We start from the raw sequence: 55400 nt of genomic DNA on the forward strand, positions 1-55400 counted from the left end.
GCCTTGAATTGGGTGCTTAATCTCGCGTGGTTTGATCGCTTGGGACTTCCACGTCTCTCCTGACCTCAATCCCTCGAACCGCCCGGTGCGGACCCGCATGCCGGGTGGTGTGGCAGGGGTACGGTCTATGAAGGCCGTCCCCTATGCCGATTGGGGGGGGAGGCAGTGACACCGTGCTGAATTCATCGCAGGCAAGCCTGCTCCCACAGGAATGTGGATTGCCCGAGATCTAAAAGTCTTCACGAACACTGTGGGAGCGGGCTTGCCCGCGATGGCGGTGTACCTGATGGTGCGGGACTTGAATTAATAATCCCTGTTCAGGTGCAAAAACACTCAAAAAACCAGATTAATTTATATCCTGTGCACCATTTAACTTCATAAGTGCGACATTTTGCGCTGTTCTTGTGCGCAAGTCGTTTGTTACAGTCCGGCTCGATCTCCTACAACGACAATCAATCTGCCGAGACTTTTCCATGATCGAATCCGTCGAATCCTTTCTTGCGCGCCTGAAAAAACGCGACCCGGATCAACCCGAATTCCACCAGGCTGTGGAAGAAGTTCTGCGCAGTCTGTGGCCGTTTCTTGAGGCCAATCAGCATTACCTGACCTCGGGCATTCTGGAGCGCATCTGTGAGCCGGAGCGGGCGCTGGTGTTTCGCGTGTCGTGGGTCGACGATCAGGGCAAAGTCCAGGTCAATCGCGGGTTCCGCATCCAGATGAACAGCGCGATCGGCCCGTACAAGGGCGGTCTGCGTTTCCACCCGTCGGTGAACATGGGCGTCCTGAAATTCCTCGCCTTCGAACAGACCTTCAAAAACTCCCTGACTTCATTGCCCATGGGCGGTGGCAAGGGTGGTTCGGACTTCGACCCCAAAGGCAAAAGCGACGCGGAAGTCATGCGCTTCTGTCAGGCCTTCATGAGCGAGTTGTATCGCCACATTGGTGCGGACGTTGACGTGCCAGCCGGGGACATCGGCGTCGGTGCGCGGGAAATCGGTTTCCTGTTCGGCCAGCACAAGCGCTTGAGCAACCAGTTCACCAGCGTGCTGACCGGCAAAGGCCCAAGCTACGGCGGCAGCCTGATTCGCCCGCAAGCTACCGGTTTCGGTTGCGTGTACTTCGCCGAAGAAATGCTCAAGCGCCGTGGCCTGGCGGTCGAAGGCAAGCGCGTGGCGATTTCCGGTTCGGGTAACGTCGCGCAGTACGCCGCGCGCAAGGTCATGGATCTGGGCGGCAAAGTGATTTCGCTGTCCGACTCCGAAGGCACGCTGTATTGCGAAAGCGGTTTGACCGAAGAGCAATGGCTGGCCGTACTGGAGCTGAAAAACGTACAACGCGGGCGCATCCGTGAACTGGCTGGCCGTTTTGGCCTGGAGTTCCGCGCCGGTCAGCTGCCATGGAGCCTGAGCTGCGATATCGCGCTGCCGTGCGCGACGCAAAACGAACTGGATGTCGAAGCCGCCCGCACCTTACTGCGCAACGGCTGCATCTGTGTGGCCGAAGGCGCGAACATGCCGACCACCCTCGAGGCGGTGGACCTGTTCATCGAGGCCGACATTCTGTTCGCACCAGGCAAGGCGTCCAACGCCGGCGGCGTGGCGGTGAGCGGGCTGGAAATGTCGCAGAACGCCATGCGCCTGGCGTGGACCGGTGGCGAAGTGGACAGCAAGCTGCACGCGATCATGCAGTCGATTCACCACGCTTGCGTGCACTACGGCGAAGAGGACGGTCGGGTCAATTACGTCAAGGGCGCGAACATCGCCGGCTTCGTGAAGGTCGCCGATGCCATGCTGGCCCAAGGCGTCGTTTAAGTCGGTTCGATGCGAATCACTTCAATCATTTGATCCCCGGCGGGGCGCTGCCACAGTACTTCGTCGTTGAGTTGTGCGCCGAGCAGCGCCCGGCCCAGCGGTGAGCCCCAATTGATCAGGCCGTGGGCGGCATCGGCCTGATCTTCGCCCACCAGTTGTACCCGGCGCTCGGTGGCGTGTTCATCGGCGTAGGTCACCCAACTGCCGATTTGCACTTTCTGGGTCGAGGTCGCGGCGGGTACCACCTGAGCGCTGCCCAGGCGCTGTTTGAAATAACGCAGATCACGCTCGAGATCGGCCAGGCGCTGTTTGTCCGCCTGCTCACCTTTTGCCGATTGCTCGGCATGCAGGGTTTGCAGTTCGGCGACTTTGCCCTGCAACAGCTTCAGACCTTGCGGCGTGACGTAATTGGGCTGCGCGCTGACTTGCCGTTCGACTGGCTGATCGGCTTGCGCGGTGGCGTTATCTTCATTGACGAAGGCACGGCTCATGGAATTCTCCCGGTATAGGGTTTGGGTCATGGTCGCAGGCATCCGGTTTCACTGGATGTCTGAAAGCGACTTACGGCGAGCGATAGGCCCGGGTGGTGTCCTGGTCTTTCTGCTGCTGCCAGGCTTTGTCCCGTTCTTTCAGATGGCTGTTGCGCTCATCCCTTGGATACGCTGCCCATAGAGAAAGTCTAGAAGTGGATTCGTCGGGTGGTTGTGAAAGGTGTGTGATCAATCGTTTCGGCAAACGACGAGTCCCTGTGGGAGCGAGCTTGCTCGCGATGAGGGACTGACATTCAACAAGTGTGTTGGCTGAAAGGCCGCCATCGCGAGCAAGCTCGCTCCCACAGGGGGGTATCTGGTCAGTAGTGATACCACTTCAGCTCAAGCATCACTTCGTTCTCGGCCGTCGCCAAATGGCTGAACTCACGCTGGGCGCTCAAGCGCAGACCGAGATTGCGGGATATTTCCCACTGCTGGTTCAGGCTCAGGCTACGACGCACTTCGCCATTGGTGAAAAAATCACCCTTGGCTTCCAGGCTCAAGTTGCCCAGCGGATTTTTCCACAGCACACCACTGTTGAAGCCGGCGGCCGGCGCGATGAACGCGGCAAAATCATTGTTGTGCTCGATACGCACAGTGCCCAGGGCAAATCCGAGCAGGTCATCGCCCAATTGCCAGGTACCGCCGCCACCACCGTTGACGTGGCTGACCAGGGTCTGGTCATCATGTTTGCCCGGCACCTGCTCCAGGCCGCCGGTAACTTGCCATGACAGAGGTTGCAGCAACTCGTTACGCGGGGTCAGGGAGCGAATGGTCGCCAGGTCCAGGCGTTGCACTTGCCAGTCATTGCCTTCGTACTGGCGCAGTTTCAATTGCAGGATTTCGATCTGCGCGCCAAGGGGAAAGCTTTCGCTGTTGTCATTGAGGTCGTGATAAGCCATGCGCAAGCCGTACTCGCCAAAGGCTTTATCGCCACGGGTACCGAGGCCGAGTTGCCAGGTACGGGACTCGTGACCGTCTTCAGGCAGGCCGGGTTGCGGGATATCCAGCTCCGGCGCCGGATTCTGGTTGATTGCCCGCAACAGTTCGAAGCTGCGCTGGGCGCGCGCCGGGTCGCGCTCCCGGCCATTGGCGCGGTAGCGCTCCAGACGATAGGCCGCATCGATGATCAGCGCCTGGCGGTCGCGGGGTTGTGCTTTGAACGCCGGGTCCTGCAATTGGTTCTGATCGGCGCTGACTTTCAGTACCCATTGCTGCTCTTCAGGGTTAAACGGTTCGGCGCGACTGAGCAACTCGCGTTCCCGGGACGGACGATACTGGATGGATTCCACCAGCCCGGCATTTTTCACGGCTTTGACAGTGTCGGTGGGGATGGCCGTGAGCGGGAATTGTTCGGTCAGGCGCAAGCGCGGGCGGGCCACTTGCAGCAGTTCCAGCAAACGGTATGAGCAGTTTTCGTCGAAGAAGAAATAGTCGAACTTGATCTGCTTCAGTTCCCAGACGTGCTCGACCATGCGCGCGGTTTCCTGTTGGGTCAGGTTCAGGCGGTATTCCCACAGGTCGCGGTTTTCCAGGCTGCGGTATTCCGAGAGTTTTTCCTGGTAAGGCACTAGCGCAAACAGGCCGGGATAGCCGCCCATCAGGCCTTTCCAGGCATAGAGGATGCTGTTGTCCGAGCCCTCGATGTAGGCGCCGAAGTTGATCGCGTAACTGAGCAGCGAAGTCTTGTCGCTCTGCACTTCGGCCTGATCGATGCGCAGCAGGGTGTGGCCGAACATCGAGGACGGACTGTTCAGATACGCCGCCGGAAAGATCATCACCGTGCTGTCGGGCGAGACGTCCTTGAACCATTGCTTGAACCCGGCGCAGTCCGGCGTCGGCAGGCCGGTCAGGCCGAGTTGTTCTTTYAGCCAGCGGGTGCGCGCCGGGTAGACGCATTGAGCGTGTTGTTCACCGGCACTGGCCGGGCCGTACAAGGCTTGTACAGTCGCCGCCAGTTCATGGTCCGGACGTTCATTGCCGTCAGCGGCGAGGAAGAATTTCGGGTCGCTGACATAGCTGCGCCAGCCGCCGAGCTTGGCGGTTTCATAATGGCCCAGGGATATCCAGAAAGGGTCGTTGGCCAGTTGCTGCAAACGTTGAGGGTCGATCTGAGGCGCGGCGGATAGCGGGGCGCAGGCACACAGCGCCAGCCAGGCAAGGCGTTTGAGCATAGATGGCAACTTGAATACTTGAGAAAAAGACCCAAAAAGGGGCAGGTCCAAAAAACAAAAACCGCTTCCCGAAAGAAGCGGGGCGGGTCGAGCTTAAGCTTGAGTCGCGTACTTGGCCAGACGAGGGTCGGCTTTGAGCACGGCCAGGGTATTGGTATGCACGTCTTCGGCAGTCACGTCAGCCTTGCTGAAGATCTGCTGGAAGTGCTCGTGAGTGACGGCGGCGAAGTGCGCACGGTCTTCCGGCGCTACGCCCAGTACCACGGCATAGGTGGTCAGCGCTTCGCCCTGACCTTTGGCCATGTCTTCGGACAGCTCGTTCATCATGCCATTCATGGCAAACCAGGATTTACCGCCATAGGTCAGCGACGCGTTGGTTGCGCAACCGTTGGTACCGGAGGTCATGCCGAAGGTTGCGTTGCCGGAGGTGCCGTTGGTGGTGGATGCCAGGAAGTGAGCAGGAGTACCACGCTGACCTTCGAACAGCATGTTGCCCCAACCGCAATCCGGGCCGCCTGGCGCCTGAGCCATGGCGTTGATGGATACAGCAGTGAAGAGAGTACCGAGAAGAATCCGTTTCATAGCTTTGTTCTCTTTATGTGCCTACCAATGGATAAGTGGGCCGGTCATTAGTCCAGCCGAGCAGTCTGGAGTTTAGGCACGATCACGGGGTTCCGTGATTTTTTGCAAAGCATTCATGGGAAACCGCGGCGCAAGCCCGGCCCGCCTGGGGTTGGCGGATTGAAGATGCTCAGGCCTGCGGCACTCCTTGCCAGTCGGGCATGGGCGGCGCCAGAATGCTGCCATCTGCCCCGCCTGATTGTTAAGGAAGCCCGATGCCTGATCCTGTTGCTGCCAGCTTGCGTCTAGCGCCCGAAGCGCTGACCCGTCCGTTTTCCGCTGAACAGTTCAGCTTCTCCACCACCAATGATCTGGAGCCCTTTCGCGGTGTGCTTGGCCAGGAACGTGCGGTCGAAGCCTTGCAGTTCGGTGTGGCCATGCCACGCCCCGGTTACAACGTATTCGTCATGGGCGAGCCCGGCACTGGCCGGTTCTCGTTCGTCAAACGCTACCTCAAGGCCGAAGGCAAGCGCCTGCAGACCCCAGCGGACTGGGTCTACGTCAACAATTTCGATGAGCCGCGCGAGCCGCGCGCGCTGGAGCTGCCGTCGGGCAGCGCCGGTGCCTTCATCGGTGACATCAACGGCTTGATCGACAACCTGCTGGCGACGTTTCCGGCAGTCTTCGAGCATCCGTCCTACCAGCAGAAAAAAAGCAGCATCGACCGCGCCTTCAACCAGCGCTATGACAAGGCCCTGGACGTCATCGAGCGTCTGGCGCTGGAAAAGGACGTCGCGCTCTACCGCGACGCCAGCAACATTGCATTTACCCCGATGGGCGACGGCAAGGCATTGGACGAAGCTGAATTCGCCCAGTTGCCGGAAGCCGAGCGCGAGCGCTTCCACGAGGATATTTCGGTACTGGAGGAGCGCCTGAACGAAGAGCTCGCCAGCCTGCCGCAATGGAAGCGCGAGTCGAGTAACCAACTGCGTCATCTGAACGAAGAAACCATCACCCTGGCCTTGCAGCCGTTGCTGTCGCCGTTGTCGGAGAAATACGCCGAGAACGCCGCGGTGTGCGGTTATCTGCAAGCCATGCAGGTGTATTTGCTCAAGACGGTGGTCGAGCAACTGGTGGACGATAGCAAAATCGATGCTGTCGCCCGCAAGTTGCTGGAAGAGCAATACGCGCCGAGCCTGGTGGTTGGTCATTCGGCCAGCGGCGGCGCGCCGGTGGTGTTCGAGYCGCACCCGACCTATGAAAACCTCTTCGGTCGCATTGAATACAGCACCGATCAGGGCGCGCTGTACACCACCTACCGGCAACTGCGCCCGGGTGCCTTGCACCGGGCCAATGGCGGTTTCCTGATCCTTGAAGCGGACAAAATGCTCAGCGAGCCGTTCGTGTGGGATGCGCTCAAACGCGCCCTGCAATCGCGCAAGCTGAAAATGGAATCGCCGCTGGGTGAGCTGGGCCGCCTGGCCACCGTGACCCTGACCCCGCAACACATTCCGTTGCAGGTCAAAGTCGTCATCATCGGTGCCCGTCAGCTGTATTACACGCTGCAAGACCTCGATCCGGACTTCCAGGAAATGTTCCGCGTTCTGGTGGATTTCGACGAAGACATCCCGATGGTCGACGAGAGCCTGGAGCAGTTCGCCCAGTTGCTCAAAACCCGTACTTCCGAAGAAGGCATGGCGCCGCTCACCGCCGATGCGGTGGCGCGCCTGGCGACCTACAGCGCCCGACTGGCCGAGCACCAGGGGCGCTTGTCGGCGCGCATCGGTGATTTGTTCCAACTGGTCAGCGAGGCGGATTTCATTCGTCACCTGGCTGGCGATGAAATGACCGACGCCGGGCACATCGAACGGGCACTCAAGGCCAAGGCCACGCGGACCGGGCGGGTTTCGGCGCGGATTCTCGACGACATGCTGGCCGGGATCATCCTGATCGACACCGCGGGTGCGGCGGTCGGCAAGTGCAACGGCCTGACCGTGCTGGAAGTCGGCGATTCGGCCTTTGGTATACCGGCGCGGATTTCCGCCACGGTGTACCCGGGCGGCAGCGGCATTGTCGACATCGAGCGCGAGGTCAACCTCGGCCAGCCGATCCACTCCAAAGGCGTGATGATCCTTACCGGTTATCTGGGCAGTCGTTACGCCCAGGAGTTTCCGCTGGCGATTTCCGCGAGTATCGCCCTGGAGCAATCCTACGGTTATGTCGATGGCGACAGTGCTTCCCTGGGCGAGGCCTGCACCCTGATCTCGGCCTTGTCGAAAACCCCGCTCAAGCAGTGCTTTGCCATCACCGGTTCCATCAACCAGTTCGGCGAAGTGCAGGCGGTCGGCGGAGTCAACGAGAAGATCGAGGGCTTCTTCCGTCTGTGCGAGGCCCGCGGGTTGACCGGCGAGCAGGGGGCAATCATTCCTCACGCCAACGTTGCCACGCTGATGCTCGACGAGAAGGTGCTGGCGGCGGTACGTGCGGGGCAATTCCATGTCTACGCGGTCCGTCAGGCCGACGAAGCCTTGAGTTTGCTGGTTGGCGAGCCAGCCGGCGAGCCGGACGAGAATGGCGAGTTCCCTGAAGGCAGCGTGAACGCGCGGGTCGTGGAGCGTCTGCGGGTTATCGCGGAAATGATCAGTGACGATGATCTGAAAGAGGCCGAGAAGGAGTTGGCGCAAGAGGCTTTGGCAGAAACCAAACCGGCTTGATGCATCGTTGAGCCAAGCGCAAGCCGCCCCTGTGGGAGCGAGCTTGCTCGCGATAGCGGACGTTCATTCGACCAATATGTTGAATGTTCGACCGCCATCGTCGGAACGCCGCCMGGAGCAAGCTCGCTCCCACATTTTGTTTGGGGTGAATGGTAAAAAAGCGTCGTCGAAATGACGTCAATATTCATGCTGTGACCATTCGGCGCCTTTCAGTATCGGCCTGCCTGCAAGGCAGACTTTTCTTCTATTATCTGCTCAAGGATGTCGACAGTAATCACAGGATCGAAACAGCCTTCGCATGGGGGCTGAATACCGGATCTACCGAGGGTCGCCGCCATGTCGCGCAACCTCTGCCTCACCCGTCAATGCCTGGGCCTTGAGACCCGTATCGAGTGTGCCATCCGTCCGTTGGCGGGAGATACGGGCATGTGGACTCTGCTGTTCGCCGCCGGAATGGCCGGTGAACAACCTTCGGCCATCAAGGCCCAAGGCCCGTTTCACGGTCCGTTCGTCGCTGAATCAATCCTCGACACCATCGTTGAAAGCCTGACCTTGCACGGCTACGAGTTGGCCAACGATCCGCAAATCTGGTGCCTGCACCTGCAAGCCCAGTTGCGGGAAATCAACGGTGGTCGCTGCCGTAACGTTGGCGGCTTCGAGTTTCACCCCGAGCACTGATTCGCACTATTGATCAAGGCGCGTCATGTCGGCCTTGTCGAGTTTGACCTCGAAACCATACTGCACGGTGGCGAGGTCAGTGCGCTGATAGGTTTCCAGGCGCGTAGGCTGTCCGTAGAAGTAATGCACGGCAAACTGTGCCGGCCCTTGTGCGCTCGCGCCATGGCTGACCGATAGAATCTCCTTCAAGTAATTGCCGGTGTCGTCCTTGGCGAAAAAGCGCCAGTCCTGGGCGGGAAACGCCTTCAAATCAACCACCAGAGCATTGGCTTTAAGCTCGAGGCCTTTGGGCAGCTGGCGGGCATCGACGGTTTTTTGCTCGACGGTGGCCAGGAACAGCGGCATCGAGCCCACCGCATAGGCCGGCGTTTGCGCAAACAGATTCAGATCGTAGGTAATGGTGCCGCGCAGGGGATCGATCTGGTACGCCTCGGGCGGCAACTCGATCGGCTCGTCGCGTTTGCCACTCGCGTCTTCAGTAAAGAAACTCACCGGACTTTCACCGGGGTTGAACGATGTGCCGAGCAGTTCATCGTTGAAGCTGCGCAGATGAGTGAATTCGATTCGCGCAGCACTGGGGTCGTCGATCGACTGACTGATGCTGACGTTCTTTTTCAGTTGATCCTCGCTCAGCGTTGCCCCTTTGAGCCAGCCGGGCGCCTGGTCGTCATAGACCACCACGGGCAGGTTCAAGGGCTGGATGGTCTTGTCCGTGGTCTCGGCATCGAAGTGCCGGACCGGCAGGTCGAGGCTCTTGCGGGTGACCGTGACGGCGGAAAAATCCAGCATGCTGACTTCGAGGGTTTCGATCGTCCCGTTGAAGTACACCTTCGAATAATGTCGAGCCTGCTGTTTCTCAAAGTTGCGCTGTTCTTCGTCGAGCTGTTTTTCCAGGGCTTCGCTCCAGCTCTTTTGCTGCTGCATCTTGGCCAGCTGCTGCTGATAGAACGCAATTTGTACCGCGGTTTCGTTGATTGAGCCGGCGCGCGAGATGAATTGCCCGGTGCTGTCCGTGGCCTGGACGATCAGCGGGTTCAGCGGTGTTTCTCTGACTTCGGGGGCTAGCGGCGCGCTGTTGTTGTATTCGATTTCCGCGTAGTTGTTCGTCAATGTGAGCAGGGTGACGCTCAGGTTGTCATTGGTGCGGGTCTGGCCTACGTCCTTTTTCGTCAGGTCGAAGCTGTAGAGCCGGCGTGGCGCGATGACCTCGACTTTGCCCTGCAGGCTCACCGGTTGCGGTTGCTGCTTTCTGTCGATGTCGAGGCCTTCGATGAAGGGGTAGGCCACAGTCAGGTCATCGGGGCTGGTCAGGTTGGAACTCGATGGGCTGAGTTGAATGCCGGGGTCGGTTTCTGACCATTCCGGCTGGAATGGGATCACTCGTTTATTGCTTAGTGTGACCGACTGCCATTCCAGGCCATGGGGAAACAAAAACGCGGCAGGAACGCTGAAAGTGAAGGGAAACACCGGTTGCAGATCGGTCAGGTAGTCGGAACTGGAGTCCTTTTGCAGCACGAACAACCCGTTGATGTAGGTGTCGACCATGGCCTGCGGGGTCGGGTAGTGCTTGAGCATGGCGAGGGCGTCTTCGCCGTATTCGGTTTCCACCGGTTTACTGTCGAGCTTGAGTTGCGCGCGCTCGAGCAGCAGCAGTGAGCCGCCCAGCTCCGACACGGCATCCTTCAGTTTCGGATCCTGGATGGCGTCCAGCGACTTTTCGAATTGCGCGGTTTTTTCTTCGAGGCTGACCTGGCGTTTTTCATCGCTGGGTGAGCAGCCGCTTAGAAGCAGCGCCATGCAAATTCCGGCACTCGTCAAAGGCAATCGCACATCCATTTCCAGTCTTCCTGTCCGATATCAATGAGCGGTCAATGATTTGGACACTAGCAGAAAAACTTTGATACACAGGCGCAGGTGGCGGATTTTTCGACGGTTTCTGGCTACTTCTGGGTATAGACGGGCGGCTGGTATACTCGCCGCCATTTTCAGCCCACATGTGAGATTCAATGGAACGCTTTATCGAAAATACAATGTACGCCTCGCGCTGGCTGCTGGCGCCGATCTATTTCGGCCTGTCCCTCGGGTTGCTGGCGCTGGCGCTGAAATTCTTCCAGGAAGTCTCCCATGTCATCCCGAACGTGTTTTCGATGGCCGAATCGGACTTGATCCTGGTGCTGTTGTCGCTGATCGACATGGCGCTGGTGGGCGGTTTGCTGGTGATGGTGATGATTTCCGGATACGAGAACTTCGTCTCGCAACTGGACATCGACGACTCCAAGGAAAAGCTCAACTGGCTGGGCACCATGGACTCTTCGTCGCTGAAAATGAAGGTGGCCGCGTCGATCGTGGCGATCTCGTCCATTCACCTGCTGCGCATCTTCATGGATGCCAAGAACGTCGATCCTGAGCATCTGCAGTGGTACGTGATCATCCACATGACTTTCGTGGTATCGGCATTCGCAATGGGTTACCTGGATAAACTCACCAAGCACTGATCCACACCGGCTCCCTTTGTGGCGAGCAAGCTCCCTCGCCACAACCTCCTGCGATAATAGACAAGCGGTCTGGCCAGTGGCTTGTGCTTTGATGCACAGAGGCCTATCCCTGTAAGTATGTTGGCTCGCCACTGCGTGAGGTGCGTTCATGACCCTGAATGAGTTGAATGCGTATGCCATCGCCGGAAAGGTCGATGAGCTGAACCTGATCTCCATGGAGGGGGGCATATACCTGCTGGAAGCGCGGATGCATGGCGCGGCGTACCCCCTGAGCGATACGCACGGCCATATGATGAGCCTGCGTTCGGTGGAGCATGCCCGTGATGTGCTGCGCTCCTTTCCCAAGTTGCACTTCAACCTTGTGCACACGGTCGTGCATGACGAAATGTGCGGTCTGGTTGCCGACGTGGAAGAAAACCTGAAGGTGCCGATCGCCTGACGTCCCTCATCAATGGCATGACATCTGTGCTAGTCTGCTGGCCCTTTTGGTTCCGGGCGCTCCGGGACGCGCTGTGTACGCATGGCAAGTTCCCGAGCCGTCCGCACAGCGGAGCAGTGTCATGTCCGAAGTAAATCTGTCCACCGACGAAACCCGCGTCAGCTACGGTATTGGCCGTCAGCTGGGCGACCAACTGCGCGACAACCCGCCACCGGGCGTCAGCCTGGACGCGATCCTGGCTGGCCTGACCGACGCATTCGCCGGCAAGCCAAGCCGTGTGGGTCAGGAAGAAATGTCCGCCAGCTTCAAAGTCATCCGCGAAATCATGCAGGCCGAAGCTGCTGCCAAGGCTGAAGCGGCTGCTGGCGAAGGCCTGGCCTTCCTGGCTGAAAACGCCAAGCGTGAAGGCATCACCACTCTGGCTTCCGGCTTGCAGTTCGAAGTGTTGACTGCCGGCGAAGGCGCCAAGCCATCCCGTGAAGACACCGTGCGTACTCACTACCACGGCACTTTGATCAACGGCACCGTGTTCGACAGCTCCTACGATCGTGGAGAGCCTGCAGAATTCCCGGTTGGCGGCGTGATCGCCGGCTGGACCGAAGCCCTGCAACTGATGAACGCCGGCAGCAAATGGCGCCTGTACGTGCCGAGCGAACTGGCTTACGGCGCTCAAGGCGTTGGCAGCATCCCGCCGCACAGCGTACTGGTGTTCGACGTCGAACTGCTCGACGTTCTGTAAGACCAGGCCCGATATGACGTCGGGCTAATGTGGGAGCGACGGTGCGGCGATCCGACTTGCTCGCGATGGCGGTGTGTCAGTCAACGTTTCTGTGATGGAACATCCGCTATCGTCGGAGCGCCGCCCGGAGCAAGCTCGCTCCCACAGTTTTTACGGTGTTTCATATTTCGATCTTGTGGTGCAGTTCACTGTGCGGGCGCAATGCCCGGGCATAGCAGAACAGAAACAGATTGCGCACCAGTTCCTTGAGCACCACCGGCTCGCTGGAGCTCAGGCCATTTAGGTCAAGATCACCTTGGTCTTGCAGTTCGTTCAAGGCTTCTTCTTCAAGCACCGCACAGACTTCCCCGGTTTCCCGATGCAGGATCCTGAGGTAAGGGTGTGGTCGGTCCAGCCAGGCATCGATCAGATAAGTCATGGTTCTCATCTCCACTGAGGGTTTTATGAGAATAATTCTTATTCGCTAAATAGCAAGCGCCTATTGGCGGTTTACGCTTTTTTCCAGGTAAGGATTGCGTCAGGTCAAAACGACTGGCATTTGGCTATTGCGAGGATTTACTGGGCGAAGCGGGGGAGAGGGAGGCGCCATCCCACGCTGGGCGCGGGATGGACAACTGCAGGTTCAGACTTTTCTGACGAACTCGGACTTGAGTTTCATCGGGCCGATGCCGTCGATCTTGCAATCGATGTCGTGATCGCCATCGCACAGGCGGATGTTCTTGACCTTGGTGCCGACCTTGACCACCAAAGACGTACCCTTGACCTTGAGGTCCTTGATCACGGTGATGGTGTCGCCGTCCTGCAGGACGTTGCCAACCGAATCCTTTTTCACTGCGTCATCGGACGCCGCTTCGGTTTCACCGCTGGCGGACCATTCGTGGGCGCACTCGGGGCAGATCAGCTGCGCGCCGTCTTCATAGGTGTATTCGGAATTGCATTTTGGGCAGGGTGGCAACGTGCTCACTAAGGCTCCTTGGATTCAGGATCGCTAAAAAGCGCACATTGTATAGGGTTTTAAGCGGGAGAGGGTGGGGCGAGGATAAACCTGTAGGGGAACAAACCTGTGGGAGCGAGCTTGCTCGCGATAGCGTCCTTTCAGTCAACAACTATGTTGAATGTAAGTGCCTAATCGCGAGCAAGCTCGCTCCCACAGGGTTTTACAGTGTTGTCAGTGCGTGCGGGCGACCGCGAACTCACTCAGTTCAACCAGTGCATCGCGATACTCGCTCGGCGGTAGCGTTTCGAGGCACTTGATCGCGCGGGCCACATAATCGCGTGCCAGTTGCGCGGTGTACTCCAGCGAGCCCGAGGCTTCCACGGCTTCGCGGATGCTTTCCAGATCTTCGATTCCGCCTTTCTGGATCGCCTTGCGCACCAGGGCGGCCTGCTCCGGTGTGCCTTCACGCATGGTGTAGATCAGCGGCAGCGTCGGCTTGCCTTCGGCCAGATCGTCACCGACGTTCTTGCCCAGGGTTTCGGCGTCGCCTTTGTAGTCCAGCAGGTCGTCGACCAGCTGGAAGGCCACCCCCAGGTGATCCCCGAATGTACGCAGGGCTTCGGCCTGTTCCGGTGTGGCTTCGCACAGGGCTGCAGCACTGTGGGTCGAGGCTTCGAAGAGCATCGCGGTCTTGCCGCGGATGACTTCCATGTAGGTTTCTTCGGTGGTGCTGGCGTCACGAACCTTCGATAGCTGCAACACTTCGCCTTCAGCGATGATGCGCGTGGCCTGCGAAAGGATCTTCATCACCGGCATCGAGCCCAGCTCGACCATCATTTCGAAGGAGCGCGAATACAGGAAGTCACCGACCAGCACGCTTGGCGCGTTGCCCCACATGGCGTTGGCGGTCGAGCGGCCACGGCGCATGCCGGACATGTCGACCACGTCGTCATGCAGCAGGGTAGCGGTGTGCAGAAACTCGATGGTCGCGGCCAGCAGACGCAGTTCGTCGCCTTCGCGACCCAGGGCCTTGCCACACAGCAACACTAGTAAAGGACGCAGGCGTTTGCCGCCGGCCGAGGTAATGTAATCGCCGATTTTCGATACAAGCGGCACGCGCGAAGTCAGCTGCTTCTTGATGATGCCGTCGACGGCGCTAAAATCGTCCGCGACCGCGCGGTAGAAAGCTTGGGGTTGCATCAGCGACAGTCGCTCCAGAAGGGTTGCGCGGCATGCTAGGACCCACGCCTGCAGGTGTCAAGGCGCGATGGACGGCCCCTTGCAAGGGACTCGTGGCTTGCGTACAATCGCGCACCCTGAACTTCCTGGGCAGCACCTGCCTTACGCAATTGCAAGCGGGCCTCCAGCCCCATGCAGCCATGCCAGCCAATACCTCTTCTTATAAAGAGCTGGGTGAGCAGGATTATCGGAGAAATACCATGTCTTATGCAGTAATCGTTACTGGCGGCAAGCAGTACAAAGTCGCCCCAGGTGAATACCTGAAGATCGAAAAACTGGAAATCGCTACCGGCGAATCCGTTACCTTTGATCGCGTTCTGTTGGTTGCCAACGGTGACGACGTGAATATCGGCGCTCCAGTTGTTGCTGGCGCTACCGTTGTGGCTGAAGTGATCTCCCAAGGTCGTCACGATAAAGTCCGCATCATCAAGTTCCGTCGCCGTAAGCACCACATGAAGCGTATGGGCCACCGCCAGTGGTACACCGAGATCAAAATCACCGGTATTCAGGCTTAATTACAGCCTAATTCCTCACTAGGAGAATTGAACTCATGGCACACAAAAAAGCTGGTGGTAGTACCCGTAACGGTCGCGACTCAGAAGCCAAACGCCTTGGCGTGAAGATGTATGGCGGCCAGGCTATCAAAGCAGGCAACATCATCGTGCGTCAGCGCGGCACCCAATTCCACGCTGGCTACGGCGTTGGCATGGGTAAAGATCACACCCTCTTCGCTAAAGTCGAAGGCGTGATCAAGTTCGAAGTAAAAGGCGCCTTCGGTCGTCGTTACGTGAGCGTAGTCGCGGCTTAATTGCGCGATCGCTGGAAAAGCCCTGTCTCGCGACGGGGCTTTTTCGTTTGTGGGGTGAGTCTCTTGCAAAGCTGTTTGCATGGGCTGTCGGCGTACGATGTAGGTGTCGTGGTTTGGGGTCGCTGCGCTCATTTTTGCAAGAGTCTTATGTCTTGATTGTTTTTCGGCTCGTCCGTATGGCGAGAGGCGTTTGTTATGAAGTTTGTTGATGAAGTATCGATTCGCGTAAAGGCTGGTGACGGCGGCAATGGCGCCATGAGTTTCCGTCGGGAAAAATTTATCGAGAACGGTGGCCCGAACGGCGGTGATGGCGGTGACGGCGGTTCCATCTACATGATGGCCGACGAAAACCTCAACACCCTGGTGGACTACCGTTACACCCGGCACTTCGATGCCGAGCGTGGCTCCAACGGCGGCAGCACCGACTGCACCGGCAAGAAGGGTGAAGACCTGATCCTGCGCGTTCCGGTCGGCACCACGGTGATCGACTCCGCGACTCAGGAAGTCATCGGCGACCTGACCAAGGCTGGTCAGAAATTGATGGTGGTGCAGGGCGGCTGGCACGGTCTGGGCAACACCCGTTTCAAATCCAGTACCAACCGTGCGCCGCGCCAGACCACTCCGGGCAAGCCGGGTGAGCAGCGCGACCTGAAACTGGAAATGAAAGTGCTGGCTGACGTAGGTCTGCTGGGTTTGCCGAACGCCGGTAAAAGTACCTTTATCCGTTCGGTTTCGGCTGCCAAGCCGAAAGTTGCCGACTACCCGTTCACCACGCTGGTGCCGAACCTGGGTGTGGTCAGCGTCGATCGCTGGAAGAGCTTCGTCATTGCCGATATTCCGGGTTTGATCGAAGGCGCTTCCGACGGTGCTGGTCTGGGCATTCGCTTCCTCAAGCACTTGGCGCGTACACGTCTACTGCTGCATCTCGTGGACATGGCGCCGCTGGATGACACCAGCGCACCGGATGCCGCTGAAGTGATCGTCAGCGAGCTGATCAAGTTCAGCCCGTCCCTGGCGGAGCGTGATCGCTGGCTGATCCTGAACAAGTGCGACCAGATCCTTGATGAAGAGCATGATGCTCGCGTCAAGGAAATCGTTGATCGCCTGGAGTGGACTGGTCCGGTCTACGTGATCTCGGCCATCTCCAAGCTCGGTACCGAGCGTCTGTGCCACGACATCATGCGTTACATGGAAGATCGTGCTGATCGCCTGGCCAATGACCCGGCTTACAAGGAAGAGCTGGCTGATCTCGATCAGCGCATCGAAGACGAAGCTCGTGCGCAACTGCAGGCGCTGGATGACAAGCGTGCCCTGCGTCGCAGCGGCGTGAAGTCGGTCCACGACATTGGTGACGATGATTGGGACGAAGAAGATGTGGATGATGAAGACGGTCCGGAAATCATTTACGTGCGTGACTGATTCGTTGCGATAAACTTAAGCGCCGCTCAATCGAGCGGCGTTTTGGTATCTGGAAATCGATTGTTGGTCACGAATAACCACGAATAACGTCACGGGCAGTGCCAGGTCGCGCTGCCCTCAAGCTAAGGTTGAAGATGATGCGGAGCAAGGTGACAGGTGCGCAGCGTTGGGTCGTGAAGATCGGCAGCGCTTTGCTGACGGCGGACGGCAAAGGCCTGGATCGCGCGGCAATGGGTGTCTGGGTTGAGCAGATGGTGGCCTTGCATGAGGCGGGTGTCGAGCTGGTGCTGGTGTCCTCCGGGGCAGTGGCGGCCGGTATGAGCCGTCTGGGCTGGACCTCACGACCCAGTGCGATGCACGAGCTCCAGGCCGCTGCTGCAATCGGTCAGATGGGGCTGGTGCAAGCCTGGGAGTCGAGCTTTGCCGAGCATGGCCGGCATACCGCGCAGATTCTCCTGACCCATGACGACCTGTCCGACCGCAAGCGCTACCTGAATGCCCGCAGTACCTTGCGTGCACTGGTCGAGCTGAAAGTCATTCCGGTGATCAATGAAAATGACACCGTGGTCACCGATGAAATCCGTTTTGGCGACAACGACACTCTGGCAGCGTTGGTGGCGAACCTGGTCGAGGCGGATTTGCTGGTGATTCTGACGGATCGTGACGGCATGTTCGACGCTGATCCGCGCAACAATCCGGATGCCCAGCTGATTTACGAGGCGCGCGCCGATGATCCGGCGCTCGATGCGGTGGCGGGCGGTACGGGCGGGGCGCTGGGGCGTGGCGGCATGCAGACCAAGCTGCGCGCTGCGCGCTTGGCGGCGCGTTCCGGTGCTCACACCATCATCGTCGGTGGGCGGCTTGAGCGTGTGCTGGATCGTCTCAAGGCGGGCGAGCGCATCGGCACCTTGCTGTCGCCGGAGCGCGGCATGCTGGCTGCGCGCAAGCAGTGGCTGGCCGGTCATCTGCAAACCCGTGGCACCCTGGTGCTGGATGCGGGTGCGGTGATCGCGTTGTCCCAGGGCAACAAGAGCTTGCTGCCGGTCGGGGTCAAATTGGTGCAGGGCAGCTTCCGTCGCGGTGAAATGGTGGTCTGCGTGGCGCCGGACGGTCGTGAGATCGCCCGTGGCCTGGCCAACTACAGTGCGCTGGAAGCACAAAAAATCATTGGTCAGTCGTCTGAGGCGATTGTTGGTCTGTTGGGTTACATGGCGGAGCCGGAACTGGTTCACCGCGATAACCTGATTCTGGTCTGAAGGGATACCTGAATGCGCGTGGCAAAAGGATTGTTGGGGTTGCTGTTGATGATGCCCCTGCTGGCTTCGGCCGAAGAGATCGGTCAGGTATCGACGGTGTTCAAGTTTGTCGGGCCGAATGACCGGATCGTGGTCGAGGCCTTTGATGACCCCAAGGTCGATGGTGTGACCTGCTACCTGTCGCGGGCCAAGACTGGCGGCGTGAAGGGTGGTCTGGGGTTGGCCGAGGATCGTGCCGAGGCATCTATCGCTTGCCGGCAGGTTGGGCCAATCAGCTTCAAGGGCGAGCTCAAGGATGGCGACGAGGTGTTCAAGGAGCGCACGTCCCTGGTGTTCAAGACCATGCAGGTGGTGCGCTTTCTCGACAAGAAGCGCAATACGCTGGTGTATCTGGTGTACAGCGATCGCTTGATCGAGGGCAGTCCGCAGAATGCGGTGACGGCGATTCCGATTTTGCCGTGGGCCCACGCTCAGTAATTTCACGCAAATCAAACTGTGGGAGCGAGCAAGCTCGCTCCCACAGTTTTTTTATGCGCCCATCAAATTGCAGGCAATAAAAAACCGACCCTGAGGTCGGTTTTTTAATGAACGAGTCGCTTAGGCGGCAGCGGCAACGTTCAGGGCCTTGACGTGGCCATTCAGGCGGCTCTTATGACGAGCGGCCTTGTTCTTGTGGATGATGCCTTTATCGGCCATACGGTCGATAACTGGCACAGCCAGAACGTAAGCGGCTTGAGCTTTGGCAGCGTCTTTTGCGTCGATGGCCTTAACTACATTCTTGATGTAGGTACGAACCATGGAACGCAGGCTGGCGTTGTGGCTGCGACGCTTCTCAGCCTGTTTTGCACGTTTTTTGGCGGAAGGTGAGTTGGCCACCGTCGAGCTCCTCGAAAGACTTTTTAGGAAATAGCAAACAAAATAGGCCGCGAATCATGCCGATGAGTTGAGTTCTTGTCAAGGGCGGTTGAGACGTTCCGCTAAGTGGTAGGTGAAGCAAGCTTGGAGATTTCTTTCCAGCGTGCGACCTGTAAACTCGCGAGCTTTGGCTCTGTGCTGTTGCGGCGCGGAGTATCGCATAAGTAGGCGCGTAGTTCGCCTGCTGTTTATCGACAGGCACAAACTCTTTCCATGAATCTGCTCAAATCGTTGGCCGCCGTCAGCTCTATCACGATGCTTTCCCGGGTTCTGGGATTTGTTCGGGACACCCTCATCGCGCGCGCATTTGGCGCGGGAATGGCGACCGACGCCTTCTTTATCGCCTTCAAACTGCCCAATCTGCTGCGGCGGATCTTTGCCGAAGGGGCGTTTTCCCAGGCGTTTGTGCCGATTCTTGCCGAATACAAAAGCCAGAAGGGCGAGGAAGCGACCCGAACCTTCATTGCCTATGTCTCGGGCCTGCTGACGCTGGTGCTGGCGCTGGTCACGGTGTTGGGCATGATTGCCGCGCCGTGGGTCATCTGGGTGACCGCGCCGGGTTTCACCAACACGCCGGAAAAATTCGAACTGACATCAAGCCTTTTGCGGGTGACTTTTCCTTACATCCTGCTGATTTCCCTGTCGTCATTGGCCGGTGCGATTCTCAATACCTGGAACCGTTTTTCGGTGCCAGCCTTCGTGCCGACGCTGCTGAACGTCAGCATGATCATCTTTTCGGTGTTTTTGACGCCGTACTTCGACCCGCCGGTGATGGCGCTCGGCTGGGCGGTACTGGTCGGCGGCCTGGCGCAGTTGCTTTATCAGCTGCCGCACCTGAAAAAGATCGGCATGCTGGTGCTGCCCCGCCTGAACCTGCGCGACACTGGCGTCTGGCGTGTCATGAAGCAGATGTTGCCGGCCATTCTCGGGGTGTCGGTGAGTCAGATTTCGCTGATCATCAACACTATTTTTGCCTCGTTCCTGGTCGCCGGTTCAGTGTCCTGGATGTATTACGCCGACCGTTTGATGGAGCTGCCGTCCGGCGTGTTGGGCGTGGCCCTGGGGACGATTCTGCTGCCGACCCTGGCCAAGACCTACGCCAACAAGGATCGTCACGAGTATTCGCGCATCCTCGACTGGGGTCTGCGCCTGTGCTTCGTATTGGTACTGCCTTGCTCGCTGGCATTGGGGATTCTGGCGGAGCCGTTGACGGTTTCCTTGTTCCAGTACGGCCAGTTCAATGCGTTTGATGCATCGATGACCCAGCGTGCCCTGATCGCTTATTCGGTCGGTTTGCTTGGGATTATCGTGATCAAAGTGCTGGCCCCCGGCTTTTATGCGCAACAAAACATCCGCACACCGGTAAAAATTGCGATTTTCACCCTGGTGGTCACCCAGTTGTTCAACTTGATGCTGATCGGGCCACTGGCTCACGCGGGCCTGGCCTTGGCGATCAGTGCCGGCGCCTGCCTCAATGCCGGCTTGCTGTTCTATCAACTGCGCAAACAGCAGATGTACCAACCGCAGCCGGGCTGGGCGAAGTTCGCGTTCAAACTGCTGGTCGCGGTGGCGGTGATGTCCGCGGTACTGTTGGGGGTAATGCATTTCATGCCAGCCTGGGATCAGGGGCATATGCTCGAGCGCTTCTTGCGTCTGGGGGCGTTGGTGGCGGCGGGTGTGGTGGCTTATTTCGGCATGTTAGTGTTGATGGGTTTCCGTTTGCGCGACTTCAATCGCAAGACGCTGGAATAGAGGTTCTGGCTTCGATAAACACGGGCGAGCCGACAGTTTTGTCGGCTCGATCACTTTGGGTTACGGTGTTGCCTGTCGTCGGCCGCCGGGTGTGGTTATAATCGACCACTTTATGAGCAAGAAGCGCGTTATGCAGCTGGTTCGAGGCCTCCACAATCTGCGCCCCCAGCATCGGGGCTGTGTCGCCACTATTGGCAACTTTGACGGTGTTCACCGTGGTCACCAGGCTATCCTGGCGCGGCTGCGTGAACGTGCGCTCGAGTTGGGCGTGCCCAGCTGCGTGGTGATTTTCGAGCCGCAGCCGCGAGAATTTTTCGCCCCGGACACGGCCCCGGCCCGTCTGGCCCGGCTGCGGGACAAACTGCAGCTGCTGGCCGACGAAGGTGTCGACCGGGTCCTGTGCCTGGCCTTCAACCAGCGGCTGAGCAAGCTCAGCGCCAGCGAATTCGTTGATACCATCCTGGTGGACGGCCTTGGTGTACAGCACCTTGAAGTCGGTGATGACTTCCGGTTTGGCTGCGACCGCGTAGGGGATTTCGATTTCCTGCAACAAGCCGGCATCATTCAGGGCTTTACCGTCGAGGCGGCGCAAACCGTTGAGCTGGAAGGTATTCGCGTCAGCAGCACTCAGGTCCGCAATGCCCTGGCCGCAGCTGATTTTGCCTTGGCCGAGCGACTGCTAGGTCGGCCGTTCCAGATTACCGGGCGGGTACTGCACGGCCAGAAGCTGGCTCGCCAGTTGGGTACGCCCACGGCCAACATACAACTCAAGCGCCGTCGCGTTCCGCTTTCCGGGGTTTATCTGGTCAACGTCGACATCGACGGCAAGACCTGGCCCGGCGTCGCCAATATCGGCGTGCGGCCAACGGTACAAGGTGATGGCAAGGCCCACCTCGAAATACATCTTTTAGATTTTGCCGGCGATCTGTATGACCGGCGTTTAACGGTGGTTTTCCACCACAAGCTGCGTGAAGAGCAGCGTTTCGCCTCTCTGGAGGCGTTGAAAACGGCGATCAACGCGGATGTCGCCGCCGCCCGTGCACTAGCCGCACCTAGCGCCCATCGCTAATGAAGAGCCTTAAATGACCGACTATAAAGCCACGCTAAACCTTCCGGACACCGCCTTCCCAATGAAGGCCGGCCTGCCTCAGCGCGAACCGCAGATTCTGCAGCGCTGGGACAGCATTGGCCTGTACGGAAAGTTGCGCGAGATTGGCAAGGATCGTCCGAAGTTCGTATTGCACGACGGCCCTCCGTACGCCAACGGCTCGATTCACATCGGTCATGCGCTGAACAAGATTCTCAAGGACATGATCATCCGCTCGAAGACCTTGTCGGGCTTCGACGCGCCTTATGTTCCGGGCTGGGACTGCCACGGCCTGCCGATCGAGCACAAGGTCGAAGTGACCCACGGCAAGAACCTGGGCGCGGACAAGACCCGCGAACTGTGCCGGGCCTATGCCACCGAGCAGATCGAAGGGCAGAAGTCCGAGTTCATTCGCCTCGGTGTGCTGGGCGACTTCGCCAACCCGTACAAGACCATGGACTTCAAGAACGAGGCCGGTGAAATCCGAGCCTTGGCCGAAATCGTCAAGGGCGGTTTCGTGTTCAAGGGCCTCAAGCCTGTGAACTGGTGCTTCGACTGCGGTTCGGCCCTGGCCGAGGCGGAAGTCGAGTACGAGAACAAGAAGTCCTCGACCATCGACGTGGCTTTCCCGATTGCCGATGAAGCCAAACTGGCTGCGGCCTTTGGCCTGACATCGCTGGCCAAGCCTGCCTCGATCGTGATCTGGACCACCACCCCGTGGACCATCCCGGCCAACCAGGCGCTGAACGTTCACCCGGAATTCAACTACGCCCTGGTCGACGTCGGCGACAAGCTCCTGGTGTTGGCTGAAGAGCTGGTCGAGTCGTGCCTGGCACGCTACTCGCTGGAAGGTTCGGCCATTGCGACCACCACCGGTAGAGCGCTGGAACTGATCAACTTCCGTCACCCGTTCTACGACCGTCTGTCGCCGGTTTACCTGGCCGACTACGTTGAACTGGGCGCCGGCACCGGTGTGGTTCACTCCTCACCAGCCTACGGCGTGGACGACTTCGTGACCTGCAAGAAGTACGGCATGGTCAACGACGACATCCTCAACCCGGTACAAAGCAACGGCGTTTACGTACCGTCGCTGGAATTCTTCGGCGGCCAGTTCATCTGGAAGGCCAACCCGGCCATCGTCGACAAGCTGACCGAAGTCGGTGCGCTGTTGCACACCACCGTCATTGAACACAGCTACATGCACTGCTGGCGCCACAAGACTCCGCTGATCTATCGCGCCACTGCGCAGTGGTTCATCGGCATGGACAAGCAGCCGACCACCGGCGACACCCTGCGTCAGCGCTCGCTCAAGGCCATCGAAGAGACAGGGTTCATTCCGGCCTGGGGCCAGGCGCGCCTGCACTCGATGATCGCCAACCGTCCGGACTGGTGCATTTCCCGTCAGCGCAACTGGGGCGTGCCGATCCCGTTCTTCCTGAACAAGGAAAGCGGCGAACTGCACCCGCGTACCGTCGAGTTGATGGAAGAAGTCGCCAAGCGCGTTGAAGTCGAAGGCATCGAGGCCTGGTTCAAGCTGGACGCCGCCGAACTGCTGGGCGCTGAAGCGCCGCAGTACGACAAGATCAGCGACACCCTGGACGTCTGGTTCGACTCGGGCACCACGCACTGGCACGTCCTGCGCGGTTCGCACCCGATGGGTCACGAAACCGGCCCGCGCGCCGACCTGTACCTGGAGGGCTCGGACCAGCACCGTGGCTGGTTCCACTCGTCGCTGCTGACCGGTTGCGCCATCGACAACCACGCACCGTATCGCGAACTGCTGACTCACGGCTTCACCGTCGACGAGTCCGGCCGCAAGATGTCCAAGTCCCTGGGCAACGTGATCGCGCCACAGAAAGTCAACGACACCCTGGGCGCCGACATCATGCGTCTGTGGGTTGCTTCGACCGATTACTCGGGTGAAATGGCGGTTTCCGAGCAGATCCTGCAACGCAGTGCGGACGCCTACCGGCGTATCCGTAACACCGCGCGTTTCCTGCTTTCGAACCTGACCGGCTTCAACCCGGCCACCGACCTGTTGCCGGCCGAAGAAATGCTGGCTCTGGACCGTTGGGCCGTGGACCGTGCCCTGCTGCTGCAACGCGAACTGCAAGAGCACTACGGCGAATACCGCTTCTGGAACGTGTACTCGAAGATCCATAACTTCTGCGTGCAGGAACTGGGCGGCTTCTACCTCGACATCATCAAGGATCGCCAGTACACCACTGGCGCCGATAGCAAGGCCCGCCGCTCGTGCCAGACCGCGCTGTTCCACATCTGCGAGGCGTTGGTGCGCTGGATCGCGCCGATCCTGGCGTTCACCGCCGACGAACTGTGGCAGTACCTGCCGGGCGAGCGTAACGAATCCGTCATGCTCAACACCTGGTACGAAGGTCTGAGCGAACTGCCGGAAGGCTTCGAGCTGGATCGCGCCTACTGGGACCGGATCATGGCGGTCAAGGTCGCCGTCAACAAGGAAATGGAAATCCAGCGCGCGGCCAAGGCTGTCGGTGGCAACCTGCAAGCCGAAGTGACGCTGTTCGCCGAAGACGCGCTGACTGCCGACATGGCCAAGCTGAGCAACGAGCTGCGCTTCGTGCTGATCACTTCGACCGCCAGTGTCGCGCCATTGGTGCAGGCACCGGCCGATGCCGTGGTCACCGAAGTCAGCGGCCTGAAGCTGAAGATCGTCAAGTCGGCCTTCGCCAAGTGCGCCCGTTGCTGGCACTGCCGTGAAGACGTCGGTGTGAATCCGGAGCATCCGGAAATCTGCGGCCGTTGCGTCGACAACATCAGCGGCGCTGGCGAGGTCCGTCACTATGCCTAATGCCGTTGGCCGTTTCGGACGGCTGAGCTGGCTCTGGTTGAGTTTGCTGGTTCTGGTCATCGACCAGGCCAGCAAGTTCTACTTCGAAGGCAAGCTTGCGATGTACCAGCAAATCGTGGTGATCCCCGATTACTTCAGCTGGACCCTGGCCTATAACACCGGTGCGGCGTTCAGCTTTCTGGCTGACAGCTCCGGCTGGCAGCGCTGGCTGTTCGCGTTGATCGCTGTCGTGGTCAGTGCGGTGCTGGTGGTGTGGCTCAAGCGTCTGGGGCGCAACGAGACCTGGCTGGCGATTGCGCTGGCACTGGTGCTCGGCGGCGCGCTGGGCAATCTTTATGACCGCATTGCCCTGGGCCATGTGATCGATTTCATTCTGGTGCATTGGCAGAACCGCTGGTATTTCCCGGCGTTCAACTTTGCCGACAGTGCAATCACGGTTGGTGCTGTCATGCTGGCACTGGATATGTTCAAAAGTAAAAAGACCGGAGAAACCGTTCATGACTGAACAGGTATTGGCTGAGCAACGCATCGGTCAGAACACGGAAGTCACCTTGCATTTCGCATTGCGCCTGGAGAACGGCGACACTGTGGACAGTACTTTCGACAAAGCCCCGGCGACCTTCAAGGTCGGTGACGGCAACCTGTTGCCAGGTTTCGAAGCGGCCCTGTTCGGTTTCAAGGCCGGTGACAAGCGTACGCTGAGCATCGAGCCGGAAAACGCTTTCGGTCAGCCTAACCCGCAAAACGTGCAGATCATCCCGCGCTCTCAGTTCCAGGACATGGAACTGTCGCCTGGCTTGCTGGTGATCTTCAACGATGCGGCTAATACTGAATTGCCGGGTGTAGTCAAAGAGTTCGATGATGCGCAAGTGACCATTGACTTCAACCATCCGCTGGCTGGCAAGACGCTGACCTTTGACGTGGAAATCATTTCCGTCAAAGCGCTCTGAGGCATTACGGGGGCAGCTTCTGTTGCCACCGGACCCTGTGGGAGCGAGCTTGCTCGCGATGAGGGCCTGACAGTCGATATTGATGTTGACTGACACTGCGCTATCGCGAGCAAGCTCGCTCCCACAGGAAGTTTCACTGTTCTCGAACCTTGTGTTTGAGCAACAGGACCGCATTATCATTTTTCGCGCGCAAGACACGAGGCACAGCATGCAAATCAAACTCGCCAACCCCCGTGGCTTCTGCGCCGGTGTGGACCGGGCGATCGAAATCGTCAACCGCGCCCTGGAAGTCTTCGGGCCGCCGATCTACGTTCGCCATGAAGTGGTTCACAACAAGTTTGTCGTCGAAGACCTGCGCTCCCGTGGTGCGATCTTCGTCGAAGAGCTGGACCAGGTGCCGGACGACGTCATCGTGATCTTCAGTGCCCACGGCGTTTCCCAGGCCGTGCGCAGCGAAGCGGCTGGCCGTGGGCTGAAAGTATTCGACGCCACGTGCCCGCTGGTGACCAAAGTCCACATCGAAGTGGCGCGCTACAGTCGTGACGGCCGAGAGTGCATTCTCATCGGCCACGCCGGTCACCCGGAAGTCGAAGGCACCATGGGTCAGTACGATGCCGGCAACGGCGGCGCGATCTACCTGGTCGAAGACGAGAAAGACGTTGCGGCCTTGCAGGTAAACAACCCTGAACAGCTCGCGTTCGTGACCCAGACCACGCTGTCGATGGACGACACCAGCCGCGTTATCGACGCGCTGCGTTCGCGCTTCCCGGCCATCGGTGGACCGCGCAAGGACGACATTTGCTACGCCACGCAAAACCGTCAGGACGCGGTTAAACAACTGGCCGACGAGTGCGACGTGGTGCTGGTAGTCGGTAGCCCGAACAGCTCCAACTCCAATCGCTTGCGCGAGTTGGCTGAACGCATGTCCACTCCGGCCTACCTGATCGACGGTGCCGAAGACCTGCAAAAGAGCTGGTTCGAAGGCGTCGAGCGTATCGGTATCACCGCTGGCGCATCCGCCCCCGAAGTCCTGGTGCGCGGCGTGATCGAGCAATTGCAGGCCTGGGGTGCCACCGGTGCCGATGAACTGGCCGGTCGCGAGGAGAACATCACGTTCTCGATGCCTAAAGAACTGCGCGTTCGCTCGTTGCTCTGAAGTTATTCCTTTCTTCGCATAACGCCTGCTCAGCCTTGTCGTTGCGCAGGCTGACGCGCCCGGTTCGTGCCAACACCACTTGATGTTGGCTCACCGGCACGCGAACTGCGCAAATGTGTAATGTCCCTCCAAACAGCGGCTCGCCCTGACCTCTGAATCGTATTGAGCTTTCGACCGTACTGTTCCCCGCAATCGACACGCGCGCGCCGCTCTGGCGTTCGGCCAGCAGCGGATTGTCGCTGTCCATCTCCCCTTTGCCGCTGATATCCAGAATGATCCGCCAGCCTTGGCTCCAGTCGCCATTGATGCCGTGAATCACCACGGCCTGGTTGCGGGTGATGGCTTCGCTCCGGGCGGTGCGAATACCACTGAATAGGGCCTGCGCCGCTTGCTGTCTTTGGTTCGACTCGATCAGCGTTGCGAACGCCGGACTGACCAGTTGCAGAACAATTCCTGTAATTGCCAGTCCCATGAGCAGTTCGATCAGGCTGAAGCCTTGTTGCCGCATGACATGGCCCTCCGTGGCGTACTGTGGCTCACGCAATCCCTGCGCGAGAAAAGACAACGCAAACGCACAGCATCGTTCGGATGTTGTGCTGCGCAACAGCAGGTATAGCCGAAGGAAACAGAAGGTCCCGATGGATCATCGTACAAAAGGTTTCACGCTGATCGAGTTGCTGGTCGCGCTCGCGATCCTGCTTATCCTGCTGACCATGGCCGTTCCGGGGTTTACCCGCTCGGTGCAAACGACGAGGGCCGATACCGAAATTTCGGACCTGCGACGAGCCCTTGATTTTGCCCGGCTCGAAGCCATTGATCGGGGCAATACCACACGGGTGCGCCCGACGGCCGGTGGGGATGTCTGGAGCGGGGAGCTAACGATTTACGACGGTACTGGCTCTTTGGCCAGTGTATTACGGGTTATTCCGGCGATGAGCAGCGGCGCAACTCTGGCGCTAACCTCTGGCGTCACTGCCATCGATTTCAACAGCATGGGCGGATTGTCATCACCGTCCTCAGCGGTGGTGATCAGCTATGGGCGGGGCGCACAAAGCAGGACGCTGACAGTGTGTTTGAACGGACGAATTCTATTGGGTGGAAGTTGCGGATGAGGGCAGGGAGGCAAGGCACGCAGGAGGGCATGACGCTGGTCGAAGTCCTGGTGGCGTTAGTCATTCTGGGAGTGGGGTTGCTGGGGGCAGCGGCGTTTCAGCTCAATGCGTTGAAGTACACGGACAGCGCGCGCATGACCAGTCAGGCCAGCTTTATCGCCTACGACCTGATGGACCGCATTCGCGCCAACGCCACTGCGGACTACACCATCGCGCCGCCGGCTTCGGGCAATCCGGACGTTACCCGGGATCAGGACCTGTTTGACTTCAAAGCCAATATTGTCAGTTCGCTCGGTGCTACCGCAACGGGCAGCGTCACCGTCAATCAGCAGCTGTACACCATCACGATTACCTGGGACGACTCACGGGCTGCGAAGGCCGCCGACTCTCGGCGCAGTTTTGTCCTGAGCAGTCGCGCGGCCATTGATCCGGTGATGATCCCGTGATGCGCCGCAGCAGGGGTTTTGGCCTGGTCGAGTTGCTGATCGCCCTGGCATTGAGCCTGATCGTGGTGCTGGGCGTGGTGCAGGTTTTCATTGCAGCCAAGAACACTTATCTCAGCCAGAACGCGGCCGCGAACATGCAGGAGGACGCACGTTTCGTGCTGAGCAAAATGATTCAGGAAGTCCGCATGGTCGGGATGTTCGGTTGCCTGGAAACGATCACCGACTCAAGTCAGAAAGGTGATTTCCATGCCAGTCAGCTAGCACCGATCCGCTGGGACAACGGCGGCCGCAAGTTGACGCTGGTTACGGCGGATGTCGGCGGCAATGGCGGCAAGCCGGACTGGACCGTGCTTTCCGATTGTCGAACCCATTCGACGGCCTACAGTGAAGGTCGGGCGCCAGTGGCAGGGCAACTGGCCTTTCCGATACGGCGGCTGGATTACAGCTTCGGCAACAACCAACTGCTTATGAAGAGCGGGGCCGCAGCAGACCAGGTATTGGTGGATAACGTCAGCGCTTTCGACGTGAGCTTCGGCCTGGCCAGCACGGCCACTGATCTGGCTGCTTCGCGCTACAGCAGCAATCCGTCGGACCCCGCGCTGATTCGTAGTGTTCGCCTGAGCCTGACTCTCACCGATCCGAACCACCGGGTGAGCGATCAAACCTTCAACGTGGTTGCCGCTCTGCGCAACCGCTTGCCATGAGGGAGTGCCAATGAATCGTGCTCCCAAGACGTATTACGCCCAACGCGGCATGGCACTGTTGGTCAGTCTGGTGTTCTTGCTCTTGCTGACACTGATTGGGCTTTCATCGATGCAGAGCGCCACTCTGCAGGAAAAAATGGCCGGTAGCGTCGCCTTGCGCAATCAGTCGTTCCAGAGTGCCGAAGCCGCATTGCGGGTGGGCGAGGGTGCAGTGCGGCGGGACAGTTATGCGTTACCTGTTTGCAGCGGCATCGTTCAATGTGCACCACCGTCCGAGTCTTCGACTATTACCGCTGCCGGTTTCAACGCCTCTTCAGGCGTGACCTGGGTTGCATCGGGCAAGGGCTTTTATGGCGTGCAAAATATCGGTGTCAGCCGAAATGCGGTGAATGTGCCCATCAATACCCCGGCGACCTTGTATCGGGTAACGGCGGTCGGCATCGCGGGTCATTCACGCAGTGTGGTGGAGAGCATCTATGCGAAGTACTGAGCGACCTGTCAGGTTATGGTCACAAATGATCGGTGTCGTCGTCGCGCTTGACCTGTCGATGTCGGCGCACGCTGCCACGTCAGCGGATTCGCCGGCGCTGAACCGGCCAACCTGTCTGGCCAATGGCAACTGGTACGGTTTTTACCACAGCAATCAGGGGTTGAAAGCCGTCTGCCTGAAGCTGCCCGAGGCGATCAGCGTTAAGATGCTCGACAGCAACGCCGATGGAGTGGTCGACAACAGTGACACGCTATCCGATGGCGTGATCTTTGTTGGAGAGCATTCGACCCAGGACGCCAGCGACAATGGCGGGGCCGTGAACGATTCCACTGGCGACGGTACTGCGGGGATTGAAAAATCCGGCGGCAGCCGTCGCATCATGTGGCGACAAATACAGTGACTGAGAATTGATACATGCGTAGTTCCAACCGCGGTTTTACCCTGATCGAAATCATGATCGCGATTGCGATCATCGGTATTGTCATGACCATTGCTGCCCCGAGTTACACCGAATACCTGAACAAGGGCCGCCGCGCAGAAGTGGCCGGTCTGCTCTCGGAGCAGGCGCAGCTTCTGGAGCGCTTCTACTCGCAAAAAAATGCCTACACCGATGCGACGGGCCTCAGTGCCGGCAATGATTACTATGCCATCACACCGACCCTGACCGACCAGACCTTCCTGTTGACGGCGGTACGCAAGGCTGACTCGAGCATGGCCACTGACAAGTGTGGTGATCTGACCATCACCAATATCGGAGTCCTCGGCATGGTCAACGCAAAATCCGGCCTGACCAGCAAAGACTGCTGGGGGCGCTGAGTTTTTTTCGGGTGCCTTTTGCACTCTCTGTCTATTTAACGATTGGATCAGAACATGACCAGGCAACAGCAAGTGGTGATTGTCGGCGGTGGAGTGATTGGTTTGCTGACGGCCTTCAATCTCGCGTCCGAAGTGCAAAGCGTTGTGCTGCTGGATCGCTCGAACGTAGGCCAGGAGTCGTCCTGGGCGGGTGGCGGCATCGTTTCGCCGCTTTACCCGTGGCGCTACAGTCCGGCAGTCACCGCGTTGGCTCACTGGTCCCAAGACTTTTATCCACAACTGGGCGAGCGCTTGTTTGCCGCCACCGGCGTTGATCCTGAAGTGCACACCACCGGTCTTTACTGGCTGGATCTGGATGACGAGGCTGAAGCGCTGGCATGGGCCGCCCGGGAAAATCGTCCGTTGAGTGCGGTGGATATTTCGGCAGCCCACGACGCCGTGCCGGTGCTGGGCAGCGGTTTTTCCCGGGCGATCTACATGGCCGACGTCGCCAACGTGCGTAATCCGCGACTGGTGAAGTCACTCAAGGCCGCGTTGCTGGCGCTGCCGAACGTGACGATCCATGAGCAGTGCGAAGTCAGCGGGTTTGTTCGTGACGGCAACAAAGTGGTCGGCGTGCAGACCGCCACAGGTGCTGTCCTGGGCGATCAAGTGGTCCTGACGGCGGGGGCCTGGAGTGGCGATTTGCTCAAGCGTCTGGATCTGACGTTGCCGGTCGAACCGGTGAAAGGGCAGATGATTCTCTACAAGTGTGCGGCGGATTTCCTGCCGAGCATGGTCCTGGCCAAGGGCCGTTATGCGATTCCCCGGCGCGACGGGCACATTCTGATCGGCAGTACGCTGGAGCATGAAGGCTTTGACAAGACGCCGACCGGGGCGGCACTGGAAAGCCTGAAGGCGTCCGCGGTGGAATTGATCCCGGCGCTGGCCGAGGCCGAAGTGGTGGGGCATTGGGCCGGATTGCGCCCGGGGTCACCCGAGGGCATTCCTTATATCGGCCCGGTACCGGGGTTTGACGGGCTCTGGCTCAACTGCGGGCATTACCGTAACGGGCTGGTGTTGGCGCCAGCGTCATGCCAGTTGTTTGCCGATGTGATGCTGGGTCGGGCGCCGATTATCGATCCGGCGCCTTATGCGCCTGCCGGGCGGCTTTGACTGCGGGACAGTTGTCGTTTGTCAGATCGCCATCGTCGGATCGCCGCCCGGATCAAGCTCGCTCCCACAGGGTCATTGGTGAACACAACAACTGCGAACACCTCAGAACCATTGTGGGAGCGAGCTTGATCCGGGCGGCGATCCGACGATGGGGGCCTCAATCCAGTCCCAACTTCTTCAGTCGGTAACGCATCGACCTGAATGACAGATTCAACCGCTGAGCCGCCGCCGTGCGGTTCCAGCGGGTTTCCTCCAGGGCCTGGAGCAGCAGTTGGCGTTCGACGTTTTCCAGGTAGGTTTCCAGATTGTCGATCCGGGTCAGGTCCGGCACGCCACCTTCAGCCCCACAGTTGCCTTCAGCCAGGCGCAGGTCGCCGGCTTCGATCTGATTGTTCTCGCACAAGGTGTGCGCCCGTTCGAGCATGTTTTCCAGTTCCCGCACATTGCCCGGGAAGCGATAGCTTTTCAGCGCATCGAGGGCCTGGGGGTGGAGTCTCGCTGCAGGTTGACCGGTATCGGCGGCCAGGCGCTTGAGTATGTGGCTGGCCAGTATTTCGATGTCATCGCGACGCTCGCGCAAGGGTGGCACCGGGAGTTCGATCACGTTCAAACGGTAGTAAAGATCATGACGAAAGCGTCCGGCGGCGACCTCGGCGCCAAGGTCCTTGTGCGTGGCGCAGAGAATGCGCACATCCACCGCCACTTCCTGCTGCCCGCCGACGCTACGTACGGCTTTCTCCTGAATCGCGCGCAGCAGTTTGACTTGCATGGCCAACGGCAGGTCAGCCACTTCGTCGAGGAGCAGGGTGCCGCCGTGAGCTGTCTGGAACAGACCGGGTTTGTCTTCGATGGCGCCGCTGAAACTGCCTTTGCGATGGCCGAAAAACTCACTCTCCAACAGTTCCGAAGGAATCGCCGCGCAGTTGATCGCAATGAACGGCTGATTGGCGCGAGGGCTTTGATCATGGATCAGGCGCGCGACCAACTCCTTGCCGCTGCCGGATTCTCCGCTGATGTATACCGTCGCATGGCTGCTGGCCAGTTTGGTGATCTGTTTGCGCAGGTTGCGCATGGGCAATGAGTCACCCAGCAAGCAGCGATCGATGCCAGCCCCGCGGGCAGGAACCAGCAGGGCGCTGGTGACCAGTTCACGCAGGCGCGTAAGGTCCACCGGTTTGGTCAGGAAGTCGAATGCGCCGGCCTTGAGCACATTGACCGCGGTTTCGAGGCTGGCATAGGCGGTGATCATCGCCACCTGGACCTGAGGGTGGCTTTGCTGGATGTGCTGCACCAACTCCAGGCCGGTACCGTCCGGCAACTGCATGTCGGTCAGGCATAGATCGAAGGTTTCGCGTTTCAGCAGGGATTGCGCTTCGCCGACGTTGCGGGCGTTGAACGTCTCCAGTCTCATCCTTCCCAGGGTGATTTCCAGGAGTTCGCGAATGTCCGGCTCGTCATCGACGATCAAGACTTTTTGTCGTGGTCTCATGTTCAACGTGGGCTCCGTCCGTGAGCATAGGTCATGCAAAAGCAGCCGCCTTCCTGGCGTGCCTTGAAGTCTAGGCGGGACAGAGTGCTTTCGTCCGGCTGGCCGGACCGATAAAGCCCCAGGCCCTTGATATAGGGGGCTGGGGCTTCATTATCGAGTATTTCCAGTGATTTCAGGTCGAGCCGTAGCGGCGACATTTGCTCGCGGTACAACAAGTGGAGGACGTTTTCGATTACCCGGTTCATTCGCAGAGAGTGATCTTGAATAATCTGCGTCAGACGTCGATCGACGCCTTTCAGTTCCTTGGGTGCGTGCGATAGTCCTCAATCGGCCGTCATTTCGGGTGACGTATCAGCGGCCTCTGGAACCCTTGTCTTGCTCGAGATGAGCCTGGCTGCAATACCATTGTTGGTCGTGACTCAGCGCGCGGTCACGGGGTAGGTGAACGCCGCAATGGGCACAACGGACCATGGGCGCCGCTTCCCGTTCGGCAGGGGGCTTGGGGGTGGATGCCTGCCCCTTGAACTTGCGCCAGAACCATACTGCAGCGGCAATCAGGGCAACCCAGAACAATAAACGAAGCATGGTGTGCTGCTTTTTGATAGATGAAGCGGCAGTTTAGCCAAGGACCTGACAGCCGCACAGTGTAATAAAGCGCTGAAATAAAAAAGGGAGACTCGAAAGTCTCCCTTTTTGCACAACCCGAGGTGTCAGTCGAACACGCCGAAAGTCATGTAGCTGAACCACGAGCGGTCGCTGTTGTTGCCTTGCGCTTCGTGATTTTCTTCTTCGACCGCGTCGCCATTGTCGTCTTTAGGCTTGAGCTCGGCCGGGATTGCGTCCTTGGCGTCCTGGAATTGCCTCTGGACGTCCTGGTTGGCGCGGGTTTCACCCGGTGGCAGCGGCGGACGCGACTCGATCAGGCCCAGAGTCGCCTTGCTCAGCCACGAACGGTTGTCGGCTTCGGCCACGGTCGGCACGAACTGACCGTCCACCAGCGTCGGGTGGTTCGGGTAGTTGAGCTTCAGGGTTTCCAGGCTGGTAGCCGCCAGTTCGTCCAGATGCAGGCGCTGGTAGGCCTCGGTCATCACCGCCAGGCCGTCGCCGACCGAAGGGGTTTCCTGGAAGTTTTCCACCACGTAACGACCGCGGTTCGCGGCGGCGACATAGGCCTGGCGGGTCAGGTAGTAGTCGGCCACGTGAATTTCGTAGGCCGCCAGCAGGTTGCGCAGATAAATCATGCGCTGCTTGGCGTCTGGCGCGTAGCGGCTGTTCGGGAAGCGGCTGGTCAGCTGGGCGAACTCGTTATAGGAGTCGCGGGCGGCGCCCGGGTCACGCTTGGTCATGTCCAGTGGCAGGAAGCGCGCCAGCAGGCCGACGTCCTGATCGAAAGAAGTCAGGCCCTTGAGGTAGTAGGCGTAATCGACGTTCGGATGCTGTGGGTGCAGACGAATGAAGCGTTCCGCAGCGGACTTGGCCGCTTCTGGCTCGGTGTTCTTGTAGTTGGCGTAGATGAGTTCGAGTTGCGCCTGGTCGGCATAGCGACCGAACGGATAACGCGATTCCAGAGCCTTCAGCTTGGCGATGGCACTGGTGTAGCTACTGTTGTCCAGGTCGTTTTGAGCCTGTTGGTACAGCTCGACTTCACTGAGGTTTTCGTCTACGACTTCCTTCGATGAGCAAGCAGCGGTCAATGCGAGGATGGCGATCAGCAGCAGGTGTTTCACTTGCATGGCGGCTTGCGTCCCTATGACGGCCGCTGTCTTGGGCGTGGCCGTCCTGTTATGATGAACGCCCCGTTGAATAGCCTCGGGGCAAAAGACGCCGTATTTAACCACAAGCGCGCAGCCGAAACCAAAGGCTGTGCCGACGCCTAGTCTGAGCATGTCCGATAAAATTGAACTTCGCGCAGAGGTGCCGTCCGAATTGGGCGGCCAACGCCTCGATCAAGTCGCCGCACAATTATTCGCTGAGCACTCGCGCTCGCGCCTTTCCGCCTGGATCAAAGACGGCCGCCTGACTGTGGATGGGGCGGTTATCCGCCCGCGAGACATCGTCCATGGCGGCGCCATCCTTGAGTTGACTGCCGAGCAGGAAGCTCAGGGCGAATGGGTCGCTCAAGACATTGCCCTGGACATCGTCTACGAAGACGACGACATCCTGGTGATCAACAAACCTGCGGGCCTGGTGGTACACCCGGCTGCCGGTCATGCCGATGGCACCCTGCTCAACGCCTTGCTGCACCACGTGCCGGACATCATCAATGTGCCGCGCGCCGGTATCGTGCATCGCCTGGACAAGGACACCACCGGTCTGATGGTGGTGGCCAAGACCATTCAAGCGCAGACGCAGTTGGTGACACAGTTGCAGAGCCGCAGCGTCAGCCGGATCTACGAGTGCATCGTGATCGGTGTGGTGACAGCCGGAGGCAAGATCAATGCGCCGATCGGTCGTCACGGCCAGCAGCGCCAGCGCATGGCCGTGATGGAAGGTGGCAAGCAGGCCGTCAGCCATTACCGCGTGCTCGAGCGTTTCCGCTCCCACACCCATGTGCGGGTGAAGCTGGAAACCGGTCGTACGCACCAGATTCGCGTACACATGGCGCACATCAACTACCCGTTGGTCGGAGATCCCGCCTACGGTGGTCGTTTCCGTATTCCGCCGGCCGCCAACCCAACCATGGTCGAATCCCTGAAAAGCTTCCCGCGTCAGGCGCTGCATGCGCGTTTCCTGGAGCTGGATCATCCGACCACCGGTCAGCGCATGAGCTGGGAATCGCCGTTGCCGGAAGATTTCGTCTGGCTGCTGACCCTGCTCAAGCAAGACCGCGAGGCGTTCATCGGATGAGTGACTGGCTGATTCCTGACTGGCCCGCGCCGGCCGGGGTCAAAGCCTGCGTGACCACCCGTGCGGGCGGCGTCAGTGTGGCGCCGTTCGACAGCCTCAACCTCGGCGATCACGTCGACGACAGCCCTGAAGCTGTTGCCGAGAATCGCCGTCGTCTTACCGATCATTTCTCCATTCAACCGGCCTGGCTGCAGCAGGTCCACGGCATTGTCGTGGCCCATGCTGATCCTGACCGGGTGGATACGGCTGATGCCAGTTGGACATCAACTCCGGGCGTCGCCTGCGCTGCGATGACCGCCGATTGCCTGCCTGCGCTGTTTTGCGACCGTGCCGGTACCCGTGTCGCTGCGGCCCATGCTGGTTGGCGCGGGCTGGCGGCGGGCGTGCTGGAAGCCACCCTCGACAGTCTGGCGGTACCGCCTGCCGAGGTATTGGTCTGGCTTGGCCCGGCCATCGGCCCGCAAGCCTTTGAAGTCGGCCCTGAAGTGCGCGAAACCTTCGTGCAGCAGTTGCCGCAAGCAGCAGAGGCCTTTGTACCGAGCCAAAACCCCGGCAAGTTCATGGCCGACATCTATAGGCTTGCGCGTCTGCGTCTGGCGGCTCGCGGGGTTACTGCGGTCTACGGCGGCGGGTTCTGCACAGTCACCGATCCGCGCTTCTTCTCTTACCGGCGAAATCCTCGTACCGGTCGATTTGCTTCCTTGATCTGGCTCGAACGCTAGACTTCCCTGACCTGCATCAACGTTCCGACGCTTGAAACTCCCAGAATCGACCACATCTATTGTGCTATCTGGCAGGTTTCTTCATTCAGGATGTTTTATCGGTCCGGCCTGCTCAATAGGAAGGTGACCCATGCGTATAGACCGTTTAACCAGCAAATTGCAGTTAGCGTTGTCCGATGCCCAATCCCTGGCTGTCGGCCACGATCATCCGGCCATCGAGCCTGCGCACTTGATGCAAGCCTTGCTCGAACAGCAGGGCGGCTCGATCAAGCCCCTGCTGATGCAGGTGGGCTTCGACGTCAACAGCCTGCGTAAAGAGTTGACCAAAGAGCTCGACCAGCTACCGAAAATCCAGAACCCGACCGGCGACGTGAACATGTCGCAGGATCTGGCGCGCCTGCTCAATCAGGCCGATCGTCTGGCCCAGCAGAAGGGCGACCAGTTCATCTCCAGCGAACTGGTGCTGCTCGCCGCCATGGACGAGAACAGCAAGCTCGGAAAACTGTTGCTCGGTCAGGGCGTGAGCAAGAAAGCCCTGGAAAACGCGATCAACAACCTGCGTGGTGGCGAGGCCGTCAATGACCCGAACCACGAGGAAGCGCGGCAGGCGCTGGATAAATACACCGTCGACCTGACCAAGCGCGCCGAAGACGGCAAGCTCGATCCGGTGATCGGCCGAGACGATGAAATTCGCCGGACCATCCAGGTCCTGCAGCGCCGTACCAAGAACAACCCGGTGCTGATCGGTGAGCCAGGCGTGGGTAAAACCGCCATCGCCGAAGGCCTGGCCCAGCGCATCATCAATGGTGAAGTGCCGGACGGCCTCAAGGGCAAGCGCCTGTTGTCCCTGGACATGGGGGCGCTGATTGCCGGTGCCAAGTATCGCGGTGAGTTCGAAGAGCGGCTAAAGGCCTTGCTCAATGAACTGTCGAAGCAGGAAGGGCAGATCATCCTGTTCATCGACGAGTTGCATACCATGGTCGGCGCCGGTAAAGGCGAAGGCTCGATGGATGCGGGCAACATGCTCAAGCCGGCCCTGGCCCGTGGTGAGCTGCACTGCGTGGGCGCCACCACGCTCAACGAGTACCGCCAATACATAGAGAAGGACGCCGCTCTCGAGCGACGTTTCCAGAAAGTGCTGGTGGACGAGCCGAGCGAAGAAGACACCATCGCCATCCTGCGTGGCCTCAAAGAGCGTTATGAGGTTCACCACAAGGTGGCGATCACTGACGGCGCGATCATTGCCGCGGCCAAGCTCAGCCATCGCTACATCACTGACCGGCAGTTGCCGGACAAGGCCATCGACCTGATCGACGAGGCCGCCAGCCGCATCCGCATGGAAATCGACTCCAAGCCGGAAGTGCTGGACCGTCTGGAGCGCCGCCTGATTCAGCTGAAGGTGGAATCCCAGGCGCTGAAGAAAGAAAGCGACGACGCGGCGAAGAAGCGTCTGGAAAAATTGCAGGAAGAAATCGCTCGGCATGAGCGTGAGTACTCCGATCTCGAAGAAATCTGGAACTCGGAAAAAGCCGAGGTTCAGGGTTCTGCGCAAATCCAGCAGAAGATCGAACAGTCCCGCCAGGAACTGGAAGCCGCTCGCCGTAAAGGCGACCTGAACCGCATGGCGGAGTTGCAGTACGGGGTGATCCCGGATCTGGAACGCAGCCTGCAAATGGTCGACCAGCATGGCAAACCCGAAAACCAGTTGCTGCGCAGCAAGGTGACTGAAGAGGAGATCGCCGAAGTCGTGTCGAAGTGGACCGGTATCCCGGTGTCGAAGATGCTCGAAGGCGAGCGCGAAAAACTGATGAAGATGGAAAGCCTGTTGCACCAGCGTGTGATCGGCCAGGACGAAGCGGTTGTGGCGGTTTCCAACGCGGTGCGGCGTTCCCGCGCCGGGTTGTCCGACCCGAACCGGCCAAGCGGCTCGTTCATGTTCCTCGGCCCGACCGGTGTCGGTAAAACCGAGCTGTGCAAGGCGTTGGCCGAGTTCCTCTTCGATACTGAAGAGGCGATGGTGCGGATCGACATGTCCGAGTTCATGGAGAAACATTCCGTGGCTCGCTTGATCGGTGCGCCACCAGGCTACGTGGGCTACGAAGAGGGCGGTTACCTGACCGAGGCGGTGCGTCGCAAGCCGTATTCGGTGATCCTCATGGACGAAGTCGAGAAGGCGCACCCGGATGTGTTCAACATCTTGCTGCAAGTGCTCGAGGATGGTCGTCTGACCGACAGCCATGGCCGCACGGTGGACTTCAAGAACACCGTGATTGTCATGACGTCCAACCTGGGGTCGGTACAGATCCAGGAACTGGTCGGTGACCGTGAGGCGCAGCGCGCGGCGGTGATGGATGCGATTTCCACCCACTTCCGGCCGGAGTTCATCAACCGGGTCGATGAAGTGGTGATCTTCGAGCCGTTGGCTCGGGATCAGATCGCCGGCATTACCGAGATTCAGCTGGGCCGTCTGCGCAGCCGCCTGACCGAGCGCGAGCTGAAGCTTGAGCTCAGCCCTGAGGCGATGGACAAGCTGATCGCGGTCGGTTACGACCCGGTGTACGGCGCACGGCCACTCAAGCGCGCTATCCAGCGCTGGATCGAGAACCCGCTGGCGCAGCTGATCCTGTCCGGTCGATTCATGCCGGGCGATACCGCTCACGGCGTGGTGGAAAACGACGAAATCGTCTTCGTCTGATCCATAACGGCGGCAAAATTGAAAAGGCCTCGCATAACGAGGCCTTTTTTTCGTTAGGCTGTTGAACTCAAAGGAAAAGGCTTGTAAAGTGCGCCCCGCAGTCAGTCACCCGCCAGGGTTTCCGCTCCCCAAGCAGGAATCCAAAATAAGTTGCAAATCATTAACTTGAAAGCAATTTAGGGGGTTGACAGAGGTGCTGAAGATTGTAGAATAGCGCGCCTCAGACACACGAACGCAGCGATGCGAACGGGTTGAAGAGAACGCAGTAAAGCTTCAATGTTGTAAATTGAAATGTGTAGTTCCGTGATAGCTCAGTCGGTAGAGCAAATGACTGTTAATCATTGGGTCCCAGGTTCGAGTCCTGGTCACGGAGCCAATTTCAAACCGGGGTATAGCGCAGTCCGGTAGCGCGCCTGCTTTGGGAGCAGGATGTCAGGAGTTCGAATCCCCTTACCCCGACCATTTTTGGGTCGTTAGCTCAGTTGGTAGAGCAGTTGGCTTTTAACCAATTGGTCGTAGGTTCGAATCCCACACGACCCACCATTTTTGAAACCAGGTAACACTGGAATCGAATCTCAAGATCAGACGCCAAAAGCTCTGTTCGCAGAAGGCGCCTCTTAAAGGTGCCTTTTTTTTACCGGGGTATAGCGCAGTCCGGTAGCGCGCCTGCTTTGGGAGCAGGATGTCAGGAGTTCGAATCCCCTTACCCCGACCATATTAAAAATCCTCGTATCGAAAGATACGGGGATTTTTTTTGTCTGCGAAAATCTTGGACGTGTCGCAAAACCCTGTGGGAGCGAGCTTGCTCGCGATGACGGTGTATCAGGCGACATTGATATCGACTGAAAGGACGCCATCGTCGGAACGCCGCCCGGAGCAAGCTCGCTCCCACAGTTTTATATCAGTGCAGCTTCAGCCGTGGCTCAGTCCCGCGCCCGATCTTGCTGCCCAGCATCAGCATCGCCGTGCGGAACGGCCCGTACAGCGCCATCTGGTGCATGCGGTACAGCGACACGTAGAACATCCGCGCCAGCCAGCCTTCGAGCATCACGCTGCCGGTGAGGTTGCCCATCAAGTTACCCACAGCCGAAAAACGCGACAGCGAGATCAGCGAGCCGTAGTCGGTGTACTTGTACTCCGGCAGTGCCTTGCCTTCGATGCGCAGTTTCAGCGATTTGGCCAGCAACGAAGCCTGTTGGTGCGCGGCCTGCGCCCGTGGCGGTACATTGCGATCGGTGCCCGGCTGCGGGCAGGCCGCGCAGTCGCCGAAGGCGAAGATGTTCTCGTCGCGGGTGGTTTGCAGGGTCGGCAGCACTTGCAGCTGGTTGATGCGATTGGTTTCCAGACCGTCGATGTCCTTGAGGAAACCCGGCGCCCGAATCCCGGCGGCCCAGACCTTGAGGCTGGCATTGATCACTTTGCCGTCGGCGGTGATCAGGCTATCGGCGGTCACTTCACTGACGGCCGCATTGGTCATGACGTTGACCCCGAGTTTCTCCAGGGTTTTATGCACAGGGCCGCCGATCCGTTCCGGCAGCGCCGGCAGCACCCGTGGTCCGGCTTCGATCAGGGTGATGTGCATGTTTTCCGGTTTGATCCGGTCCAGACCATAGGCCGCCAATTCATGGGCGGCGTTGTGCAGTTCAGCGGCCAGTTCGACCCCGGTGGCACCGGCGCCGACGATGGCCACGCTGATTTGCTCGACTTTGTCGGTCTGACCGGCGTGGGCGCGCAAGTAGTGATTGAGCAGTTGCTGGTGGAAACGCTCGGCCTGTTTACGAGTGTCGAGGAACAGGCAGTGTTGCGCCGCGCCCTGGGTGCCGAAATCGTTGGTGGTGCTGCCGACGGAGATCACCAGCGAGTCGTAAGGCACTTCACGGGCCGGCACCAGCTCCACACCGGCTTCGTCATAGGTGGCGGCCAGCTGGATTTTCTTCTGCGCACGATCGAGCCCGCTCATGCGCCCCAGCTGGAACTCGAAGTGGTTCCATTTGGCCTGGGCGACATAGTTGAGTTCATCTTCGGAAGAGTTCAGGGAACCGGCCGCCACTTCGTGCAACAACGGTTTCCAGATGTGGGTCAGGTTCGCGTCGACCAGCATCACGCTGGCTATGCCGCGCTTGCCCAGAGTCTTACCCAGACGGGTAGCCAACTCCAGACCGCCGGCGCCGCCGCCGACAATGACAATACGATGGGACATGGGGATAACTCGCAAGGCTAAAGGAAATCGGTACGGTTACCCAAGCGAGCGCAAGGCGGCTCATAGCGTCAGGTAACTGATAAGTCGGCTCAACAAGCCCAGACCAATGGTCACTGCCAAGACCAGTACAAGGAGCATCCACGGCCGGAAAGGCCGGCGCTCGACTTGGTGCTGGGACAACTGCAGGTACTCTTCGACATGCTTTTGGTCGTCGGGGTTCAGGCGGCTGGTCATATCGGGCCTCGTCAGGGGTAGACGTTGCTGAATGTGTGGAAGCTACAGGGAAATTATTCAGCTGTGAACGAAGCTTAGCTGCTGACCGGGGAAAGGCTCGAGGCTCACAGGCTGATCCCGACGTCGAACACAATGCTGCGTCCCAGGTTGCTGCGCAGGAAATCCGGCGCATCCGGGTGAGCGAACAGCACGCGGGCGAAGGTCGGCCCGACCAGCGACAGCGAACGCCAGCCCTGGCGCAGGTATTCGGTCGGTGGCGGGAAATGGCTGTTGAGGTCCAGCACTTCGCGTTTGAGGCTGGCGAAGGCAATGATGTCCAACTCACCCAGATCCATGCCGCGCTCTTTGTAGTTGTGCGCTTTTTTGCGCAAGGTCGGCGCCAATCGCAGCAAGAACTCGTTGGCGGGGATACGTCGTGGCTTGGCCTCGCGGCGCACCAGTTGGCTCAGGGAAAACGCGCTGCGCCGGCGTTGCAGTTCGTCGCGCCATTCATCGTTGAGGCGCCGGCCCTCGTCGAGCACGAAGAACACCTCGAAACTGGCATCGCGAAACAACACATCCGGCGGCTCCCCTGCGGGGGCGAACTCATCGGCGCGATAGGGAATGTTCAAGCCTTGCAGCAGGCGCTGGCACACCCAACGCTCACGCTCCCATTTGCGGGCGTTGGACAGGAACGCGTTGGCTTGCTCGGCCGCGATGGTCAGCAGGCGTAAATAATCTGAGTCATCCATAGGCCCAAGCTTAGCGTTCAAATGTGATCGCAAAGAAGACAATTTGTCGCAGAGGCTCGATACCTCCCGTTCCCATGCCCGTTTCAGGGCTCTGCACAAAACGGATAGTGATCTGCGCGCACTGGCTATTGCCACATATCGGGCGCCTCTACCCTCGGCTGTACGGACGTAAGCCGTGATACCGACGCTCTAAAAAAACAACAACAAGAGATATATGCCATGCGCAAGATCGACGTACATGAGGTTATCGACAACGCTCGTTTCAACCGCTTTCACTGGATGGTGCTGTTCTGGTGTGCCCTGATCATCATCTTCGACGGTTACGATCTGGTGATCTACGGCGTGGTCTTGCCGATGCTGATGAAAGAGTGGGGGCTCAGTCCTTTGCAAGCGGGTGCACTGGGCAGCTATGCACTGTTCGGCATGATGTTTGGCGCGCTGTTCTTCGGTCCGCTGTCGGACAGAATCGGCCGCAAGAAGGCCATCACGATCTGCGTGATGCTTTTCAGTGGCTTCACCGTGCTCAATGGTTTCGCCCGCAACCCCACCGAGTTCGGCCTCTGTCGCTTCATTGCCGGGCTCGGCATTGGCGGCGTGATGCCTAACGTCGTGGCGCTGATGAACGAGTACGCGCCGAAAAAAATCCGCAGCACGCTGGTCGCGATCATGTTCAGCGGTTACTCGGTGGGCGGCATGCTGTCCGCCGGGCTGGGCATTGTGCTGATCCCGATTTTTGGATGGCAGTCGGTGTTTTACGTGGCGGTCCTGCCGTTGCTGTTGTTGCCGCTGATCATGTATTTCCTGCCCGAATCGGTGGGCTTCATGTTGCGTCAGGGGCGCAATGAAGAGGCGCGCAATATTCTCCAGCGGATTGATCCGGCCTACGTCTCGCAAGCGTCCGATCAATTGCACATGACCGAAGTGAAAGGCACGGGCACTCCGGTGTTGCAGTTGTTCCGTGAAGGCCGTGCGCTACGCACGCTGATGCTGTGGCTGGCGTTTTTCTGCTGTCTGTTGATGGTGTACGCGCTGAGTTCCTGGCTGCCGAAACTGATGGCCAACGCCGGTTACAGCCTGGGTTCGAGCCTGTCGTTCCTGCTGGTGCTGAACTTCGGGGCGATCTTCGGCGCGGTTGGTGGCGGGGTGCTGGGCGACAAACTCAATCTGCCGAAAGTGCTGTCGGTGTTTTTCGCCATGGCGGCGGTGTCGATCACTCTGTTGGGCTTCAACAGCCCGATGCCGGTGTTGTACCTGCTGATCGCCATTGCGGGTGCCACCACCATTGGCTCGCAGATTCTCTTGTACGCCTGCGCTGCGCAGTTTTATTCAATGACGATTCGTTCTACCGGCCTGGGCTGGGCGTCGGGCATCGGGCGCAACGGGGCCATCGTCGGTCCGCTGCTGGGTGGTGCCTTGCTCGGGATCAGCTTGCCCCTGCAACTGAACTTCATGGCGTTTGCTTTGCCCGGTGCGGTGGCGGCCCTGGCCATGACCGTGTTCGCCATCAGCAGCCGACGCAGCGCTGCCGGCCTCAACCCAGCGTTGTCAGCGACCGGTGCCTGAATCATGAAAGCGTTTTTCCAGGACTTCTCGTTGTCAGCCGCCGTGGCTGGATTCATCGCCACGGTGATTTCCTATGCGGGCCCGTTGGTGATCATCTTTCAGGCGGCCGAAGCGGCGCATCTTTCGCGGGAAGTGTTGTCGTCCTGGATCTGGGCGATCTCCATTGGCAGCGCCGTGCTCGGTATCGGTTTGAGCCTGCGCTACCGCGTTCCGGTGATCATCGCCTGGTCGGCGCCTGGCTCGGCATTGCTGGTGACGCTGTTGCCGGACATCTCCCTGGCAGAGGCGGTGGGGGCTTATCTGGTCAGCAGCCTGATCATTTTCGTGGTTGGCATCTCGGGGGCTTTCGACCGGATCATCAGCAAGCTGCCCGCCGCCATCGCGGCGGCGATGCTGGCGGGGATCCTGTTCAGTTTCGGCACCGGGTTGTTCGTGTCGATGCAGCACAAGCCGTTGCTGGTCCTTGCAATGTTTGCCTGCTACCTGATCTGCAAGCGTGTGATGCCGCGTTATGCGGTGATGATGGTGCTGCTGGTGGGCTGTTCGATTGCCGCGTTCACCGGTGATTTGCATTGTGAAGCGCTGGTGATCGGTCTGGCCACGCCGATGTGGATCACGCCCGAGTTCAGCCTGGGCGCGATCCTGAACATCGCCTTGCCGCTGGTGATGGTGGCGCTGACCGGTCAGTTCGTGCCCGGCATGGCGGTGCTGCGCGCCAGCGGATATCCAACGCCGGCGAGCCCGATCATCGCCAGTAGCGCGCTGGGCACGGCATTGCTGGCGCCGTTTGGTTGCCATGGACTGAATCTGGCGGCGATCACCGCGGCGATCTGCACCGGTCGCGAAGCCCACGAAGATCCTCGCAAGCGCTACGTGGCCGGGGTCGTCGGCGGCCTTTGCTACCTGCTGTTGGGGATCTTTGGCGCCACGCTGGTCTCGCTGTTTTCAGCGTTCCCCAAAGAGTTGATCGCGGCGCTGGCCGGGCTGGCCCTGTTTGCCGCCATTGCCGGTGCGTTGACGGGAGCGATGGCGGTGCCGAGCGATCGTGAAGCCGCGCTGGTGACCTTTCTGGTCACGGCTTCTGGCATGTCGTTGTTCGGTTTGTCCGCGGCGTTCTGGGGGCTGATTTTCGGCATGGTCACCCATGTGCTGTTGAGCGCCCGTCGTTCCGTTCCCCGTCGCAAATCCACTGCAACTGAAGTCCTTCAACCAGTCGATCAATAACAATAAGAGAAAAACGATGAAACAGATTCTCCCAACAACCGGTTCAGCGTTGTCCCTGGCTGTCGTCTCGAGTTTTTCCACGGGCACGATGGCGGCTGAAACCGGCTTTGTCGAAGACGCCACCGCGACGTTGCAAGCGCGCAATTACTACTTCAGCCGCGACTATTCCGACATCGTCGGTGCCAATCAGCAATCGAAGGCTGAAGAGTGGGCCCAGGGTTTCATTCTCAATGTGAAGTCAGGTTACACCCAAGGCACCGTCGGCTTTGGTGTGGATGTCATCGGCTTGCTCGGCCTCAAGCTCGACAGCGCCCCGGACCGGGTCAATACCGGTTTGCTGCCGGTGCAGGGCGACGGCCGCGCGGCGAACGATTACAGCCGTCTGGAAGGCGCGTTGAAGATGCGTTACTCAAAGACCGAGCTGAAAGTCGGTGAGTTGCAACCCAATTTGCCGGTGCTGGTGTTCAGCGATATTCGTTTGCTGCCGCCGAGTTATCAGGGCGTAAGCATCACCTCCAACGAGATCAATGGCCTGACCCTGCAGGGCGGTCACTTGAGTTCGACCAGCCTGCGCAACGAGGCCGGCGACGAAAAGATGCAAGCCATGCTCGGTCATGTGCCGCAGCGCCAGGTCAGCAGTGACGGTTTCAACTTTGCCGGCGCCGATTATGCCTTCAACGACAAACGCAGCTCGGTCAGTGCCTGGTACGGGCAACTGGAAGACATCTATAACCAGCGCTTTCTGGGCCTCAAGCACAGCGAACCGGTGGGCGACTGGATCCTCGGCGCCAATCTCGGTTACTTCGATTCCCGCGAGGATGGCAAAAAGCTGTTGGGCAATATCGACAACCAGGCGTTCTTCTCGTTGCTGTCGGCCAAGCGTGGCGGTCATACGTTTTACGTCGGCTATCAGGGCATGTTCGGTGACAGTGCGTTCCCACGGGTGTTTGCCAACATCTCGCCGCTGGGCAACGAAGTGCCGACCTACGAGTTCGCCTTCACCGATGAACGTTCCTGGCAGGCGCGCTACGACTACGACTTCGCGGCGCTCGGCGTACCGGGGCTGACCAGTACCGTGCGCTACATCAGCGGCAACAATGTCGATACCGGAAAGGGTTTCGAAGGCAAGGATCGCGAGCGTGACCTGGACATCGGCTATGTGTTGCAGAGCGGCAGCCTCAAAGGTTTGGGCATTCGCGTGCGCAATGCGATGGCGCGCTCAAACTACCGCAGTGATATCGACGAGAACCGCTTGATCCTCAGCTACACGTGGACCGTGCTATGAGCCATTGATCACAGGTTGCTGGTGCAATCACCCATGACGTTGTAGGTCACGCGGTGGGTCTGGCCCTGATGATCGACATACACCATGGTCGCCGGTACAACCCCGCACGCGGTCGCGGTGTCCGACACAGAAACCACCTTGGCGATGTCCAGTGGCTGCGCCGGGTTGTACAGGACTGCGAGGGGCTCGTTGTCAGCGGCCATGGCTGAGGTGGCGATGACGGTCAGCAACAGGCTGATCAACGTTTTCATGTTGGCGTGCTCCGTGTCGGTTCTGATGTCTGAATTTTAGTCTTTGCCACCGACGGATAAAGGGGCGAACGGCGGATGCAGCCTTACATAAAACGTAACAGTCATCGCCCGAGGGGGGCTTATGGATGTGCTTAACAACTTGCGCGTGTTCATCCGGGTGGTGGACTGCGCCAGTTTCACCGGGGCTGCCGATGCGCTGGATCTGTCGACCGCGCAGGTATCCCGATTGGTGGCGGATCTGGAGGAACATGTACAGGCGCGTCTGCTGCAACGCACCACGCGGCGCTTGAGCCTGACCGACGCCGGCGAGCGCTTCCTGCTGCGCAGCCGGCAAATCGTCGAAGCCATGGATGAGGCGACGGCCGAGGCCCGTGGCGCTCATATCAAGCCGGCCGGACGCCTGCGGGTGCACAGCATGAACGGCCTGGGTGTGCTGCTCACGCCGTTGATCGCCCGCTACAGCGAGCTTTATCCCGATGTGGTGTTCGAGCTGACCTTGTCGCAGCGCAATCCCGAGCCCCTGGAGGAGGGGCACGATGTGGTGATTTCGATCGCTCCGGAACTTGCCGACTCGCAAATGGTTGCGCAGGCCGTCGGGCAGATCTACAGCGTGCCCTGTGCCTCCCCGGCTTACTTGCACCGCCGGGGCGTGCCGCAGCAGCCGCTGGCGCTGAGCGATCATCAATGTCTGCGCATGCTCGACCCCTTGTACGGCGATCAATGGCTTTTCCAGGATGAGCACGGCGAGCACACCGTCAGCCCGGCCAAGACATTTCAGTGCAATGTTGCCGAGTCGATGGTCAAGGCTTCGGAGGCGGGTATGGGCATCAGCCTGCTGCCGTTCTACACCGCGACGCGGCCCTTGAGCGACGGCACTTTGCTGCGCGTGTTACCTGCATGGCGCCTGCGCGAACGCAATGTGTATGCGCTGTATCCTTCGCGACGCTTTCTCGATGCCAAGGTCCGCACCTGGGTGGACTTTCTCAAGTCCGAGCTACCGAAGCTGTTCGCCGAACATGACGCGGTGATGAACGATCCGCGGCATTGGGCTTGAAGTCGAAGGGCAGGCGAGCGGCGGTGTAGACTGAGTGTCTGTTGTTCTTCGCCTGGGAGACGCGCGTAGCCATGATCGGTGCAGAGTTGCTGTCATCGCAAACCCTTGCGGTCGGCTGGCTGATCTATGTGCCGGTGTTGATCTGGGCGATCTGTCGCGCGCCGTGGGTTGAGCTGTTCACCGACAGCCGTCGTCAGCATCTGCTGTTTGGAACGGTGTTTGCGCTGTTTCTGTTGTGGTTGGTGCGGCGGGACTTCGATACCGGCGTGTCTTATCACTTTATTGGCATGACGGCGGTGACCCTGCTGCTGGACTGGCCGCTGGCGCTGGTTGGCGGCCTGGTGGCGCAAACGGGGCTGGTGTTGCTCGGTCGACAGGACCTGGTGGCGGTCGGAGTCAATGGCGCGCTGTTGATTGCGCTGCCGGTGCTGGTCACCGAGTGCTGCGCCATTCTGGTGGAGCGCGCGCAGCCGCGAAATCCCTTCGTGTATATCTTCGTTTCCGGATTCTTTGCCGCCGCGCTGTCGGCGTTGCTATGCCTGCTGCTGGCGCTTTGGTTGTTATGGTTCGACGAGCGTTTTGCCATGCCGTACTGGCTGGAGGATTTTGTCGGATATCTGTGGCTGATCATTTTTCCCGAAGCGTTTATCAACGGCATGATCGTCAGTGCGCTGGTGGTGTTTTGTCCGGAATGGCTGGAGACGTTCAACCGCACCCGTTACCTCTCGGCACCCTGGAAAGACGACGATCCCAAGCCTTGATGCGGATCAAAGCCTGAAATCGCCGCGGTCGGAATCAATGACGCGGGTCGAAGTCGCCGCTGAACATCTCGTCCTCGGCATCGGGAGGCACTGGAATCTTGTGCTCTTCGGACGCCCAGGCGCCCAGGTCGATCAGTTTGCAGCGGTCGGAGCAGAATGGCCGGAATTTGCTCTCGGCGGTCCATTCCACGGGGGCGCCACAGGTTGGGCATTCGACAGTTGTTGGTTGGCTCATGACTGGCCTCCACGCAAAGAAAGATAAAAGTGATGCAGGCGTTCGACCTCGCTGTGCAGCCAGGCAAGGTCGCGGTCATTGACCACGACGTCGTCGGCATGGCTCACGCGATCCTGGCGGCTGGACTGGGCCTTGAGGATCGCCTGGACTTGCTGTTCGCTGGTCTGGTCACGTTGCAGGGTGCGTTCGATCTGCAATTGTTCGGGGGCATCGATCACCAGCACCCGTTGGGTCATGGCGTATTGCCCGGACTCGATCAGCAGTGGCGAAACCAGAATCGCATAAGGCGATTTTGCCAGCGCCAGGTGGTGAGCGATCTCCTCGCCGATCAGCGGATGCAGGAGGGCCTCCAGCCAGCGGCGTTCTTCAGGCACTTCGAAGATCAGTTTGCGTAGCGCGGCGCGGTCCAGTTGCCCGTCGGCCTGCAACACGCGGGGGCCGAAGTGCTCGGCGATTTGTGCCAATGCCGGACGGCCGGGTTCCACTACCCAGCGAGCGGCATGATCGGCGTCGACCACATGCACGCCCAGATCGATGAAGTGTTGGGCGGCCGCGCTTTTTCCGCTGCCGATGCCGCCGGTCAGGCCGAGAATCCAGGGTTTTTCCACAGGGCTATTCATTTCAAACCGACAGACTGCCAATAGAGGTCGGTTATTTGACCACCCCAGAGCAACGCAATCCAGCCGGCAATGGCCAGATAGGGACCGAAAGGGATTGGCGTCGAGGTTTTTGCATGGCGCCAGCGCAGCAGCATCAGCCCGATAATGGCACCCACCAGCGAGGACAGCAGGATGGTCAGCGGCAAAATCTGCCAGCCACCCCAAGCGCCCAGCATCGCCAGCAGCTTGAAATCTCCGTAGCCCATGCCGTCCTTGCCCGTGATCAGCTTGAACAGCCAGAACACCGACCACAGCAGGCTGTAACCGGCGATCGCTCCCCAAAGCGCCTCGTGCAACGACACGAACAGGCCGAAACTGTTGACGATCAACCCCAGCCATATCAACGGCAGCACCAGTACGTCCGGCAATATCTGATGTTCGGCGTCGATCAGGCTCATCGCCAGTAAACCCCAGCTCAGGATCAGCATCAGGCCGGCCGGCCAACCGAAGCCGAAGTGCCAGGCAACAAACGCCGACAACAGCCCGCAGGCCAGTTCGGTCAACGGATAGCGCGGGCTGATTGCTGCCGCACAGGCTGAACAGCGGCCGCGCAAAAACACATAACTGAGCAGCGGGATGTTTTCCCAGGCGCGGATTCGGTGACCGCAGTGCGGGCACTGGGAGTGGGGCAGCAACAGGTTGTAGGTCGGTAGTGGCGTTTCGCCAGGCAGCCCGAGAATGTCATGGGCCTGCTCACGCCAGTCGCGTTCGAGCATTTTCGGCAGGCGCCAGATCACGACATTGAGGAAGCTGCCGACCAGCAGGCCAATGAGGCCTGCGAGAAGGACAAAGGCCAGCGCAGAGTGAATCAGAATTTCATTCAAGGGCATGTCAGATCGCTGAGCCAAGTTGGAAGATGGGCAGGTACATGGCAACTACCAGTCCACCGACGATAACACCCAGCACCACCATGATGAACGGCTCCATCAGGCTGGTGAGGTTATCGACCATGTTATCGACGTTGTCTTCGTAGAACCCCGCGACTTTGTCGAGCATGGCGTCCAGGGTGCCAGACTCTTCGCCGATGGCAGTCATTTGTATCGCCATGTTCGGAAAGACGCCGCAGGTACGCATGGCGAAATGCAATTGCATGCCGGTCGAGATGTCCTGCCGGATGCGCAATACCGCGCGCTTGAACACGACATTGCCGGTCGCGCCGGCCACTGATTCCAGGGCCTCCACCAGCGGCACGCCGGCAGCGAAAGTGGTCGACAGTGTACGGGCGAACCGGGCCACGGCGGACTTGTGCATCAGGGTGCCCACCAGCGGCAGTTTCAGCAGCCAGGTGTCCATCCGGTCACGCAATGCCTTGGATGTCCTGAGGGCGTGGCGCACGCCGAAGGCCATGGTGATCAGCGCGCCAAGGACCACCCACCACCAGGCCTGCATGAATTGCGACAGGCCAATGACCATCACGGTGAAGGCCGGCAGTTCGGCGCCAAAGCCTTTGAACACGGATTCGAACTGCGGCACGACATTGACCAGCAGAATCCCGGTGACAATCGCCGCGACGAACACCACCACCAGCGGGTAGGTCATGGCTTTCCTGATCCTGGCCTTGAGGCTTTCGCTTTTTTCCTTGTAGGTCGCGACCCGCTCCAAAAGGGTGTCGAGGGCACCGGCCTGCTCGCCGGCATCCACCAGGTTGCAATACAGCTCATCGAAATACCGGGGCTTCTTGCGCAGGGCGGCGGCGAAGCTGCTGCCTGCCGCAACTTCCTGTTTCAGTTCATCCACCAGCTTGCGCATGGCCGGATTGTCGAAGCCTTCGCCGATGATGTCGAACGACTGCAGCAACGGCACGCCGGCCTTCATCATCGTTGCCATTTGCCGGGTGAACAGGGCAATGTCATGGGCCTTGATGCGCTTGCCCATGTTGAAAACCGAAGGGTTTTTTTTGCGGACCTTACCCGGACTGATGCCTTGCTTGCGCAGTTTCGCCTTGATCAGCGCCGGGTTTTGAGCGCTGAGCTCGCCGGTCACTTTTGTGCCTTTGCGGTCGATGCCTTCCCATGCATACACGCTGATTTTCGCTGCCTTGACCGCCATGTTCAGTCCTGGGTAATCCGGTTGAGTTGCTCTTATAGCCTAGTCAAACGACGGAGCCAAACCAGCAAGGGTGAGGTGACAAAAAACGTCAGATAGTGCTGATACTGGTAATACGAAAGGGCTTTGCGGTCGCCATGCCCCCTGCCAACAGGGGCTTCTGGCCTTGGCACAGGCTGTGCTGCCATGGGGCAGGTCATGAGCCTTCGACTCATGCATGGAGCTTGTACATGAACAATCAGAAAGGTTTTACCCTGATCGAGTTGCTCGTTGTGGTGGCGATCATCGGAATCCTGGCAACACTGGGTCTGCCGATGTATTCCAAATACCAGGCTCGGGCCAAAGTCACGGCGGCGCTGGCCGAACTGACTGCAATGAAAGTGCCGTTCGAGGATGTGATCAGTCAGGGGGAAACACCGACAATTGCCAACGTGGCGCCCGCCGGCGCGACATCGACTAACCACTGCGCCCTGTCTGTGACGGCTTCAACTGCGGAGGGGGCGGGATCAATCGTTTGTACGTTGCAGAATGCCCCGGGGGTGGTCCTGGGCAAAACCGTCACCCTGACACGGGACGAAACCAAAGGCTGGTCATGTAAGAGCAGCGTTTCCCAGGACTACTTGCCTAAAGGGTGTTCCGGTTCTGCGGCATGAATAGCTGAATCAAATCCCCGCCATTGCGGGGTTTTTCCTGTTTGTCGAACCGTCGTCAAAAGCTACAGAGAATGCTCGAAAATTCAGGGTATTAGGAACTTTCCAGAAACCCGCAACTTGCATGCAGCGTTTCTGCGTCTCGTGCATTTTGCATGATTCCGAAAATTGGCGGATTTCATAATTGGTTGATTTATAAGGTTTTGTTCTCTGCTTTAAAGTTGGCATAGCGTTCGCAATAACCCAGGTAACCCTGCCGACATGGCACCCGGCAGACTTTTCCGAAAAACAGGAGTTACTCGTATGAAGAAGTTCGCTATCACTGCCGCTGCTGCTACCGCGTTGACCCTGACCATGGCCAGCGCAGCGTTTGCTCAAACCACCCAGGCAACCCAGTCGCCGATGGTGCTGGCTGCCGGTGAAATGACCAAAGCGAAAGAAGCTACTTCCGATACCTGGATCACCACCAAAGTCAAAGCCGACCTGATGACCGAAAAAGGCATTCCAGGTAGCGATATCAAGGTTGAAACCAACGAAGGCGTGGTATCGCTGTCGTCGACCACCGCCGTGACCGATTCGCAAAAAGAAATGGCTGTGGCCATCACCAAGAAAATCAAAGGCGTCAAGGCGGTTTCCGCTGACGGCTTGAAAGCCGAGTAAGGCAAGGCTTTTCGCCCGGATCGGGGCCAAACGAAGGTTGGCCACCACAGGCCTCGCGCATTTTTGCCGGGGCCTGCTCTATATGCAGCGCTTAAAATCATTGTGGGAGCAAGCCCGCTCCCACATTGGATAGTGCTAATTAATTGCCGCGTTTGCTGGTGATCTGCTTCAGCCGATTACCTTCGAACCGCAAGTATTGATACATCCCGCCATTGGGGCCGTAGGTCCATTCCTCGACCTGAAACTCTTCGCGCCGATCGGCACTGCGCTTGTAACCCAGCAGGTCGCGGCTGACTGGCTCACCGCATTTGTGCAAGACCTCACTCGAGCGATCGCCGACGCTGATCAATTGGCTGCCACAGCGCAGGGTATCGGCGGCCCAGGCCTGACTGGCCGATAGCGCCAGAACCAGGCCTGCCAGCAGCCAACGAATCATCACTCGGCATCCAGATGCATCGGTGTCACCACGCGGCCGTCACTTTGCGCCTCGCCCAGATTGGCGTCGATGAAGTACACCCGGTCGTCTTCCAGCTGCGTCTTGTCGACCAGGTAATCCTTGATGCTGCTGGCGCGTTCCTGGCCCAGTTGACGCAACAGCACGTCACTGGAGCTCCAGAATTTGATCACTTCGGCGCGCATTTTTGCGGTGCGCTCTTCCTTGCTCAAGTCCTTCCATTCGGCAGGGGGCTGGGTTTTCAGGCGGATGCGGTAGATACCTTCAAGCAGCGGGCCTTTTTCGTCGTCCGGCACTTCCAGCAACGAAGCCTGGGCCGGGACCTTGTCACCTCGGCGCTGGAGCATTTTGTAGTAGTTGTACTGGTATTCACGCTCCAGGCGTTGTTCGGCGATCAGTGGGCCATCGGCGTTCTGGGCGGCGGTACCTTCGATTTCCAGGCGTAGGGCCGGGCGCTCCTTGAGCGCCTTGGAGAGTTTGTCCAAAGCGCCTTCGGCGTCCTTGCTCAGATCGCTGGAACCCGCTACGAACGACACACTGCCCAGGTCTTCCGAGCCACCACCGTTGACCAGCCCGCCAATGAAATTGAACGGTGCTGCCGCGGCTTTGACGACCAGGTTGCGCAGGGTCTGCCAGATAATCGGCATGACGCTGAACTGAGGGTTGTTCAGGTCGCCGCTGACCGGCAGTTCGATGGAGATCTTGCCATCGACGTCCTTGAGCAGGGCAATCGCCAGTTTCAGCGGCAGGCTCACGGCATCCGGGCTGTCGACTTTTTCACCCAGTTGCAGTTGTTCGACTACCACTTTGTTTTCAGCTTTGAGCTGACCGTTAGTGATCTGGTAGTGCAGGTCGAGATTGAGCCGGCCCTTGCGGATACGGTAGCCGGCGAATTTGCCGGAGTAGGGCGTCAGCGTGGTCAGTTCCACACGTTTGAAGCTGGTGGCGATGTCGAGGCTGGCCATCGGGTTGAACGGATTGACGGCGCCCTTGATGGTCACCGGCGCGTAGCGATCGACCTTGCCCTTGATGTCGACACCGGCCGGTTTCGGCTGGCGACTGTCGATGGTGCCGATCTGCCCGTTGAGTTGCTGGATGGCGGTGGCGAAGTTCGGGGTCAGGCTGAAGTCGGCGAAATTGGCCGAACCGTCATTGATGAATATGCCGCCGATGTGGATGCCCAACGGCTTTTCATTGCTGGCCGGTTTGCTCGCTGCCGGTTTTGCCCCAGTGTCTGCTGGCTGCGCAATCAGCAGGTCATCGATGTTGGTGGTGCGATCATCGTTGATCATGAAACGCGCATAGGGCTGGAACAGGTTGATCTTGTCGATCGACAGGCTGTCCCCATGCTGATAGTTCAGGCCTTCGACCACGACCTGTTGCCACTTGAGGAAGTCGCGGGTTTTCAGGGTGTCCAGGGTATGCAACTGATCGACCTGGGCGCGGCCGGTGACGTTGAAGGCCAGGGGGGCGGTGCTTTTCAGGTCGACCGCCAGATCGCTGCCGAGCATGCCGCTGCGCAGTTCCAGGCGAATGAACGGCGTGATGTAGGACTGGGCAACCCGCAGGTCGATGTCCCTGGTCTGGACCTTCAGTCTGGCGCTGACCGGGGCCAGGTTGACCTCACCGTCGGCCATGATCCTGCCTTGCTTGCCCACACCGGTATCGAGCTTGAGGGTAAAGGGTGAGCCGTTGAGGCTGTCGAAGTTTTGCAGGTCGAGGTTCAGCGGGCTCAGATCCAGGGCGACGGCGGGTTGTGCCTTGCGGTCGGCCAGATGCACCTGGTAATCGCGCAACTGCACATCCTTGAGCAGCACCTGCCAGGGCTTGCCTGGCGCGGCTGGTTCAGGTTTCGGTGAGTCTGCCGCCGCCGGAGTGCTGGCCGGTTCGGCATCCGCCTTGGCTTTGGCGGTGGGTTTTGACGGTTGGCTGGCGAACAGTTTCTGCCAATCGAGTTGGCCGTCTGATTCCAGCGCGGCCCAGGTTTCCAGTTTGTGGCTGCGGATCTTGCCGACCACCACTTGCTGCTTGGCCAGGTCCACGGTGGTTTCGCTGACGTCCAGGCGCTCAAGCTTCACCAGCGGCCGGCCGTCCGGGGCCTTGATCGCGAAGGGGGCAATGGTGACCGCTACATTGCTCAGCAGTAGCTCGGTTTCCTTGGCCAGGCTGAGTTTGTAGTCGGTACTGATGCTCATGACACCGTTTTCGAGGTCCAGTGGCACGGCGTCGCGCACATAGGGCCAGAAGGCTTTCATCTTGCCATCGGTGATTTTCAGCTTACCTTCGGAGGCGATCGGGACCAGGCTGAAGTTGCCGGTCCAGTCGATCTGTCCGCCGTTGGGGCCGACGGCCACCAGGGTCATGTCGGCGCTGTCATCGGGCAGGGTGCTGAGGTTCTTCAGCTCGAAATCGAGTGTGTCGTAGACAAAC

General features: G+C 59.3%; 56 protein-coding genes, 4 tRNA genes and 1 pseudogene (1 of these 61 running past the window's edge). 38 read left to right on the top strand and 23 right to left on the bottom strand.

Going from position 1 to position 55400, the window contains the following annotated elements; all coding sequences use genetic code 11:
• Positions 1-473 precede the first annotated feature (473 nt).
• The gene (gene gdhA / locus AC1DRN_RS19590; RefSeq protein WP_223463611.1) at positions 474-1811 is read left to right on the top strand and encodes an NADP-specific glutamate dehydrogenase; all 1338 of its coding nucleotides are present in this window, start codon (positions 474-476) and stop codon (positions 1809-1811) included.
• Here the strand turns inward: gdhA and AC1DRN_RS19595 are convergent.
• The 3 genes from AC1DRN_RS19595 to AC1DRN_RS19605 form a co-directional block, all read right to left on the bottom strand.
• Positions 1808-2302 (bottom strand): GreA/GreB family elongation factor, encoded by a 495-nt coding sequence (locus tag AC1DRN_RS19595; protein WP_108216413.1) that lies wholly within the window; start codon positions 2300-2302, stop codon positions 1808-1810. The two genes, gdhA and AC1DRN_RS19595, sit on opposite strands and share 4 nt — an antisense overlap.
• Before the next feature lie 359 nt (positions 2303-2661).
• Positions 2662-4515: an Lnb N-terminal periplasmic domain-containing protein gene (locus AC1DRN_RS19600; protein WP_223463610.1), complete on the bottom strand. Its 1854-nt coding sequence runs from the start codon at positions 4513-4515 to the stop codon at positions 2662-2664.
• A gap of 93 nt (positions 4516-4608) precedes the next feature.
• Positions 4609-5097 (bottom strand): DUF3015 domain-containing protein, encoded by a 489-nt coding sequence (locus tag AC1DRN_RS19605; RefSeq protein WP_007970900.1) that lies wholly within the window; start codon positions 5095-5097, stop codon positions 4609-4611.
• Between the two features lie 254 nt (positions 5098-5351).
• Here AC1DRN_RS19605 and AC1DRN_RS19610 point away from each other — a divergent pair, with 254 nt between their 5' ends.
• Both AC1DRN_RS19610 and AC1DRN_RS19615 read left to right on the top strand, forming a co-directional pair.
• Complete coding sequence (locus tag AC1DRN_RS19610) at positions 5352-7790, top strand: Lon protease family protein (RefSeq protein WP_477786780.1); 2439 nt, start codon at positions 5352-5354, stop codon at positions 7788-7790.
• 336 nt (positions 7791-8126) lie between these two features.
• A complete protein-coding gene (locus tag AC1DRN_RS19615; RefSeq protein WP_223463608.1) occupies positions 8127-8468 on the top strand; it encodes a PA4575 family protein in 342 nt (113 codons plus the stop codon).
• A gap of 6 nt (positions 8469-8474) precedes the next feature.
• On the opposite strand, the gene AC1DRN_RS19620 is transcribed toward AC1DRN_RS19615, so the two are convergent.
• Positions 8475-10304 carry a hypothetical protein gene (locus tag AC1DRN_RS19620; protein ID WP_223463607.1) on the bottom strand — a complete coding sequence of 610 codons (1830 nt, stop codon included), beginning with the start codon at positions 10302-10304 and terminating at the stop codon, positions 8475-8477.
• 170 nt (positions 10305-10474) lie between these two features.
• Between AC1DRN_RS19620 and AC1DRN_RS19625 the strand changes: the two genes are divergently transcribed.
• The 3 genes from AC1DRN_RS19625 to AC1DRN_RS19635 all read left to right on the top strand — a co-directional run bounded on the left by AC1DRN_RS19625 (position 10475) and on the right by AC1DRN_RS19635 (position 12141).
• Positions 10475-10963 (top strand): TIGR00645 family protein, encoded by a 489-nt coding sequence (locus AC1DRN_RS19625; RefSeq protein ID WP_108216418.1) that lies wholly within the window; start codon positions 10475-10477, stop codon positions 10961-10963.
• A gap of 148 nt (positions 10964-11111) precedes the next feature.
• Complete coding sequence (locus AC1DRN_RS19630) at positions 11112-11402, top strand: DUF6482 family protein (protein ID WP_108216419.1); 291 nt, start codon at positions 11112-11114, stop codon at positions 11400-11402.
• A 121-nt stretch (positions 11403-11523) separates the two neighbouring features.
• A complete protein-coding gene (locus tag AC1DRN_RS19635) occupies positions 11524-12141 on the top strand; it encodes an FKBP-type peptidyl-prolyl cis-trans isomerase (protein ID WP_108216420.1) in 618 nt (205 codons plus the stop codon).
• A gap of 160 nt (positions 12142-12301) precedes the next feature.
• Here AC1DRN_RS19635 and AC1DRN_RS19640 read toward each other — a convergent pair whose 3' ends face one another.
• The 3 genes from AC1DRN_RS19640 to AC1DRN_RS19650 form a co-directional block, all read right to left on the bottom strand.
• A complete protein-coding gene (locus tag AC1DRN_RS19640) occupies positions 12302-12559 on the bottom strand; it encodes a PA4570 family protein (protein WP_223463606.1) in 258 nt (85 codons plus the stop codon).
• Positions 12560-12763: 204 nt separating this feature from the next.
• On the bottom strand, positions 12764-13105 hold the full coding sequence (locus tag AC1DRN_RS19645; RefSeq protein WP_108216423.1) for a zinc ribbon domain-containing protein YjdM: 342 nt from the start codon (positions 13103-13105) through the stop codon (positions 12764-12766).
• Between the two features lie 204 nt (positions 13106-13309).
• Positions 13310-14278 carry a polyprenyl synthetase family protein gene (locus AC1DRN_RS19650; protein ID WP_223463605.1) on the bottom strand — a complete coding sequence of 323 codons (969 nt, stop codon included), beginning with the start codon at positions 14276-14278 and terminating at the stop codon, positions 13310-13312.
• A gap of 239 nt (positions 14279-14517) precedes the next feature.
• Here AC1DRN_RS19650 and rplU point away from each other — a divergent pair, with 239 nt between their 5' ends.
• The 5 genes from rplU (at position 14518) to AC1DRN_RS19675 (ending at position 18277) form a co-directional block, all read left to right on the top strand.
• Positions 14518-14832: a 50S ribosomal protein L21 gene (rplU, locus tag AC1DRN_RS19655; RefSeq protein WP_003176051.1), complete on the top strand. Its 315-nt coding sequence runs from the start codon at positions 14518-14520 to the stop codon at positions 14830-14832.
• Positions 14833-14867: 35 nt separating this feature from the next.
• Positions 14868-15125, top strand: coding sequence for a 50S ribosomal protein L27 (rpmA, locus tag AC1DRN_RS19660; protein WP_003281574.1), 258 nt, complete (start codon positions 14868-14870; stop codon positions 15123-15125).
• Between the two features lie 195 nt (positions 15126-15320).
• A complete protein-coding gene (gene cgtA, locus AC1DRN_RS19665) occupies positions 15321-16544 on the top strand; it encodes an Obg family GTPase CgtA (protein WP_223463604.1) in 1224 nt (407 codons plus the stop codon).
• A gap of 137 nt (positions 16545-16681) precedes the next feature.
• A complete protein-coding gene (gene proB / locus AC1DRN_RS19670; protein WP_223463612.1) occupies positions 16682-17800 on the top strand; it encodes a glutamate 5-kinase in 1119 nt (372 codons plus the stop codon).
• 12 nt (positions 17801-17812) lie between these two features.
• A complete protein-coding gene (locus AC1DRN_RS19675; protein WP_223463603.1) occupies positions 17813-18277 on the top strand; it encodes a CreA family protein in 465 nt (154 codons plus the stop codon).
• A 120-nt stretch (positions 18278-18397) separates the two neighbouring features.
• On the opposite strand, the gene rpsT is transcribed toward AC1DRN_RS19675, so the two are convergent.
• On the bottom strand, positions 18398-18676 hold the full coding sequence (rpsT, locus tag AC1DRN_RS19680; protein ID WP_007970922.1) for a 30S ribosomal protein S20: 279 nt from the start codon (positions 18674-18676) through the stop codon (positions 18398-18400).
• 252 nt (positions 18677-18928) lie between these two features.
• On the opposite strand from rpsT, the gene murJ reads away from it, so the two are divergent.
• The 6 genes from murJ to ispH all read left to right on the top strand — a co-directional run bounded on the left by murJ (position 18929) and on the right by ispH (position 26487).
• On the top strand, positions 18929-20467 hold the full coding sequence (gene murJ / locus AC1DRN_RS19685; RefSeq protein WP_223463602.1) for a murein biosynthesis integral membrane protein MurJ: 1539 nt from the start codon (positions 18929-18931) through the stop codon (positions 20465-20467).
• Positions 20468-20597: 130 nt separating this feature from the next.
• Positions 20598-21536: a bifunctional riboflavin kinase/FAD synthetase gene (gene ribF / locus AC1DRN_RS19690; protein WP_223463601.1), complete on the top strand. Its 939-nt coding sequence runs from the start codon at positions 20598-20600 to the stop codon at positions 21534-21536.
• Positions 21537-21549: 13 nt separating this feature from the next.
• Positions 21550-24381, top strand: a complete 2832-nt coding sequence (ileS, locus tag AC1DRN_RS19695) for an isoleucine--tRNA ligase (protein ID WP_223463600.1) — start codon at positions 21550-21552, stop codon at positions 24379-24381.
• On the top strand, positions 24374-24886 hold the full coding sequence (gene lspA / locus AC1DRN_RS19700) for a signal peptidase II (protein WP_223463599.1): 513 nt from the start codon (positions 24374-24376) through the stop codon (positions 24884-24886). The genes ileS and lspA overlap by 8 nt, the downstream gene beginning before the upstream one ends.
• Positions 24887-24893: 7 nt before the next feature.
• Positions 24894-25331, top strand: coding sequence for an FKBP-type peptidyl-prolyl cis-trans isomerase (gene fkpB / locus AC1DRN_RS19705; protein ID WP_172435403.1), 438 nt, complete (start codon positions 24894-24896; stop codon positions 25329-25331).
• Positions 25332-25539: 208 nt separating this feature from the next.
• Positions 25540-26487 carry a 4-hydroxy-3-methylbut-2-enyl diphosphate reductase gene (gene ispH, locus AC1DRN_RS19710; RefSeq protein ID WP_223463598.1) on the top strand — a complete coding sequence of 316 codons (948 nt, stop codon included), beginning with the start codon at positions 25540-25542 and terminating at the stop codon, positions 26485-26487.
• Here the strand turns inward: ispH and AC1DRN_RS19715 are convergent.
• Positions 26456-26995, bottom strand: coding sequence for a GspH/FimT family pseudopilin (locus AC1DRN_RS19715; RefSeq protein ID WP_223463597.1), 540 nt, complete (start codon positions 26993-26995; stop codon positions 26456-26458). The two genes, ispH and AC1DRN_RS19715, sit on opposite strands and share 32 nt — an antisense overlap.
• A gap of 130 nt (positions 26996-27125) precedes the next feature.
• Here AC1DRN_RS19715 and AC1DRN_RS19720 point away from each other — a divergent pair, with 130 nt between their 5' ends.
• The 7 genes from AC1DRN_RS19720 to thiO are packed head-to-tail and all read left to right on the top strand — an operon-like array spanning position 27126 to position 31210.
• Positions 27126-27599 carry a GspH/FimT family pseudopilin gene (locus AC1DRN_RS19720; protein WP_223463596.1) on the top strand — a complete coding sequence of 158 codons (474 nt, stop codon included), beginning with the start codon at positions 27126-27128 and terminating at the stop codon, positions 27597-27599.
• A complete protein-coding gene (pilV, locus tag AC1DRN_RS19725) occupies positions 27596-28045 on the top strand; it encodes a type IV pilus modification protein PilV (protein WP_223463595.1) in 450 nt (149 codons plus the stop codon). Before AC1DRN_RS19720 ends, pilV begins: the two co-directional genes overlap by 4 nt.
• Positions 28042-28749 (top strand): PilW family protein, encoded by a 708-nt coding sequence (locus AC1DRN_RS19730; RefSeq protein ID WP_223463594.1) that lies wholly within the window; start codon positions 28042-28044, stop codon positions 28747-28749. The genes pilV and AC1DRN_RS19730 overlap by 4 nt, the downstream gene beginning before the upstream one ends.
• Positions 28750-28759: 10 nt before the next feature.
• Positions 28760-29239: a pilus assembly PilX family protein gene (locus AC1DRN_RS19735; RefSeq protein WP_223463593.1), complete on the top strand. Its 480-nt coding sequence runs from the start codon at positions 28760-28762 to the stop codon at positions 29237-29239.
• 25 nt (positions 29240-29264) lie between these two features.
• Entirely contained in the window at positions 29265-29639 is a 375-nt protein-coding gene (locus AC1DRN_RS19740; protein ID WP_223463592.1) for a hypothetical protein, read from the top strand.
• A gap of 14 nt (positions 29640-29653) precedes the next feature.
• Positions 29654-30055, top strand: a complete 402-nt coding sequence (locus AC1DRN_RS19745) for a type IV pilin protein (RefSeq protein WP_223463591.1) — start codon at positions 29654-29656, stop codon at positions 30053-30055.
• Between the two features lie 54 nt (positions 30056-30109).
• Positions 30110-31210, top strand: coding sequence for a glycine oxidase ThiO (thiO, locus tag AC1DRN_RS19750; protein ID WP_477786781.1), 1101 nt, complete (start codon positions 30110-30112; stop codon positions 31208-31210).
• 157 nt (positions 31211-31367) lie between these two features.
• Here the strand turns inward: thiO and AC1DRN_RS19755 are convergent, their stop codons facing one another.
• From AC1DRN_RS19755 to AC1DRN_RS19770, 4 genes and pseudogenes are all read right to left on the bottom strand, one after another.
• Positions 31368-32699: a sigma-54-dependent transcriptional regulator gene (locus tag AC1DRN_RS19755; protein ID WP_223463685.1), complete on the bottom strand. Its 1332-nt coding sequence runs from the start codon at positions 32697-32699 to the stop codon at positions 31368-31370.
• Between the two features lie 2 nt (positions 32700-32701).
• Positions 32702-33004, bottom strand: a pseudogene (locus AC1DRN_RS19760) (hypothetical protein); the annotation flags it as partial.
• A 46-nt stretch (positions 33005-33050) separates the two neighbouring features.
• Complete coding sequence (locus tag AC1DRN_RS19765) at positions 33051-33284, bottom strand: PP0621 family protein (protein ID WP_223463684.1); 234 nt, start codon at positions 33282-33284, stop codon at positions 33051-33053.
• Between the two features lie 125 nt (positions 33285-33409).
• Positions 33410-34432 (bottom strand): outer membrane protein assembly factor BamD, encoded by a 1023-nt coding sequence (locus AC1DRN_RS19770; protein WP_223463683.1) that lies wholly within the window; start codon positions 34430-34432, stop codon positions 33410-33412.
• 151 nt (positions 34433-34583) lie between these two features.
• Between AC1DRN_RS19770 and rluD the strand changes: the two genes are divergently transcribed.
• From rluD to AC1DRN_RS19805, 7 genes are all read left to right on the top strand, one after another.
• Positions 34584-35546, top strand: a complete 963-nt coding sequence (rluD, locus tag AC1DRN_RS19775; RefSeq protein WP_223463682.1) for a 23S rRNA pseudouridine(1911/1915/1917) synthase RluD — start codon at positions 34584-34586, stop codon at positions 35544-35546.
• Positions 35543-36268 carry a peptidoglycan editing factor PgeF gene (gene pgeF / locus AC1DRN_RS19780; protein ID WP_223463681.1) on the top strand — a complete coding sequence of 242 codons (726 nt, stop codon included), beginning with the start codon at positions 35543-35545 and terminating at the stop codon, positions 36266-36268. Before rluD ends, pgeF begins: the two co-directional genes overlap by 4 nt.
• Before the next feature lie 130 nt (positions 36269-36398).
• The gene (gene clpB, locus AC1DRN_RS19785; protein WP_223463680.1) at positions 36399-38963 is read left to right on the top strand and encodes an ATP-dependent chaperone ClpB; all 2565 of its coding nucleotides are present in this window, start codon (positions 36399-36401) and stop codon (positions 38961-38963) included.
• 300 nt (positions 38964-39263) lie between these two features.
• A tRNA-Asn gene (locus AC1DRN_RS19790) sits at positions 39264-39339 on the top strand.
• 9 nt (positions 39340-39348) lie between these two features.
• Positions 39349-39425 (top strand) — tRNA-Pro (locus AC1DRN_RS19795).
• Positions 39426-39430: 5 nt separating this feature from the next.
• A tRNA-Lys gene (locus tag AC1DRN_RS19800) sits at positions 39431-39506 on the top strand.
• A gap of 95 nt (positions 39507-39601) precedes the next feature.
• A tRNA-Pro gene (locus tag AC1DRN_RS19805) sits at positions 39602-39678 on the top strand.
• Between the two features lie 186 nt (positions 39679-39864).
• Here the strand turns inward: AC1DRN_RS19805 and AC1DRN_RS19810 are convergent.
• From AC1DRN_RS19810 to AC1DRN_RS19820, 3 genes are all read right to left on the bottom strand, one after another.
• The gene (locus AC1DRN_RS19810; protein WP_223463679.1) at positions 39865-41163 is read right to left on the bottom strand and encodes an NAD(P)/FAD-dependent oxidoreductase; all 1299 of its coding nucleotides are present in this window, start codon (positions 41161-41163) and stop codon (positions 39865-39867) included.
• Positions 41164-41223: 60 nt separating this feature from the next.
• On the bottom strand, positions 41224-41397 hold the full coding sequence (locus AC1DRN_RS19815; protein ID WP_007970531.1) for a DUF3094 domain-containing protein: 174 nt from the start codon (positions 41395-41397) through the stop codon (positions 41224-41226).
• A gap of 104 nt (positions 41398-41501) precedes the next feature.
• A complete protein-coding gene (locus AC1DRN_RS19820; RefSeq protein ID WP_007970534.1) occupies positions 41502-42128 on the bottom strand; it encodes a DUF1780 domain-containing protein in 627 nt (208 codons plus the stop codon).
• 219 nt (positions 42129-42347) lie between these two features.
• Between AC1DRN_RS19820 and AC1DRN_RS19825 the strand changes: the two genes are divergently transcribed.
• The 3 genes from AC1DRN_RS19825 to AC1DRN_RS19835 are packed head-to-tail and all read left to right on the top strand — an operon-like array spanning position 42348 to position 46200.
• Positions 42348-43691 (top strand): aromatic acid/H+ symport family MFS transporter, encoded by a 1344-nt coding sequence (locus tag AC1DRN_RS19825; protein WP_223463678.1) that lies wholly within the window; start codon positions 42348-42350, stop codon positions 43689-43691.
• Between the two features lie 3 nt (positions 43692-43694).
• Positions 43695-44915: a benzoate/H(+) symporter BenE family transporter gene (locus tag AC1DRN_RS19830; protein WP_223463677.1), complete on the top strand. Its 1221-nt coding sequence runs from the start codon at positions 43695-43697 to the stop codon at positions 44913-44915.
• 16 nt (positions 44916-44931) lie between these two features.
• Positions 44932-46200 carry an OprD family porin gene (locus AC1DRN_RS19835; RefSeq protein WP_223463676.1) on the top strand — a complete coding sequence of 423 codons (1269 nt, stop codon included), beginning with the start codon at positions 44932-44934 and terminating at the stop codon, positions 46198-46200.
• Between the two features lie 8 nt (positions 46201-46208).
• On the opposite strand, the gene AC1DRN_RS19840 is transcribed toward AC1DRN_RS19835, so the two are convergent.
• Positions 46209-46451, bottom strand: coding sequence for a DUF2790 domain-containing protein (locus AC1DRN_RS19840; protein ID WP_223463675.1), 243 nt, complete (start codon positions 46449-46451; stop codon positions 46209-46211).
• 121 nt (positions 46452-46572) lie between these two features.
• Between AC1DRN_RS19840 and AC1DRN_RS19845 the strand changes: the two genes are divergently transcribed.
• Entirely contained in the window at positions 46573-47505 is a 933-nt protein-coding gene (locus AC1DRN_RS19845) for a LysR family transcriptional regulator (RefSeq protein ID WP_223463674.1), read from the top strand.
• 71 nt (positions 47506-47576) lie between these two features.
• Positions 47577-48266 (top strand): energy-coupling factor ABC transporter permease, encoded by a 690-nt coding sequence (locus AC1DRN_RS19850; RefSeq protein ID WP_223463686.1) that lies wholly within the window; start codon positions 47577-47579, stop codon positions 48264-48266.
• A gap of 34 nt (positions 48267-48300) precedes the next feature.
• Here the strand turns inward: AC1DRN_RS19850 and yacG are convergent, their stop codons facing one another.
• The 4 genes from yacG to AC1DRN_RS19870 are packed head-to-tail and all read right to left on the bottom strand — an operon-like array spanning position 48301 to position 51209.
• Complete coding sequence (gene yacG / locus AC1DRN_RS19855; protein ID WP_218432541.1) at positions 48301-48501, bottom strand: DNA gyrase inhibitor YacG; 201 nt, start codon at positions 48499-48501, stop codon at positions 48301-48303.
• A complete protein-coding gene (coaE, locus tag AC1DRN_RS19860; RefSeq protein WP_223463673.1) occupies positions 48498-49121 on the bottom strand; it encodes a dephospho-CoA kinase in 624 nt (207 codons plus the stop codon). Before coaE ends, yacG begins: the two co-directional genes overlap by 4 nt.
• On the bottom strand, positions 49118-49990 hold the full coding sequence (locus AC1DRN_RS19865) for a prepilin peptidase (RefSeq protein WP_223463672.1): 873 nt from the start codon (positions 49988-49990) through the stop codon (positions 49118-49120). Before AC1DRN_RS19865 ends, coaE begins: the two co-directional genes overlap by 4 nt.
• A 1-nt stretch (position 49991) precedes the next feature.
• Complete coding sequence (locus AC1DRN_RS19870; RefSeq protein ID WP_223463671.1) at positions 49992-51209, bottom strand: type II secretion system F family protein; 1218 nt, start codon at positions 51207-51209, stop codon at positions 49992-49994.
• Positions 51210-51436: 227 nt separating this feature from the next.
• Between AC1DRN_RS19870 and AC1DRN_RS19875 the strand changes: the two genes are divergently transcribed.
• Positions 51437-51859 carry a pilin gene (locus AC1DRN_RS19875; protein WP_223463670.1) on the top strand — a complete coding sequence of 141 codons (423 nt, stop codon included), beginning with the start codon at positions 51437-51439 and terminating at the stop codon, positions 51857-51859.
• Positions 51860-52159: 300 nt separating this feature from the next.
• Positions 52160-52516, top strand: a complete 357-nt coding sequence (locus tag AC1DRN_RS19880; protein ID WP_223463669.1) for a BON domain-containing protein — start codon at positions 52160-52162, stop codon at positions 52514-52516.
• A gap of 139 nt (positions 52517-52655) precedes the next feature.
• Here AC1DRN_RS19880 and AC1DRN_RS19885 read toward each other — a convergent pair whose 3' ends face one another.
• Positions 52656-52952: a DUF2845 domain-containing protein gene (locus AC1DRN_RS19885; RefSeq protein WP_223463668.1), complete on the bottom strand. Its 297-nt coding sequence runs from the start codon at positions 52950-52952 to the stop codon at positions 52656-52658.
• Positions 52952-55400, bottom strand: partial view of a DUF748 domain-containing protein gene (locus tag AC1DRN_RS19890; RefSeq protein ID WP_223463667.1) — the 3' portion only. 509 nt of this gene lie beyond the right edge of the window; 2449 of the gene's 2958 nt are visible here — the last part of the coding sequence; the start codon falls outside the window, past its right edge; its stop codon occupies positions 52952-52954. The genes AC1DRN_RS19885 and AC1DRN_RS19890 overlap by 1 nt, the downstream gene beginning before the upstream one ends.

The organism is Pseudomonas sp. P5_B3, from assembly GCF_056400405.1.

Excerpts from the sequence above, each read along its gene's own strand:
- gdhA (WP_223463611.1), top strand. The coding sequence starts at position 474 with ATGATCGAATCCGTCGAATCCTTTCTTGCGCGCCTGAAAAAACGCGAC.
- AC1DRN_RS19595 (WP_108216413.1), bottom strand. The coding sequence starts at position 2,302 with ATGAGCCGTGCCTTCGTCAATGAAGATAACGCCACCGCGCAAGCCGAT.
- AC1DRN_RS19605 (WP_007970900.1), bottom strand. The coding sequence starts at position 5,097 with ATGAAACGGATTCTTCTCGGTACTCTCTTCACTGCTGTATCCATCAAC.
- AC1DRN_RS19615 (WP_223463608.1), top strand. The coding sequence starts at position 8,127 with ATGTCGCGCAACCTCTGCCTCACCCGTCAATGCCTGGGCCTTGAGACC.
- AC1DRN_RS19620 (WP_223463607.1), bottom strand. The coding sequence starts at position 10,304 with ATGGATGTGCGATTGCCTTTGACGAGTGCCGGAATTTGCATGGCGCTG.
- AC1DRN_RS19625 (WP_108216418.1), top strand. The coding sequence starts at position 10,475 with ATGGAACGCTTTATCGAAAATACAATGTACGCCTCGCGCTGGCTGCTG.
- AC1DRN_RS19630 (WP_108216419.1), top strand. The coding sequence starts at position 11,112 with ATGACCCTGAATGAGTTGAATGCGTATGCCATCGCCGGAAAGGTCGAT.
- AC1DRN_RS19635 (WP_108216420.1), top strand. The coding sequence starts at position 11,524 with ATGTCCGAAGTAAATCTGTCCACCGACGAAACCCGCGTCAGCTACGGT.
- AC1DRN_RS19640 (WP_223463606.1), bottom strand. The coding sequence starts at position 12,559 with ATGACTTATCTGATCGATGCCTGGCTGGACCGACCACACCCTTACCTC.
- AC1DRN_RS19650 (WP_223463605.1), bottom strand. The coding sequence starts at position 14,278 with ATGCAACCCCAAGCTTTCTACCGCGCGGTCGCGGACGATTTTAGCGCC.
- rplU (WP_003176051.1), top strand. The coding sequence starts at position 14,518 with ATGTCTTATGCAGTAATCGTTACTGGCGGCAAGCAGTACAAAGTCGCC.
- rpmA (WP_003281574.1), top strand. The coding sequence starts at position 14,868 with ATGGCACACAAAAAAGCTGGTGGTAGTACCCGTAACGGTCGCGACTCA.
- cgtA (WP_223463604.1), top strand. The coding sequence starts at position 15,321 with ATGAAGTTTGTTGATGAAGTATCGATTCGCGTAAAGGCTGGTGACGGC.
- proB (WP_223463612.1), top strand. The coding sequence starts at position 16,682 with ATGCGGAGCAAGGTGACAGGTGCGCAGCGTTGGGTCGTGAAGATCGGC.
- AC1DRN_RS19675 (WP_223463603.1), top strand. The coding sequence starts at position 17,813 with ATGCGCGTGGCAAAAGGATTGTTGGGGTTGCTGTTGATGATGCCCCTG.
- murJ (WP_223463602.1), top strand. The coding sequence starts at position 18,929 with ATGAATCTGCTCAAATCGTTGGCCGCCGTCAGCTCTATCACGATGCTT.
- ribF (WP_223463601.1), top strand. The coding sequence starts at position 20,598 with ATGCAGCTGGTTCGAGGCCTCCACAATCTGCGCCCCCAGCATCGGGGC.
- ileS (WP_223463600.1), top strand. The coding sequence starts at position 21,550 with ATGACCGACTATAAAGCCACGCTAAACCTTCCGGACACCGCCTTCCCA.
- lspA (WP_223463599.1), top strand. The coding sequence starts at position 24,374 with ATGCCTAATGCCGTTGGCCGTTTCGGACGGCTGAGCTGGCTCTGGTTG.
- ispH (WP_223463598.1), top strand. The coding sequence starts at position 25,540 with ATGCAAATCAAACTCGCCAACCCCCGTGGCTTCTGCGCCGGTGTGGAC.
- AC1DRN_RS19715 (WP_223463597.1), bottom strand. The coding sequence starts at position 26,995 with ATGCGGCAACAAGGCTTCAGCCTGATCGAACTGCTCATGGGACTGGCA.
- AC1DRN_RS19720 (WP_223463596.1), top strand. The coding sequence starts at position 27,126 with ATGGATCATCGTACAAAAGGTTTCACGCTGATCGAGTTGCTGGTCGCG.
- pilV (WP_223463595.1), top strand. The coding sequence starts at position 27,596 with ATGAGGGCAGGGAGGCAAGGCACGCAGGAGGGCATGACGCTGGTCGAA.
- AC1DRN_RS19735 (WP_223463593.1), top strand. The coding sequence starts at position 28,760 with ATGAATCGTGCTCCCAAGACGTATTACGCCCAACGCGGCATGGCACTG.
- AC1DRN_RS19740 (WP_223463592.1), top strand. The coding sequence starts at position 29,265 with ATGATCGGTGTCGTCGTCGCGCTTGACCTGTCGATGTCGGCGCACGCT.
- AC1DRN_RS19745 (WP_223463591.1), top strand. The coding sequence starts at position 29,654 with ATGCGTAGTTCCAACCGCGGTTTTACCCTGATCGAAATCATGATCGCG.
- thiO (WP_477786781.1), top strand. The coding sequence starts at position 30,110 with ATGACCAGGCAACAGCAAGTGGTGATTGTCGGCGGTGGAGTGATTGGT.
- AC1DRN_RS19755 (WP_223463685.1), bottom strand. The coding sequence starts at position 32,699 with ATGAGACCACGACAAAAAGTCTTGATCGTCGATGACGAGCCGGACATT.
- AC1DRN_RS19765 (WP_223463684.1), bottom strand. The coding sequence starts at position 33,284 with ATGCTTCGTTTATTGTTCTGGGTTGCCCTGATTGCCGCTGCAGTATGG.
- AC1DRN_RS19770 (WP_223463683.1), bottom strand. The coding sequence starts at position 34,432 with ATGCAAGTGAAACACCTGCTGCTGATCGCCATCCTCGCATTGACCGCT.
- rluD (WP_223463682.1), top strand. The coding sequence starts at position 34,584 with ATGTCCGATAAAATTGAACTTCGCGCAGAGGTGCCGTCCGAATTGGGC.
- pgeF (WP_223463681.1), top strand. The coding sequence starts at position 35,543 with ATGAGTGACTGGCTGATTCCTGACTGGCCCGCGCCGGCCGGGGTCAAA.
- clpB (WP_223463680.1), top strand. The coding sequence starts at position 36,399 with ATGCGTATAGACCGTTTAACCAGCAAATTGCAGTTAGCGTTGTCCGAT.
- AC1DRN_RS19810 (WP_223463679.1), bottom strand. The coding sequence starts at position 41,163 with ATGTCCCATCGTATTGTCATTGTCGGCGGCGGCGCCGGCGGTCTGGAG.
- AC1DRN_RS19815 (WP_007970531.1), bottom strand. The coding sequence starts at position 41,397 with ATGACCAGCCGCCTGAACCCCGACGACCAAAAGCATGTCGAAGAGTAC.
- AC1DRN_RS19820 (WP_007970534.1), bottom strand. The coding sequence starts at position 42,128 with ATGGATGACTCAGATTATTTACGCCTGCTGACCATCGCGGCCGAGCAA.
- AC1DRN_RS19825 (WP_223463678.1), top strand. The coding sequence starts at position 42,348 with ATGCGCAAGATCGACGTACATGAGGTTATCGACAACGCTCGTTTCAAC.
- AC1DRN_RS19830 (WP_223463677.1), top strand. The coding sequence starts at position 43,695 with ATGAAAGCGTTTTTCCAGGACTTCTCGTTGTCAGCCGCCGTGGCTGGA.
- AC1DRN_RS19835 (WP_223463676.1), top strand. The coding sequence starts at position 44,932 with ATGAAACAGATTCTCCCAACAACCGGTTCAGCGTTGTCCCTGGCTGTC.
- AC1DRN_RS19840 (WP_223463675.1), bottom strand. The coding sequence starts at position 46,451 with ATGAAAACGTTGATCAGCCTGTTGCTGACCGTCATCGCCACCTCAGCC.
- AC1DRN_RS19845 (WP_223463674.1), top strand. The coding sequence starts at position 46,573 with ATGGATGTGCTTAACAACTTGCGCGTGTTCATCCGGGTGGTGGACTGC.
- AC1DRN_RS19850 (WP_223463686.1), top strand. The coding sequence starts at position 47,577 with ATGATCGGTGCAGAGTTGCTGTCATCGCAAACCCTTGCGGTCGGCTGG.
- yacG (WP_218432541.1), bottom strand. The coding sequence starts at position 48,501 with ATGAGCCAACCAACAACTGTCGAATGCCCAACCTGTGGCGCCCCCGTG.
- coaE (WP_223463673.1), bottom strand. The coding sequence starts at position 49,121 with ATGAATAGCCCTGTGGAAAAACCCTGGATTCTCGGCCTGACCGGCGGC.
- AC1DRN_RS19865 (WP_223463672.1), bottom strand. The coding sequence starts at position 49,990 with ATGCCCTTGAATGAAATTCTGATTCACTCTGCGCTGGCCTTTGTCCTT.
- AC1DRN_RS19870 (WP_223463671.1), bottom strand. The coding sequence starts at position 51,209 with ATGGCGGTCAAGGCAGCGAAAATCAGCGTGTATGCATGGGAAGGCATC.
- AC1DRN_RS19875 (WP_223463670.1), top strand. The coding sequence starts at position 51,437 with ATGAACAATCAGAAAGGTTTTACCCTGATCGAGTTGCTCGTTGTGGTG.
- AC1DRN_RS19880 (WP_223463669.1), top strand. The coding sequence starts at position 52,160 with ATGAAGAAGTTCGCTATCACTGCCGCTGCTGCTACCGCGTTGACCCTG.
- AC1DRN_RS19885 (WP_223463668.1), bottom strand. The coding sequence starts at position 52,952 with ATGATTCGTTGGCTGCTGGCAGGCCTGGTTCTGGCGCTATCGGCCAGT.